Annotated in this window: 51 protein-coding genes; 29 read left to right on the top strand and 22 right to left on the bottom strand. The window is 64.4% G+C overall.

Annotated elements, in window-relative coordinates:
* Nucleotides 1-154: 154 nt before the first annotated feature.
* Nucleotides 155-1,969 carry an HAD family hydrolase gene (locus tag GSQ89_RS04500; RefSeq protein ID WP_158922449.1) on the bottom strand — a complete coding sequence of 605 codons (1,815 nt, stop codon included), beginning with the start codon at nt 1,967-1,969 and terminating at the stop codon, nt 155-157.
* Between the two features lie 142 nt (nt 1,970-2,111).
* Here GSQ89_RS04500 and GSQ89_RS04495 point away from each other — a divergent pair, with 142 nt between their 5' ends.
* Nucleotides 2,112-3,218: a hypothetical protein gene (locus tag GSQ89_RS04495; protein WP_158922447.1), complete on the top strand. Its 1,107-nt coding sequence runs from the start codon at nt 2,112-2,114 to the stop codon at nt 3,216-3,218.
* A gap of 1 nt (nt 3,219) precedes the next feature.
* Here GSQ89_RS04495 and GSQ89_RS04490 read toward each other — a convergent pair whose 3' ends face one another.
* The 4 genes from GSQ89_RS04490 to GSQ89_RS04475 all read right to left on the bottom strand — a co-directional run bounded on the left by GSQ89_RS04490 (nt 3,220) and on the right by GSQ89_RS04475 (nt 7,175).
* Nucleotides 3,220-3,453 carry an acyl carrier protein gene (locus tag GSQ89_RS04490; protein ID WP_158922445.1) on the bottom strand — a complete coding sequence of 78 codons (234 nt, stop codon included), beginning with the start codon at nt 3,451-3,453 and terminating at the stop codon, nt 3,220-3,222.
* Between the two features lie 131 nt (nt 3,454-3,584).
* Complete coding sequence (locus GSQ89_RS04485) at nt 3,585-4,931, bottom strand: ABC transporter substrate-binding protein (RefSeq protein WP_158922443.1); 1,347 nt, start codon at nt 4,929-4,931, stop codon at nt 3,585-3,587.
* 106 nt (nt 4,932-5,037) lie between these two features.
* Complete coding sequence (locus tag GSQ89_RS04480) at nt 5,038-5,886, bottom strand: WcbI family polysaccharide biosynthesis putative acetyltransferase (RefSeq protein ID WP_158922441.1); 849 nt, start codon at nt 5,884-5,886, stop codon at nt 5,038-5,040.
* Nucleotides 5,883-7,175 (bottom strand): WcbI family polysaccharide biosynthesis putative acetyltransferase, encoded by a 1,293-nt coding sequence (locus GSQ89_RS04475; RefSeq protein WP_216856006.1) that lies wholly within the window; start codon nt 7,173-7,175, stop codon nt 5,883-5,885. Before GSQ89_RS04475 ends, GSQ89_RS04480 begins: the two co-directional genes overlap by 4 nt.
* Before the next feature lie 249 nt (nt 7,176-7,424).
* Between GSQ89_RS04475 and GSQ89_RS04470 the strand changes: the two genes are divergently transcribed.
* The 5 genes from GSQ89_RS04470 (at nt 7,425) to GSQ89_RS04450 (ending at nt 11,796) form a co-directional block, all read left to right on the top strand.
* Nucleotides 7,425-8,330, top strand: coding sequence for an NAD(P)-dependent oxidoreductase (locus GSQ89_RS04470; RefSeq protein WP_174254826.1), 906 nt, complete (start codon nt 7,425-7,427; stop codon nt 8,328-8,330).
* Nucleotides 8,327-9,571, top strand: coding sequence for an alpha/beta fold hydrolase (locus tag GSQ89_RS04465; protein WP_158922437.1), 1,245 nt, complete (start codon nt 8,327-8,329; stop codon nt 9,569-9,571). The genes GSQ89_RS04470 and GSQ89_RS04465 overlap by 4 nt, the downstream gene beginning before the upstream one ends.
* Nucleotides 9,572-9,666: 95 nt before the next feature.
* On the top strand, nt 9,667-10,335 hold the full coding sequence (locus GSQ89_RS04460) for a hypothetical protein (protein WP_158922435.1): 669 nt from the start codon (nt 9,667-9,669) through the stop codon (nt 10,333-10,335).
* On the top strand, nt 10,332-10,739 hold the full coding sequence (locus GSQ89_RS04455) for an RES domain-containing protein (protein WP_254073074.1): 408 nt from the start codon (nt 10,332-10,334) through the stop codon (nt 10,737-10,739). Before GSQ89_RS04460 ends, GSQ89_RS04455 begins: the two co-directional genes overlap by 4 nt.
* A gap of 277 nt (nt 10,740-11,016) precedes the next feature.
* On the top strand, nt 11,017-11,796 hold the full coding sequence (locus GSQ89_RS04450; protein ID WP_158922433.1) for a class II aldolase/adducin family protein: 780 nt from the start codon (nt 11,017-11,019) through the stop codon (nt 11,794-11,796).
* A gap of 152 nt (nt 11,797-11,948) precedes the next feature.
* On the opposite strand, the gene GSQ89_RS04445 is transcribed toward GSQ89_RS04450, so the two are convergent.
* On the bottom strand, nt 11,949-13,325 hold the full coding sequence (locus tag GSQ89_RS04445; RefSeq protein ID WP_158922431.1) for an FAD-binding oxidoreductase: 1,377 nt from the start codon (nt 13,323-13,325) through the stop codon (nt 11,949-11,951).
* Nucleotides 13,326-13,503: 178 nt separating this feature from the next.
* Between GSQ89_RS04445 and murA the strand changes: the two genes are divergently transcribed.
* From murA to GSQ89_RS04430, 3 genes are all read left to right on the top strand, one after another.
* Nucleotides 13,504-14,838 (top strand): UDP-N-acetylglucosamine 1-carboxyvinyltransferase, encoded by a 1,335-nt coding sequence (gene murA, locus GSQ89_RS04440; RefSeq protein ID WP_158922429.1) that lies wholly within the window; start codon nt 13,504-13,506, stop codon nt 14,836-14,838.
* 120 nt (nt 14,839-14,958) lie between these two features.
* Complete coding sequence (locus tag GSQ89_RS04435; RefSeq protein WP_158922428.1) at nt 14,959-15,366, top strand: globin family protein; 408 nt, start codon at nt 14,959-14,961, stop codon at nt 15,364-15,366.
* Nucleotides 15,363-16,604 (top strand): Zn-dependent hydrolase, encoded by a 1,242-nt coding sequence (locus GSQ89_RS04430; RefSeq protein ID WP_158922426.1) that lies wholly within the window; start codon nt 15,363-15,365, stop codon nt 16,602-16,604. The genes GSQ89_RS04435 and GSQ89_RS04430 overlap by 4 nt, the downstream gene beginning before the upstream one ends.
* A gap of 14 nt (nt 16,605-16,618) precedes the next feature.
* Here GSQ89_RS04430 and GSQ89_RS04425 read toward each other — a convergent pair whose 3' ends face one another.
* Complete coding sequence (locus GSQ89_RS04425; RefSeq protein WP_158922424.1) at nt 16,619-17,554, bottom strand: right-handed parallel beta-helix repeat-containing protein; 936 nt, start codon at nt 17,552-17,554, stop codon at nt 16,619-16,621.
* A gap of 38 nt (nt 17,555-17,592) precedes the next feature.
* On the opposite strand from GSQ89_RS04425, the gene GSQ89_RS04420 reads away from it, so the two are divergent.
* The 3 genes from GSQ89_RS04420 to GSQ89_RS04410 all read left to right on the top strand — a co-directional run bounded on the left by GSQ89_RS04420 (nt 17,593) and on the right by GSQ89_RS04410 (nt 22,123).
* Nucleotides 17,593-18,693 (top strand): glycosyltransferase, encoded by a 1,101-nt coding sequence (locus GSQ89_RS04420; protein WP_254073073.1) that lies wholly within the window; start codon nt 17,593-17,595, stop codon nt 18,691-18,693.
* Entirely contained in the window at nt 18,666-19,817 is a 1,152-nt protein-coding gene (locus tag GSQ89_RS04415; RefSeq protein WP_158922420.1) for a GNAT family N-acetyltransferase, read from the top strand. Before GSQ89_RS04420 ends, GSQ89_RS04415 begins: the two co-directional genes overlap by 28 nt.
* A gap of 257 nt (nt 19,818-20,074) precedes the next feature.
* Nucleotides 20,075-22,123: a PEP-CTERM sorting domain-containing protein gene (locus tag GSQ89_RS04410; protein ID WP_158922418.1), complete on the top strand. Its 2,049-nt coding sequence runs from the start codon at nt 20,075-20,077 to the stop codon at nt 22,121-22,123.
* On the opposite strand, the gene GSQ89_RS04405 is transcribed toward GSQ89_RS04410, so the two are convergent.
* The 5 genes from GSQ89_RS04405 to GSQ89_RS04385 all read right to left on the bottom strand — a co-directional run bounded on the left by GSQ89_RS04405 (nt 22,124) and on the right by GSQ89_RS04385 (nt 26,644).
* On the bottom strand, nt 22,124-23,176 hold the full coding sequence (locus tag GSQ89_RS04405; protein WP_158922416.1) for a GNAT family N-acetyltransferase: 1,053 nt from the start codon (nt 23,174-23,176) through the stop codon (nt 22,124-22,126). It lies immediately after the preceding gene.
* Nucleotides 23,154-23,888, bottom strand: a complete 735-nt coding sequence (locus GSQ89_RS04400; protein ID WP_158922414.1) for a YdcF family protein — start codon at nt 23,886-23,888, stop codon at nt 23,154-23,156. Before GSQ89_RS04400 ends, GSQ89_RS04405 begins: the two co-directional genes overlap by 23 nt.
* Nucleotides 23,889-23,895: 7 nt before the next feature.
* Nucleotides 23,896-24,828 (bottom strand): NAD-dependent epimerase/dehydratase family protein, encoded by a 933-nt coding sequence (locus tag GSQ89_RS04395; RefSeq protein WP_158922412.1) that lies wholly within the window; start codon nt 24,826-24,828, stop codon nt 23,896-23,898.
* A gap of 30 nt (nt 24,829-24,858) precedes the next feature.
* Nucleotides 24,859-25,989, bottom strand: coding sequence for a zinc-dependent alcohol dehydrogenase family protein (locus tag GSQ89_RS04390; RefSeq protein WP_158922411.1), 1,131 nt, complete (start codon nt 25,987-25,989; stop codon nt 24,859-24,861).
* Nucleotides 25,990-26,182: 193 nt separating this feature from the next.
* Nucleotides 26,183-26,644 (bottom strand): MaoC family dehydratase, encoded by a 462-nt coding sequence (locus tag GSQ89_RS04385; RefSeq protein ID WP_158922409.1) that lies wholly within the window; start codon nt 26,642-26,644, stop codon nt 26,183-26,185.
* Nucleotides 26,645-26,777: 133 nt separating this feature from the next.
* On the opposite strand from GSQ89_RS04385, the gene GSQ89_RS04380 reads away from it, so the two are divergent.
* Genes GSQ89_RS04380 through GSQ89_RS04365 form a run of 4 tightly spaced genes read left to right on the top strand, consistent with a single transcriptional unit; the run spans nt 26,778 to nt 30,007 of the window.
* On the top strand, nt 26,778-27,776 hold the full coding sequence (locus GSQ89_RS04380; protein WP_158922407.1) for an alpha/beta hydrolase: 999 nt from the start codon (nt 26,778-26,780) through the stop codon (nt 27,774-27,776).
* Between the two features lie 14 nt (nt 27,777-27,790).
* Nucleotides 27,791-29,284: an amidohydrolase family protein gene (locus tag GSQ89_RS04375; RefSeq protein ID WP_158922405.1), complete on the top strand. Its 1,494-nt coding sequence runs from the start codon at nt 27,791-27,793 to the stop codon at nt 29,282-29,284.
* Nucleotides 29,285-29,286: 2 nt separating this feature from the next.
* Complete coding sequence (locus tag GSQ89_RS04370; protein WP_158922403.1) at nt 29,287-29,643, top strand: hypothetical protein; 357 nt, start codon at nt 29,287-29,289, stop codon at nt 29,641-29,643.
* Nucleotides 29,644-29,656: 13 nt separating this feature from the next.
* The gene (locus GSQ89_RS04365; protein ID WP_158922401.1) at nt 29,657-30,007 is read left to right on the top strand and encodes a hypothetical protein; all 351 of its coding nucleotides are present in this window, start codon (nt 29,657-29,659) and stop codon (nt 30,005-30,007) included.
* A 63-nt stretch (nt 30,008-30,070) separates the two neighbouring features.
* On the opposite strand, the gene GSQ89_RS04360 is transcribed toward GSQ89_RS04365, so the two are convergent.
* Nucleotides 30,071-30,238 carry a hypothetical protein gene (locus GSQ89_RS04360; protein ID WP_158922399.1) on the bottom strand — a complete coding sequence of 56 codons (168 nt, stop codon included), beginning with the start codon at nt 30,236-30,238 and terminating at the stop codon, nt 30,071-30,073.
* A gap of 236 nt (nt 30,239-30,474) precedes the next feature.
* Between GSQ89_RS04360 and GSQ89_RS04355 the strand changes: the two genes are divergently transcribed.
* From GSQ89_RS04355 to GSQ89_RS04345, 3 genes are read left to right on the top strand one after another with little or no spacing between them, the layout of a single operon-like run.
* Nucleotides 30,475-31,218, top strand: a complete 744-nt coding sequence (locus tag GSQ89_RS04355) for a glucose 1-dehydrogenase (protein ID WP_158922397.1) — start codon at nt 30,475-30,477, stop codon at nt 31,216-31,218.
* Between the two features lie 13 nt (nt 31,219-31,231).
* Nucleotides 31,232-32,113 carry an MBL fold metallo-hydrolase gene (locus tag GSQ89_RS04350; protein ID WP_158922395.1) on the top strand — a complete coding sequence of 294 codons (882 nt, stop codon included), beginning with the start codon at nt 31,232-31,234 and terminating at the stop codon, nt 32,111-32,113.
* On the top strand, nt 32,110-32,745 hold the full coding sequence (locus GSQ89_RS04345) for a LysE family translocator (RefSeq protein ID WP_158922393.1): 636 nt from the start codon (nt 32,110-32,112) through the stop codon (nt 32,743-32,745). The genes GSQ89_RS04350 and GSQ89_RS04345 overlap by 4 nt, the downstream gene beginning before the upstream one ends.
* 182 nt (nt 32,746-32,927) lie before the next feature.
* Here the strand turns inward: GSQ89_RS04345 and GSQ89_RS04340 are convergent, their stop codons facing one another.
* Genes GSQ89_RS04340 through argH form a run of 3 tightly spaced genes read right to left on the bottom strand, consistent with a single transcriptional unit; the run spans nt 32,928 to nt 35,441 of the window.
* Nucleotides 32,928-33,887, bottom strand: coding sequence for an SMP-30/gluconolactonase/LRE family protein (locus GSQ89_RS04340; protein WP_158922391.1), 960 nt, complete (start codon nt 33,885-33,887; stop codon nt 32,928-32,930).
* Between the two features lie 16 nt (nt 33,888-33,903).
* Nucleotides 33,904-34,029: an LPS translocon maturation chaperone LptM gene (lptM, locus tag GSQ89_RS39020; RefSeq protein ID WP_254073072.1), complete on the bottom strand. Its 126-nt coding sequence runs from the start codon at nt 34,027-34,029 to the stop codon at nt 33,904-33,906.
* A complete protein-coding gene (gene argH, locus GSQ89_RS04335; protein ID WP_158922461.1) occupies nt 34,026-35,441 on the bottom strand; it encodes an argininosuccinate lyase in 1,416 nt (471 codons plus the stop codon). Before argH ends, lptM begins: the two co-directional genes overlap by 4 nt.
* A gap of 27 nt (nt 35,442-35,468) precedes the next feature.
* On the opposite strand from argH, the gene GSQ89_RS04330 reads away from it, so the two are divergent.
* Together GSQ89_RS04330 and GSQ89_RS04325 are read left to right on the top strand one after the other, a co-directional pair.
* Nucleotides 35,469-36,023, top strand: a complete 555-nt coding sequence (locus tag GSQ89_RS04330; protein ID WP_254073071.1) for a TlpA disulfide reductase family protein — start codon at nt 35,469-35,471, stop codon at nt 36,021-36,023.
* A gap of 75 nt (nt 36,024-36,098) precedes the next feature.
* Nucleotides 36,099-37,643: an apoptosis inducing factor family protein gene (locus tag GSQ89_RS04325; RefSeq protein WP_158922389.1), complete on the top strand. Its 1,545-nt coding sequence runs from the start codon at nt 36,099-36,101 to the stop codon at nt 37,641-37,643.
* Between the two features lie 19 nt (nt 37,644-37,662).
* Here the strand turns inward: GSQ89_RS04325 and GSQ89_RS04320 are convergent, their stop codons facing one another.
* Nucleotides 37,663-38,811, bottom strand: a complete 1,149-nt coding sequence (locus GSQ89_RS04320) for a DUF2336 domain-containing protein (RefSeq protein ID WP_158922387.1) — start codon at nt 38,809-38,811, stop codon at nt 37,663-37,665.
* A gap of 198 nt (nt 38,812-39,009) precedes the next feature.
* On the opposite strand from GSQ89_RS04320, the gene dusB reads away from it, so the two are divergent.
* The 5 genes from dusB to GSQ89_RS04295 are packed head-to-tail and all read left to right on the top strand — an operon-like array spanning nt 39,010 to nt 46,386.
* Nucleotides 39,010-40,086, top strand: a complete 1,077-nt coding sequence (gene dusB / locus GSQ89_RS04315) for a tRNA dihydrouridine synthase DusB (protein ID WP_158922385.1) — start codon at nt 39,010-39,012, stop codon at nt 40,084-40,086.
* Nucleotides 40,083-41,243 carry a nitrogen regulation protein NR(II) gene (locus tag GSQ89_RS04310; protein WP_158922383.1) on the top strand — a complete coding sequence of 387 codons (1,161 nt, stop codon included), beginning with the start codon at nt 40,083-40,085 and terminating at the stop codon, nt 41,241-41,243. The genes dusB and GSQ89_RS04310 overlap by 4 nt, the downstream gene beginning before the upstream one ends.
* Nucleotides 41,240-42,697 (top strand): nitrogen regulation protein NR(I), encoded by a 1,458-nt coding sequence (ntrC, locus tag GSQ89_RS04305; protein WP_158922381.1) that lies wholly within the window; start codon nt 41,240-41,242, stop codon nt 42,695-42,697. The genes GSQ89_RS04310 and ntrC overlap by 4 nt, the downstream gene beginning before the upstream one ends.
* A 31-nt stretch (nt 42,698-42,728) precedes the next feature.
* A complete protein-coding gene (locus tag GSQ89_RS04300) occupies nt 42,729-44,999 on the top strand; it encodes a PAS domain-containing sensor histidine kinase (protein WP_174254825.1) in 2,271 nt (756 codons plus the stop codon).
* Nucleotides 44,989-46,386 carry a sigma-54 dependent transcriptional regulator gene (locus GSQ89_RS04295; RefSeq protein ID WP_158922379.1) on the top strand — a complete coding sequence of 466 codons (1,398 nt, stop codon included), beginning with the start codon at nt 44,989-44,991 and terminating at the stop codon, nt 46,384-46,386. Before GSQ89_RS04300 ends, GSQ89_RS04295 begins: the two co-directional genes overlap by 11 nt.
* Before the next feature lie 332 nt (nt 46,387-46,718).
* On the opposite strand, the gene GSQ89_RS04290 is transcribed toward GSQ89_RS04295, so the two are convergent.
* From GSQ89_RS04290 to GSQ89_RS04280, 3 genes are all read right to left on the bottom strand, one after another.
* Nucleotides 46,719-47,183 (bottom strand): GNAT family N-acetyltransferase, encoded by a 465-nt coding sequence (locus GSQ89_RS04290; protein WP_158922377.1) that lies wholly within the window; start codon nt 47,181-47,183, stop codon nt 46,719-46,721.
* 23 nt (nt 47,184-47,206) lie between these two features.
* Nucleotides 47,207-48,388: a fumarylacetoacetate hydrolase family protein gene (locus GSQ89_RS04285; protein WP_158922375.1), complete on the bottom strand. Its 1,182-nt coding sequence runs from the start codon at nt 48,386-48,388 to the stop codon at nt 47,207-47,209.
* 114 nt (nt 48,389-48,502) lie between these two features.
* Complete coding sequence (locus GSQ89_RS04280) at nt 48,503-49,102, bottom strand: PadR family transcriptional regulator (protein WP_158922373.1); 600 nt, start codon at nt 49,100-49,102, stop codon at nt 48,503-48,505.
* A gap of 164 nt (nt 49,103-49,266) precedes the next feature.
* On the opposite strand from GSQ89_RS04280, the gene msrB reads away from it, so the two are divergent.
* The 3 genes from msrB (at nt 49,267) to GSQ89_RS04265 (ending at nt 51,163) form a co-directional block, all read left to right on the top strand.
* Nucleotides 49,267-49,710 carry a peptide-methionine (R)-S-oxide reductase MsrB gene (gene msrB / locus GSQ89_RS04275; protein WP_158922371.1) on the top strand — a complete coding sequence of 148 codons (444 nt, stop codon included), beginning with the start codon at nt 49,267-49,269 and terminating at the stop codon, nt 49,708-49,710.
* A gap of 62 nt (nt 49,711-49,772) precedes the next feature.
* Nucleotides 49,773-50,174, top strand: a complete 402-nt coding sequence (locus tag GSQ89_RS04270) for a hypothetical protein (RefSeq protein WP_158922369.1) — start codon at nt 49,773-49,775, stop codon at nt 50,172-50,174.
* Between the two features lie 122 nt (nt 50,175-50,296).
* Complete coding sequence (locus GSQ89_RS04265) at nt 50,297-51,163, top strand: SMP-30/gluconolactonase/LRE family protein (protein ID WP_158922367.1); 867 nt, start codon at nt 50,297-50,299, stop codon at nt 51,161-51,163.
* On the opposite strand, the gene GSQ89_RS04260 is transcribed toward GSQ89_RS04265, so the two are convergent.
* Entirely contained in the window at nt 51,160-51,459 is a 300-nt protein-coding gene (locus tag GSQ89_RS04260) for a cell envelope biogenesis protein OmpA (RefSeq protein WP_158922365.1), read from the bottom strand. The two genes, GSQ89_RS04265 and GSQ89_RS04260, sit on opposite strands and share 4 nt — an antisense overlap.
* 91 nt (nt 51,460-51,550) lie before the next feature.
* Nucleotides 51,551-51,887 (bottom strand): trehalose-6-phosphate synthase (locus GSQ89_RS04255; protein ID WP_174254824.1); only part of this gene is annotated, 337 nt, incomplete at its 5' end.

Below are 51,887 nucleotides of genomic sequence, written 5' to 3'. Positions count from 1 at the left end.
CCCTGGTTACAGCCTGTGAAGACGCGAGACACCCCCGATGAGGAAACCAGCGACTGGAGAGCCGTGTGCGGGAAAACCGCACGCACGGTTCGGAGGTCGGGGAGGAAACTTCCCGACCCCTATCGGATGGGGCCAGCGATAACGCCGGTCGACATCATACCGGCGAATCGGTTACGTATGTAACCAGATTGTCGATCGGCCCGCCGATGTCCCTGATGAAGAACGATCCTTCCGCCGAGGCGAACCCAAGTCGGGGGTAAAGATCCTCGACCACGCCGTTCTTCGGCGTTGGCAGATACTCACCGAGCAGGCGTTTTGCCCCTAATTCCGCTGCGATCGCGATCAGGCCGTGCATCATGAACTGCTCCGCCGAACGCGAGAAAATCCGGCAGCTCATCAGCCAGCTATCGATCCGGACTGTGTCGCCTTCGTGGAACGCCACCAATGTCGATGTCAGCCCGTGATCGCCGAAACGATCCGCCAGACGGAACGCCAATACAATCGCATCGTTCCGATCCAGGAAGCCCCTGATCGCCGCTTCGCTGTGACGTCGGGTCGTGACGTTGAACTGATTGGTCTTCAGTTCCAATTGTGCGACCCGGGCGATATCGGCTTCGCGTGGCCGCTGCAAGGACCCCTTCATCCCCAGACCGGCCAGATAGCCGGCGAAATCGGTTGCCTCCGCCTGCTCCGCCAACGCCGCGGCGCGCGCGGTATAGGCGGCGGCACGCCCCAGGTCCTCCCGCGTGTAATGATCGGTGTCCAGCCAATGCCCCGCGTCGAACAGATCGACGAACGCGGCTGGATCGGCACCCAGGCAGACCACCGCCACCTCGGGCAATTCCCGCTGCACCAGGTTGCATTCCGCCGGATTGTCGTCACAGAAGACAAAACTGTCGATACCGACGTTCAAGTCGCGGGCTATCCGCCGCAAGCCAGCGACTTTGTCGTTCCAGGAGCATTCGAACGCGGAAAAGTCCGATCGCCGAAGAACGGAATGTGGATGCTCGAACCCCGCAGCGGCCACCGCTGGATCGTTCTTCGAGCAAACAGCAAGAATTACCCCCCGCTCGCCCAATGCCTTGACATAACGCTGCCAATCCGCGAACGCCTCACCGGCCGGGGACTCCGAACCGAGCGCGATGCCCTCGACACCATCATCGCCGATCACGCCACCCCACAGCGTGTTGTCGAGATCGAGCACAAGCACCTTCTTGGCGCGGGCATTGGCGGACCGCCAGGCCGAGCGGAACAGCGGCAGGTAATCCGGCAGAAATTTCGGGTCGTGGTCCAGCCTGGCGGCATGGTGGAACTTCGCCGGCGCAAACCGCCGCGTGCCGATTTCCCGCGCCAGCGCGTCCATATCGACCCAGGTGACGAGGCCACGCCCCGCCTCCAGCAGCATCTCATTCAACCGCCGGATTTGGTTCGCCGGTGAAGCCGGTGCCAGCCGTTCCGCCACCCCGCGATAGCGCCAGGCCGGCGGAACCAGCACATGCTGAATGACCTTCACATCCTTTCCGGCAAGCTGTCCCCACATCGCCTGCAACAGCCCCACCTTCGATGCCAGCGCCGCGTCGACGTCGCGGGCGGAGGCATCGACCGGCAGCGATACGACCATGTCGCGCCAGTCCGGCGCGATGACCACAAGTTCGGGACCAAAACCATGCAGGCCGGATCCGGGATCGAGCACCTCTTGCACGTACGAACCAAACGGTGCCTGGTAAACAAAGGGAAAAACCCCTTCCTGTACAACCGAGCAGGCGATCGCCCGCGCCAGGTAATCGATGGTAAGCGCCCCCACGACAGCAATGAGCTGCATCGTCGTGCCGCCCGGGATCGCGGACGGTTCGGCGGCAGCGTCGAAAATCCGGTCCCCTGCCTGGAAAATCGACGGCAGGGTAGCGGGCTTGTCGCCAAACCCAAGGCTCGACAGGAACGTGGCTGTGGACGTTGGACGATCAAGCATAGGGTCGCTAAATCCTTCCGCACGACGATTTCATCCCATCCTACAATCCATCCTCGGTCGCAGACAGTGTTCGTTGTGGGAAATCGCGCCAGCCGACTATAAACGGCCCAGGCGGCGCACGGCAGAGGGTCCAGATCGCACGATGAGTATCGACATCCCGGTTGAATCACCACTGTCCGATCGAGACCTTGTCCTTCAGTTCGAGAGCCTGGGCGACAGTTGTGAACTGGGCCTTGTGCAACGCCGGGTCGGGGCCGAACCGCTTGGCATGTTCCGGTTCGCCGGCGCCCCCGTGCGGCACCTGACACGGGCGATGGCAGCACGGTTCGCAGGCATGGCGGACCCCGAACATGTCCGTGTTCAGCCCGAGAACAGCGAATACATGATCAAGCTGACCAAATACGATTTTATCTATCATGCCCACGTGAAAATTGGCGAAGCCGACCCCGCGGTGCTGCATCGGCAGCAGGTCCGAAACGTTCGCTTTTTGATCGACAAGTTGATTGCCGATCTTGAAAAGCCCGAAAAAATCATGGTTTTTCGCCAGAATGAGGACGTGTCGGCGAACGACCTGCTGGACTTTCGCGCGGCGCTGTCCGCCTATGGTCCCGCCACCCTGCTTTGGGTGCAGGCGACCCGGTCCGGTCATCCCCCCGGCACCGTGACGATCGTCGACGACACGCTGATGATCGGCTACGTGACCCGATTGGCTCGGCGGGACAACGCACCGGATTTCGATCTTCCCTCCTGGCTGACAATGCTGCGCGAAGCCCATGCGATCCGCTCCACCGTTCCGGCCGAGGCGACGACGGCCGCATCGCCGCCAAGGCGTATCGACACGGTGTTTGGACACGAGGGCAATGCAGCCGCCTGCCAAGGCGACGGGTGGTCGGGTCCCGAAAACGGCTTCACATGGTCGATCGATCAGCGCAGCGTCCTGACCATGGCGAAACCTGCGGCGGCGCACAGCTACCGGCTCGAAATGGAAGTCGTTCCCTTCGTCGCCTCACCCGCGCTCGCGGCACAGCCGCTGGGTGTCACCGTCAACGGCCAACTGATTCACACCTTCGATCCGCTGCCGCGTGGCAAGGTTGATTGCGCGGTCCCGGCTCATCTGTTGCACGGCCGGGATAGGGTCGAGATCGTGCTGGATCACCCCGCGGCGACCAGCCCGCGCGCGGCCACCGGACAGAATGACGACCGGCGCCTCGCGGTGGCGTTCTATCGTATCTCGCTGATCGGCGACTGAGTCAGCCCACACCTTGACGGGCCAGCAGCGCACGGATTTTCGCCACCGAAGTCGTTTCCAGCATCTGCTGGTCGCTGAGTTCGCAGCCGAAATGTGTTTCCAGTTCGGTCATCAGCATGATCTGCCGGAGACTGTCCCATTTGCGCGTGTTGGACATGTCGGAGTTATCGGTCACCTCCGACGGATCGATCCCCAGGGTCCCCGCGATCAAGATCAGCAGTGAATCTTCCGCCATACGATCATTCCTTTTCACGCGGAAAGCAGCGGATTTCGCCTAATCCGCACTGGAATTCGTACCAACCGGCGTTATGCCGGCTCGCCGGTTGGCCCCATTCGCCGGATGCGGAAACGCCGATCAAGCCGAACTCAGCGGGTAAAGCCTTCAAGCTCGTCTTGCGCCCAATCCTGTACTTCCTTGATGGACTGCCCGCTTTGCAGTTTGGCCAGCATCGTTGGCAGCGTGCCACGGTTGTAAGCCTGCACCGCGATCTCCGGTGGGGCAGGGGCCATCGCGATCCAATTCTCCTGATGATGCGACTTGCGGATCGGGTAGTGGTAAACGGTGCCTCGGGGGGGCTCGACTTCAGCCCAGATCTTGAAGTCCGTCATGCTGGCAAATGGCGGGACATCATAACCCTGGGTTACGGTACACCGCGCTTCGACATTTTCCCGCTGCGACAAGAACTCGATCAGGTCTTTCGCGGCTGCCTTATTGGCGCTGAAATTCCACACACCCCAGGAAAATGCGCCCAGCGGCAGGAACCGCCCTTTGGGACCTTTGGGCGCGGGGAATGTCCAGCAATCCGCGGCCACTTTGGGGGCATCGCGTTTGGCGACAGCCCAGGCCGAGGGTGGATTCCAGATCAGCGCGCTTTTGCCCGAGATCAGCGCGCGATTGTTCGATGCGTCATCGAAGCTGACCGCATCCTCGGGCAGGTATTTGACCAGTTGCTGGGCGTATTCGAGCACTTGGCGCACATTGTCGGTGTGAACGTTGATATCGCCTTTCGCGCTGATGAGATCAGCCCCGAACGCGGCGAACATCGATCCGGCCGTATCGACGGAATCGGGCGTGGTGCCGAGCCCGACGGCGACGGTCATGTTGGCCTTTTTGCAGGCCTCGGCAACCTTCAGCAGCGTGTCGTATGTCCAGTTGTCGGCGTCCGGCGTGGCATCGGCGCCGGAGGGATACATCTTCACGATGTCCAGTCCCGCAACGTCCTTCAGGACAGAGATGCGGCCGCATGGACCCTTGTTTTGATTGCCGGCGCTGCTTGGCACCGCCAACCAATGCCCCTTGATATTGAACAAATATTGGCTCGCGGCGGCCACGGGACCATATTTGTCTGTCAGTCGCTTCATCACATCATCGATCGGCTCGAGCTGATCGGCGTGGTTCTGCACCTCCCACTCAGGAAATTGCTGAACGTCATGTCCGGTCTTGGCTTGCGCTTCAGCCGCTATCGTCAGGATATTCTTCGACCCGACCGAGGTGATGAAATCGGCTTGCACCTCCACCTGATGCGCGGCGCCAAATGCCTCGCATTGCTTCTTCATGATTTCGTTGCCTTCCGGAACCCAGTGATCCCAGAAGCCGATCGAGACCTTGCCCGCGGCCCGACCCGTCCGGATATGGACCAATGGAAGCGTTGCGGATGCCGCCGCCAGCTTCAAGGTGCGCCGACGGGATACTTTCTTTGCCTGACTGGTCACGTAACCTCCTGATTTATCCGGCACCGGTACCGGAGCCGTTTTTCACAGCCGCCGACCGGCGCCATGTTCCAGGCAGGCTAGAGCAGCCTGGCCATAACAGGCAATCCTACACCAGATAATCCGCCCAACGAATGTAGTGCAGTATGTATTGCCGGAACGTCCACTCATGCGCATGCCAGCGATATGTCGCGTCCGGATCGTAGAAGCGAAGGTTCAGTCGTTCGGCCACCAGCGGGTGGATCGGCACGCACTCAAAATTCTGCCCGGTGTGCCGGCGTAACAGGATATCGACATCGCCGATCGCGGCCCGGGCGAGTGCGGGGGGAAGGATGGTGGTGCGGTTCAACAGTTGCTTCATCAGATACCCGACGGCGGGTGCGGTGATGTGCCCGCTGGTATGGAACAGACTCACCGTCTGGAATGTCTTCTCCACCCATTCGGATAGCGGAATGTCGGCGATGGCATCGGCGGCTTTCCAGCGCGCGATGTCCAGGCGCAACCGCCGGTCGAGATCGGGCATGCGTTCGGCGGTGACGCGGAGATATTTCTCGAACAGTTCATCATCGGGCAGATCTTCGGTCGACAGGACCGCGGCGATTGAATCCGGCCACGGATACCGGTCCGGATCGCGCGCGACGCGTGGATCGTTGCCGGCGAATGGCCATAGGCAGGTCGCGGTGAACGGCGGAAAGGTCACGATGGGCACATTCTTCGGGAGTCGTTCATGCAAGGTCGCGCGGTTCGACGACAGCCCGCCGGTCTCCACCTGCTCCCACACCGTCACCACGTCGGTCATGAAGTCCTGGCCGTATGTCCTGGCCCAGTCGCGTTCGGTCACAAGGTGAAACGGGATCCACTTGAAGTTCAGCCGCCCGGCCATGCATTGCATGAAGCGGCCGGTCTTCTGCAGTTCTTCACCCTGGCAGTTCGCGTAGATCAGGATCGAATGGCTCATGGCCGCCACTGCACCCATCTGATGTAGTCGAGAATATACTCGCGGTAAGTGCGCAGGTTGTTCTCCCAGCGGTATTTCATGTCGGGCGACCACCAGGCCAGGTTGAAATGGTCTGCGACCCGCTTGTGGACAGGCACTTCCTCCTGCCAGCCGGCGTAGCCATCCAGCAGAGCATCGAGTTCGGCCGCCAGCGTTTCCGGTGTCGCGATATCGCGCACCAGGCCATCGTCAAGGACCTGGCCGACCATTTCCCGCAGCAACACCGGTCCCACCCGGTTGGGGGCGATGAAAAGACGGCTGGTGCTCAGGTGGTCCTCGATAAAATTCGCGAGCTGCAGGTCGGATTTCCGGCCTTCGGCCCGCCACCGGCGAAGGTCGTTGGCGAAGATCTCCTCAAAGTCCAGCGCCTCTTGGCCAGCCGACATTTCATACATCAGATAAGTGACGTCGTCGGGCAGGTTCATCGCGGCGAGCGCCCGGGCGAGCCGGTCACCATAGGGATATCGCGACGGATCGTAACGCCCCGGTTCAGGCACCGCCCTGGGATCCGGTCCCTGGAACGGCCAGAACGCGTGGATGATCGGCGCATAATACGTGCGCAGGACGCAATCGGCGGCCAGACGCTGGCGCAGCGAATCGCGCCTCTCCGATATGCCGGCATTCAATTGGATCCAGCAGAACCGCATCGTCTCCAGGGTTTCCGGTGGCAGGCGTTCCACCGCCTGATCCAACGGCTTCGACAGATCCAGGAAACGGATGCCGAATCGGCCTCTCAGGCTGGGCAGCTTGCCGATCACCTCGGCCATGCGCATCGCCGTGCTGTCGCCGGCGATTACCCCGTGAACCAGCTCCAGCATTGCCGGTTCCGCGGCCGAGGACACTCCAGCACCGTCCGGTCCGGGTCGCTCCAGACTGGCCGAATGAAAGCATAACGTCAGGCGTCGCGAATCATCGATCGGAAGATGATCGCGCGGCCGGACGGCATCGGGATGAACCAGCGTGAGTTCCAGGCGTTCCGCGCCGCTGGTCAGTTCCGCCGGCAGCGGGATGACAAGGGTCTGCCGAGCCGTGATCTCGAACGATCCCAGCACGATTTTGCCGGCTCGGATCATCAGCCGTTGGCAGGCGATCTTTGGTGGGTAGATCGCGGGATGAAGGTCGAACCGCAGGATGGTGGGCAGGCTGTCGCCCTGCAAAGGCAGCGTCAGTTCGCTTTCGGCGCCAATGGCCCAACTAAACGCCTCCTCGGACGACCACCCGGCGCCGAGGGCGGCCGAAAGATTTCCCAAGGTTCCAAAGACAAAAGCCGCGTCCAAAAATTCACCTGTATGGGACGGTTTATCGCCTGAGCAAAAATGCCCAATATCAATACAGCAGTCCACCCCCCGCGTTCAAGCGGACGATGATGGTTGCATGACGCATATCATTTACGGGACGTCATTCTGTCTCATGATCCGACGCCTGGAAACGGTGATGCAGACTTTGACATCCGTGGAGCGTACACGGAAAACAGCGCGATCTTCGGGAAGGGAAACGCCATGTCCGCATCATCCACGCCGCAATTATCCAAAGGGCAGGGGATTTCCACCCTCGGTTTCATCGGTCTCGGCGTGATGGGCGAACCGATGTGCGGCCATCTGGCGCGCCGCTCCGGGATCCCGGTCCTGGCGCACGATCTTCGCCCCGAACCGCTGGAACGCCTCGCGGCATCCGGCGTGAAGGCCGCGTCGATGCAGCAGATAGCGGCTTCCTGCGACCTGATTCTGTTGTCCCTGCCGGACGGCAAGGCCGTCGCCGCTGTGGTCGGGCAGTTGGAACCCAATCTGCGCGCCGGCCAGTGTGTGGTGGATACCAGCACGTCCTCGGTCGAACTGACCCGCCAGATCGGCGCCCGCCTGACCGAAAAGGGCATTCTCTACGCCGACGCGCCGGTCGCCCGCACCCGCGAGGCCGCCTCGCGCGGTGAACTCAGCATCATGGTCGGCGCCACCGACGACACCTTCGCCCGCGTCCGCCCGATCCTAGAGACGATGGGCACCGACGTTACCCATTGCGGCCCCATCGGTTGCGGCCAGGTGGTGAAGATCCTCAACAATATGCTGGTGTTCCAGCACTGCGGCGCTTTGGCTGAGGCGATCGCCATCGGCCGCCGCAACGGTGTCCCCGCCGACGTGCTGCTGCCGACCATGGCGATGGGATCGGGCGATAGTTTCGTGCTGCGCAATCATGGCACGAAATCGATGCTGCCCGGCACGTTCCCGGAGCGTGCGTTCTCCACCCGCTACGCCATGAAGGACCTGTCCTACGCGCTGGAAATGGCCGAGGCGTCCGGTCTGGACATGGCAGCCGCCAAGCTGACGATGGAACGGTTGAAGCAGGCGGACGCCGCCGGGTATGGCGACCAATACCACCCGGTGGTGCTGAAGGTGATCGACCCGCAATGAGCACCTTCCCCGAGGCCGCCGCCTGGCGCAAGGCGTGTGTCGGCGATGCGTCCCTGGCCGCCTGGGCCGGCCCCTGGTCGATCTGTTTCGCCATCGCCAGTGGTGCAGACACGACCGTGTTCAACCTTGAAGATGGCAAGGTCCAGCCCGGTGGCGGCGAACCGGCTTTCACCCTGTCGGCGCCGGCCGGGGTATGGGCGAAGTTCCTACTGCCGATCCCGCCGCGCCACCATCACGGCCTGTTCGCAATGCATTATCGCCTGCCGGAGTTCGTCATTCAGGGCGATCAACGGGCCTTCATGCAGCATGTTCATGTCGCTCGCCGTATCCTGGAGGTCGGCAAATGGCTGACCCTGGGCAATGCGCTGCCCGTTCCCTTGAGCTTAGCCCCGCGTGGTGGTCCCCGAGCGGTTCCGAAAGTTCAGGGTGGCTATGTCCCCGTCACCGTCGGCGGCACCACCTATCAAATCTACTATGAAACCGCCGGTTCCGGCCGGGACGTCCTGTGCATGCACACCGCCGGCTCCGACGGCCGCCAGTTCCACGGCCTGATGGCCGACGAACGCATCACCAACGGCCATCGCCTTGTCTCGTTCGACTTGCCCTGGCACGGTAAATCCCTGCCGCCCGAGGGCGCCGTCCCCGGATCTTGGCGGCTGAACACCGACCTCTATGTCGACCTGATCATGGGCTTCATCGCGGCCGCCGGGCTGAACAAGCCGATCGCCCTTGGCGCCTCGATGTCCGGCGAAATCTGCCTGGAACTCGCCTACCGCCACCCCGACTCCTTCGGCGGCATCGTCGCTTGCGAGGCCTGCGACAAAATCAACCAGCGCCAAACCACCTGGGCGGTGGATCCGAAGGTGAATTCGTCCCTGTTCGTCCCCGAATGGATACGAGCGCTCAGCGCCCCGCAAAGCCCGGCGGAGTATCAGGAGACCATCACCTGGCACTACAGCCAGGGCGGCGCATCGGTGTTCTACGGCGATATCGCGTTTTACTCGGGCGACTGGGATGGTCGGGAAAGGGTAGGGCGCATCGACACCAACCGCTGCCGCCTGTTCATGCTGACCGGCGAATACGACTACTCCTGCACCATCGAATTGTCCGAGGCGACTGCCGCCAAAATCCCCGGCGTAACCTTCCGCCCGATGCCTGGGATCGGCCATTTCCCGTTTGCGGAGAATCCACGGCTGTTTGCCGATTATCTGCTGCCGGTGTTGGGGGAGTTGGCGGGTTAAGGTTGCGACAACTCTTGCGCACGCTCATGTTGTCCAGGTTGTCGAAGTTGACACGCTGACAAAGGGTGCCCATGTTCCGGTCCCAAGGAGCAATGATGGCCCAAGCACGAAAATCGCCTGCCCGTTCATCCTCTCGACAGGGCGGCCGTGTACGGTTCAAGGGCAACGATCTCGTATACGCATTGCCTGAGCCTATGAATGAGTTCGTCCTCAGGGAACGGCCGCCGACGGGTGTCGACTTTGCTTTCGTTGCGGCGTCACCGGCGGCGAAGGAGAAGTTGCGCGCATTTGTCAGCAAGAAATACGGAGAGGATATCGATCACGACCAGACTCGCGAAGAAATCGAGACCAATGCTTACGCGTTAGGTCCTCGTGCCCGTGCCCTTCTGCAAGGCTCTCAAATTGCTGCCGCTGATCTGAAGGAGGCAGGTGGGGCGTTTGATCTCGAAGAGGTACAGGCACTGCTGAATGGCGTCTCACGTCAGGCAGTAGAGAAACGGGTCAAGGAGGGTAGTCTTCTGGCGGTGCCGGGGCCGAGCAACCGCCGCCGTTATCCGGCGGTGCAGTTTACGCGCGATGGCCTGGTGCCGGGCCTCAGGGAGGTGCAGCACGCACTTCCGACACATAATCCTTGGGCGGTGCTGAATTTTTTTGTTCGCCCGGATGATCGCCTGGGCGGCCGCAAGCCGATCGATGTTTTGCGCGGTGGTGACGTGGCACTTGTCGTTTCGGCGGCGCGCGGGATGGGCATGCAAGGCGGGTGAAACCGCCGCCCGAGGCCGCACCCGGGCCGCCCGGAGACCTGACAACACGCATCCCACTCGAACTGACAGTTGCAGCCGGCGAAGTGCTGCATCGGTTCTACACCGCCGCTCTCGATCCCATTTACTTCGATCGCGGCCGCGATGGTCGGTTGAATGCGCCGGATGGCACTTACGGTGTTCTGTACACGGCACAAGCGGCGCAAGGCGCCTTCGCCGAAACCTTTCTGCGAACCCCTGGACTGACGCAAATTCCCTCGGATTTGCTGGCAAAGAAAGCCTACACCACGCTCGAGGTGCTTCGCCCGCTGCGGTTCGTTCGAATGGCTGGGCCGGGTTTGGCGCGCCTGGGAGCAACGGCTCAGGTGGTACACGGCGGAAAACCGTACGATGTGCCGCAGGCCTGATCGAAAGCGCTGTCTGCTCATCCCGGCACGTACGATGGAATTGCCTACCATGCTCGGCATGATGATGAGGCGCTTTGTTACGCCATCTTCGAACGTGCCGCGCCCGCCGTCCGGGAATTCAGCCGCAGATCGACCTGGACCAGGATTGGTTTTGGGAGGTGGCCGAACAATACGGCGTCGGTATGGCGCCATCGTAGGCGCAAGCCAGCAGAATAGCTTGACGCAACCGCCCGCAACGCCGACTCTGCCGGCCACAAAAATACGAGGATACCCCGCCATGAACATCGAGACCTCCCCGGCCTCCCTCGCCGGCGTTTCCGAAGCCGAGTGGCAGATCCGTTGCGATCTCGCCGCGCTGTATCGCCTGATCGCCCATCATCGCTGGACCGACTTCATCTACACTCACCTCAGTGCTCGTTTGCCCGGCAAGGAAGACCACTTCCTGATCAACAAGTACGGCGTCAACTTCCAGCACATGCGTGCCTCCGACCTGGTGAAGATCGACGTCAACGGCACCATCGTCGAGGAAACCCGCGGCCTCAGCAGCCGCGACGTCAACGCCGCCGGCTTCTGCATCCATTCCGCCATCCACATGGCGCGCCACGACCTGATGTGCGTCATCCACACCCACACCGCCGCCGGCATCGCCGTGTCCGCCCAGAAGGAGGGCCTGCTACCGCTGTCCCAGCATGCCTGCAAGTTCTACAACCGCATCGGCTACCACGGTTACGAAGGCATCGCCCTGGACCTGGATGAGCGGGAACGCCTGGTCGCCGACCTCGGCCAGCACAAGGCGATGATCCTGCGCAACCACGGCCTGCTGGTCGGCGGCACCTCGATCCCCGAGGCGTTCCTGAACATCTACATGCTGGAACGTGCCTGCGCCGCCCAGGTCGACGCCATGTCCGGCGGCCGCGAACTGATCCTGCCGCCGCCCGAGGTCTGCCAGCACACCTCCGACCAGTTCAAGGCGCACGAGCACGACGAACACTACGCCATGGTCTGGGACGCCGCCTTGCGCCTGATCGAGGACGGCAAACCCGACTACCGGAGCTGATGGCCTGCCCCCGGTTCACCGCGAACCGGGGGACTTCGCTAAGGCTTCGTGGATAAATAAGTGCTTCGATGTCGGCACGGTCGCCCAGTTCCGCCATGACGATGAGAGGCTGACGGCCCCCGCCAGCCGATTCGTTTATTTCCCGGCGAGCCCTAATTCAGGAAAATCTTTCCCGGGTTCATCACGCCGCGCGGGTCCAGCGCTTGCTTCACGGCGCGCATGACCGTCAGGGCCTCGGCGCCGTGCTCCTGCTCCAGGAACTCGCGCTTGCCAAGGCCGACGCCGTGTTCTCCACTGCACGACCCACCCAGAGCTAACGCCCGGCCGACGATCTTCTTGTCGAGTTCCCAGGCCCGAACCATGCCGTCCGGTTCGGGCGGTACCAGGATGACGGTGTGGAAATTGCCGTCGCCGACATGCCCGACGATCGGCGCGGTCAGCCCGGAAGCGGCGATGTCGTCCTTGGCGCCCAGGATCGCCTCGTTCAGGCGGGAAATCGGCACGATCGCATCCGTTGCGATCCCCTGATGCCCTGGCTTCAGGGCCAAACACGCCCAGTAAGCATCATGCCGAGCCTGCCAGAGCTTGGCGCGGGCGGCGGCTTCGGTGGCCCAGGCGAAGCCGAGACCGTCGAAACCCAGGGCGATTTCCTCCGCCTGGGTTGCCTGTTCGGCGACACCTGCCGGCGTGCCGTGGAACTCGAAGAACAATGTCGGCAGTTCGGATAGCCCCTCCAACTTGGAGTAGGCGATGCAGGCGGCCATCTGCACGTCGTCGAGCAATTCCATGCGGGCGACTGGAATGCCCAATTGCAGGATGGCGATCACGGTTTCCACCGCATCGCGCAGCGTTCGGAACTGGCAGGTGGCGGAGGAAACCGCTTCGGGGATGCCGTGCAGCCGAAGCTGGATTTCGGTGATGATCCCCAGTGTTCCCTCCGACCCGACGAAGAGGCGGGTCAGGTCGTAGCCGGAGGCGGATTTGCGCACGCGGCCCCCGGTCCGGATCAACCGCCCGTCCGGCATCACCACGGTCAATCCCATGACGTTGTCGCGCATGGTGCCATAGCGCACAGCGTTGGTGCCGGAGGCTCGCGTGGCCGACATCCCGCCGATCGTGCAGGCCGACGTTCCGGGATCGACCGGGAAGAACAGGCCCACATCGCGCAGGTGGACGTTCAACTGCTCGCGGGTCACGCCGGCCTCGACCCGGCAGTCCATGTCCGGCTGGCTGACGTCCAGCACGCGGTTCATCCGCGACAGGTCCAGGGTGATGCCGCCGCGGACGGGGGTGACGTGGCCTTCCAGCGATGTGCCCGCGCCCCAGGGCACGACCGGCACGCGTTCCGCGTGGCACAGCGCCATCAGGCGGCACGCCTCCTCGGTGGTTTCGATGAACGCGACGGCGTCGGGCTGGACCGGCGGCTGGCTGTCCTGGCCGTGCGAGTGATGGTCGCGCAGTGCCGCGTTGGTGGTGATGCGGTCCCCAAGGAAGTCACGGGCGGCGGCGATAACGGCTTCGACAGGCATGGACGGGTCCCGTTTACTTGGTTGGCGCAGGATTGGACCGGTGGTGGCGTGCTGGCAAGCCTGTTCAACAGGCCACGATCACATATCCGGTCCACCGCGAGTGGGCGCTGCAAGCCGGGTAGCGGCTCGGTGGCTTCTTTCGCTAAGATCAAAGACTGAACCTGAGCGACTCCACCGTATGAATCATCTTTCCGACGTCTCTTTGCTCGGGGCCTCGCCCTGGTGGCGCCCCAACCCCGGCACCTGCCTGGTGATTCAGGGCGGTCGTCCGCTGGTCGGCACCTACGGGGTCAGCGGCGCGAAGAACGCCGTCCTGCCGCTGATGGTCTCGGCGCTGCTGACGCCGCGCCCCGTTGTCCTGGACAATGTGCCGGCCATCCTGGACGTCGCCGTGCTGTCGAACCTGCTGCAGCGTCTCGGCGCGGACCTGACCTGGTCGACCGGCCGGACCGGGCGTGCACTGACGGTATGCGCCGAACGGATCCATCCGCGTCAGATAGACCGCGACCTGGTGGCCCGCATGCGCGCCTCCGTCCTGTTGCTGGGCGCCCTGCTGGCACGCTGCGGGGAAGCGAGCCTGCCGCTGCCGGGCGGCGATGCGATCGGGCTGCGCGGCATCGACTTCCACATCGCCGGCCTGCGCGCCATGGGCGCCGAGGTCGAGGTGAACGGCGGCCTGATCCACGCGACCGCGCCATACGGTCTTTGTGGCGCGGAGATCGTGCTGCCCCAGCCATCCGTCGGCGCGACCGAGAACCTGCTGCTGGCCGCCGTCCTGGCAAAGGGACAGACCATCATCCGCAACGCGGCACGGGAACCCGAAATCACCGATCTGGCGCAGTGCCTGACGATGATGGGTGCGGCGATCACGGGGATCGGCAGCGACGTCCTGATAATCCAAGGTGGCCGGGAACTGGCCGGTGCCGACTACACGGTGATGCCGGACCGTATCGAGCTCGGGACGATCGCCTGTGCCGCGGCGGTCACGGACGGAGAGGTCCTGCTGCGCCATGCCCACGCCGAACTGCTGGGCACGGCAAGACCCGCATTTGCCGCGGCCGGGGTCGTGCTGGAAGATGTCCGGGATGGCGTGATCGCGCGCCGGTCGCCGGCGGGGTTGACCGGGATCGACATCCAGACCCGGCCTTACCCCGGGTTCGCGACCGACCTGCAATCGCCGGCGATGGCGATGCTGGCGACCGCTGCGGGGGCCAGTGCGATCACCGAGACGATTTTCGAGCAACGGTTTCGCCATGTCGACGAACTGCGGAAGATGGGCGCGGACATCACCGTCCTGGGCACCACAGCCCATGTGCGCGGCGTGGATCGGCTGGCGGGCGCTCGGGTCATGGCGACGGACGTCCGGGCGGCGGCGGCGCTGGTGCTGGCGGGCCTGGGTGCGAAGGGGGACACGGTCCTGGACGGGCTGGACCATTTGGACCGCGGATACGACGGCATGGCCGAGAAACTGGTCGCCTGCGGTGCGGTGATCACCCGCGACAAGATCGGGTAAAGCGCGATGACCGGAGGCGGAATCGCCGGAGGTCTGAAGCACACGATCAAGTAAGGAACTCTGGTCCGGCCCGACATTTGCATGGCGCTTTGTCTCTACAACAGGCAGAGCGAGGCTTCCATGACTCCCGAAAACCAGGCGCTTGTCCGTGATTCCTTCGCCAAGGTCGCCCCGATCGGTTCGCAGGCGGCGGCACTGTTCTACGATCGGCTGTTCGTGCTCGATCCGGCGCTGAAACCGCTGTTCAAGGGCGACATGGCCGAACAGGGACGCAAGCTGATGACGATGATCGGCACCGCGGTCGCCAACCTGCACAAACTGGAGGTGATTGTTCCGGCGGTGCGCGACCTGGGCCGCCGGCACGCGGAATACGGCGTCCGGGCGGCCCATTACGATACTGTCGCCGCCGCGCTGCTCTGGACCCTGGCGCAAGGATTGGGCGATGCTTTCACGCCGCCGGTGGAAGCGGCATGGACGGAAGCCTATACGATTCTCGCCACCGTGATGAAGGACGCCGCCGCCGCATGAACCCGACGATCAATGCCGACCGGCTATGGCAATCCATCATGGACATCGCCGAAATCGGTCCGACACCAGAAGGCGGCAGCCGCCGGTTGGCGTTGACCGCCGAGGACGCCGCCGCCCGCACCCTTTTCCTGCGCTGGTGCCAGGCACTCGGCCTGCATCATCAGCAGGATGCGATCGGCAACATGTTCCTGCACCGAACCGGTATCGACATGGCTACCCCGGCTGTCGCGTTTGGCAGCCATCTGGACACGGTGCCCACGGGCGGGCGCTTCGATGGGGTCGCCGGCGTGCTGGCGGGGCTGGGGGTGATCAGGACGCTGGACGACGCCGGCATCCGAACGCGTGCGCCCTTGGAACTTGTGAACTGGATGAATGAGGAGGGCAGCCGGTTCCGCCCCGCCATGATGGGCAGCCGCGTCGCCGCCGGCGAGTTGCCGCTGGACGTGGCTCTCGCGATGACGGACGACGACGGCGTGTCGGTCGCCCAGGCGCTGGCGGACAGTGGCCAGGCCGGGTCCTTGACCCCCGCGCCGCGTGACTGGAGCGCCTGGCTGGAGCTGCATATTGAGCAAGGCCCGGTGATGGAAGCGACCGGTGCCGACATCGGTATTGTCGTAGGCACGATGCATGCCCGTTACTTCCAGTTAGCGATCACGGGCGAGCCCAGTCATGTCGGTCCGACCGAGATGAACCGGCGCCACGACAGCCTGGCGGCGGCGGCCGAGGTGATCCTGGCTGTGGAACGAATTGGCCTCACCGCCGAACCATTCGGCCGGGCGAGCGCAAGCTGGATCGAGAATATTCCGAATGCCCGAGGGAATGTGCCGCACATCACCCGGCTGCATTGCGACGTTCGCCACAACAGCGCGGATGAGGCCGTCGCGATGGAGGCTTCCCTGCGCCGGGCACTATCGGACATCGCCCGGCGCCGAGGCGTACGTATAGACGTCGATCCTTACGCCACGTTCGGACCGATCGTGTTCGATACGAAGTTGGGCGCGTTGCTGCGCGGGAAGGCAGCCGGTCGCCAGCTTTCGACCCGGGACATGATCGCCGCCGCCGGTCACGATTCGGTCCTGATGGCCCCGTTGGTCCCGAGCGCGATGCTGTTCGTGCCGAGCGTGGCGGGGATAACGCATAATCCGAAGGAATACTCGACCAAGGAGCAGATCGCGCGGGGAACCCAGGTGCTGCTCGATGCGGTGCTGGAATTGGCGGGGACCGGTGCCGGGCCGTGACGTCGTTACGCCGGCTACTTTGACGGTTCGGCGGGAAGTTCGACGTCGCCGGTGATGGTGTTGCCGGACATCTCGACCGGCGTCGGCGTGCTGTCGCGGACGAAGATGGTGCGCGTCGGCTCGTCATTGTGGAAAACGTTGTCTTCAACGATCAGCACCGAGGTGGGGTTTTTCATGCCCTCCTCGCCGATGGAGATCGCGACGGCGGGGTTTTCGCTGCCGGCGCCTTTTTCCATGGTGTTGCCCTGGATCAGCACGTTGCCGCCGTTGGGAATGTCGATCAGGTAGCTGGCGGTGCCGGTCGGTCCGTCCTCGACGCGATTGTCGCGTATGACGGTGTTGCGGGCCCGCGACTTGATGTGGTGGCCAACCTTGGTGTCCAGGAAGACGCTGTGGTCGATCTCCAGCAGGGCGATCGGCGCGCCGGCATAGATGCCATGCGCGCACCGCCCGATGCAGGTGCCGTTGCCGATGAACGTGCTGTCGCTGATCCGCACCACGCTGTCGGGACCGCCGCCGGCCAGGATGCCGTTTTCGTTATGCAGGAAGCGGCTGTGCTCGACCGTCAGGTTGTCGCCGGCCGCGCGGATGCCGGCGCCGTTGTGCCAGATGACGGAGGCGTCGGCGAAGGTGATGCCTCGGACCGTGATGTCGTCGCCTTGGGTGACGAAGATGCCCATCTCGGCGCAGGTTTTGCCGGCGATCACGACGCCGGGTCCGGTGGCCTCGATCACCAGGTGGGAGGCGTTCCAGATCGCGCAATCCGTGTAGACGCCGGGATCGATACGGACAACATCGCCATCGGCGGCGATCGTGGCGGCCTGGCTCGGCACTTTCAGCAGCCGGGTTCGGCCGACCGATAGATCGCGAGCGTTGGCGGGCAAGGGGGGAAGCAGGGCGCAAAGCATTGCGGTGCCGAAAGCGATTGCGGTATGCCAGGACCAGGTCATCGATGGTCGTGTCGGCGGAAGGCCTGAGGAAAGTCAAGGTGAAACTGGCAACCGGACAGACAGCGGCACCGTTGGTCGTCCACGTATTCCCGACCTTCGCGGTGGGTGGCGCACAAGTGCGTTTCGCCGCCGTCGCCAACCATTTTGGTTCGGCGTTCCGCCACATCGTGGTCTCCCTGGACGGCAACCTGGCGTGCCGGGAACGGCTGGATCCCGGCCTGGACGTGACGTTTCCGGCGGTCGCGGCGGCCAAGAACGCCATGCTGTCGAATGCCTGGCATTACCGGCTGCTGCTGCGACGCTGGCGGCCGGATGTGCTGGTCACCTGCAACTGGGGCGCGATCGAGTTCTCACTGGCCAACATCGTGCCGGTCACCCGTCACATGCATGTCGTGGACGGGTTCGGGCCGGAGGAACGCAACACCCAGATTCGGCGTCGCGTGTTGATACGGAGGATCGCGCTGGGCCGGACGCCGGTCGTCATGCCATCCCGCAACCTGGTGCGCATCGCGACCGAGGTCTGGAAACTGCCGCCCCGGGTGATCCGCTACGTGCCGAACGGAATCGACCTGGCTCGGTTTGTGACGGACGGCACAAAGCGGGGAACCGGCGAACCGGTCATTGGCACCATCGCGGCTTTGCGGGCGGAGAAGAATATCTCCCGGCTGCTGCGTGCGTTCGCCCTGCTGCCGGCGGGCCGGCTGGTCATTGTCGGCGACGGGCCGGAGCGTCCGGCGCTGGAGGCGCTGGCGGTGTCGCTGGGCGTGGCGGACCGAGTGCGCTTCGCCGGCCATCACCAGGATACCGCCGCGTTCTATGCGACGTTCGACATCTTCGCCTTGTCGTCGGACACCGAGCAGATGCCGCTTTCGGTGATCGAGGCGATGGCAAGCGGGCTGCCGGTTGTCTCGACGGATGTCGGTGACGTGCGGCTGATGGTGGCGGAGGCCAACGCGCCCCTTGTCACCGGCCTGGACGATGCGGCGCTGGCAAGTGCGCTGGCGGGGTTGGCCGCCGACCCCGCGGCGCGGCGGCGAATCGGATCGGACAACCGGGCGAAGGCGGAGCGGGATTTCGACCAGGCGGCGATGTTCGCCACGCATGGCGCGCTGTGGCGCGGGGGGGCCGCGGCGCCGTGACGGTGGTTCGGGTTTCCGGCGTGGCGGATTTCGCCGAATTGGGGTGTCGATGGCGGGATTTGGAACAGCGTGCGGCGCTGTCGTTCTTCCAAAGCTGGACCTGGGTTGGCTGCCTGGCGGCGGAGCGGTTTGCTGACCCGGTTCTGGTGGAGGCGACCGACGACGGACGGACCGTTGCGCTGGCCTTGTTCAACCGGGTTCGCCGGCTTGTCGGGCCGGCGGTCCTGTATCTGGATGAAAACGGTTCGGCGGAGCTGGATTGTCCGTATGTCGAGCAGAACGGGGTGCTGACCGAGGCGGGGCGGGAGGCGGAACTGACCGAACTGTGCCTGCGGGCGGTGACGGGCCGGTACGACCTGGTGCTGTCGGGCATGGACGACTCGGTGCTGGCCGCGGTCGGGCGATCGGCGGGGTTGATGCGGGTTGTGCGGTCGCAGGCCGCGCCGTTTGTCGACCTGGCCGCGTTGCGGGCGGCGGGCGGGGATTACCTGGCTGGGCGCAGCGCCAACACGCGCCAGCAGATCCGCCGGTCGGAACGGTTTTACGGGTCGATTGTGGTGGAGCGGGCCGAGTCGGTGGCGGCGGGGCACGCGATGCTGGCGGAGATGGCGGTGCTGCATCAAGCGGCGTGGACCGCCAGGGGGCGGCCTGGCAGTTTTGCCCGGCCGTTTTTTGGTCGGTTTCATCGGGACCTGATCGCGGCAGGGATGCCACGTGGCGAGGTGGTGCTGCTGAAAGTGTCATGTCATGGGGCTGTCATCGGTATTTTGTATAATTTTCATTTCCAAGGTAGAATGTTGGCCTATCAGAGTGGTTTCGCCTACCGGGCGACGGCGCCCCGGGCGAAACCGGGCCTGACCTGCCATTACCGGGCCATTCAGTTCGCATTGGATCAAGAGATTGAAATCTATGATTTTTTAGTAGGGGAGGACCGTTACAAACGCAGCCTCGCCGATGGGGCATATCGGCAGGTCTGGGTGGAAGCGGGACCTCTCTGGTCGCCCATTCGGCTGTTTCGGGCGGGCTTGGCGGTGGCTCGGCGATGGGTGGGTAAAGCCGGGACAGTGTCGGAAAATTTTACAGTTTCGTCGGTTATTGAGATAAATCGCCCACCAACGAATTGATACCAAAAGGTTTCGAGTTCTGGCATGATGTGTGCATAGCACGACTCGCTTCAGCGAATTGACAACAAAAAATATCGATATCGAACATAGAAAATGCATGACGATGTTATATGTCGATATTCGACATAAAATATTACGATATACGGTATGAAGCATGCGTAATTCGCCGCGGCGGTGCGAGCATGGAATGTATAAAAAAGTAGTTGTGTATCGTCAAACGGCACGATATGTAAACGGACAAAGGTAGGGCTGAAGCTTTGAGAGCGTCACTGGCATCCGCGACTTCTCTGCTGGCACTGCTTCTGATGGAGGGGCATGAGGCGCGTGCGACGCCTGACGTGACCACGATCGGGACGCAGTCGCTAAGTTACGTTCTCGTGACGTCGCCGGCCACGACCAGCGCCAGTGTCACGGATAAAGCGACAATCAGCGGCTTAGGAATCAGCACCCGTCCAGGTTTCGGGACGATCACCGGCGCGACCGGGGAGTTTTCCGGTATCGCGGTTTTCCAAACGGTTACGAGTGGCTCGAGTGCCTCGTCAGCTACCATAAGTTCTTCCGCGTTCACCTTCACGCCGACGGTTACCGGCGGGGTCAGCGACGTCCTCACCGCCAGCTACATCCATGGCAGCACCAACGAAGGTTCGGCGACCATCACGCTGACTGGCACGGGCGTGGCGCCAACGATTTCCGGCCCGGGGACAACCGCCGTGGTCGGCAGTGGCTTTGTGCTGGTCGGTCAAAGCGGAACAGCAACGCTGAGCGTCGCCAACACCGGCAATGGCAACGAGGCGGGATCTGGCTCGACCTACAACCTGAATGGGTCTTACGGTGCTTCGGGCAACTCCGTTTTCGTGGGCACGGGAACAGCAAGTTTTTCGCTGACCGACAACAGCACAAAGTCTGCTCAAAGCAGCAGTTCGTCGTCGTATGGGTATGTATTCACGCCGACGAGCACGGGGGCGGCGTCGGCGACGGTGGTCACCACTTTCACTGACGGCAGCACGACAAAAAACGTCGGGACGTCCGTGGTGACGACGCTCAGCGGCACCGGCGTGGCGCCAGTGGCATCTGTCGCCGGGTCCGCCAGCGCCGGCTATGTGCTGGTGACATCGAGTTCCACGGCAACGGTCAATGTCAGCAACACGGGTAATGGCAACCTGTCCGGTGCCGGGGCCATCAGCAATCTGCGGGGTAGCGTTGGCGCGCTGAGCAGCGTCAGCGGCTTCGCGGCCACGGCGGGTGCATCGATCAACCTGACTGATACCTCGTCGACGAATTATAGTTACACCTATAAACCGACAGTGGTCGGTTCGTCCTCCGCGATGGTGGTGGAGACACTGTCGAACGGTTCTTCCAATGGCCAGAACCTCGCGTCGATCCAGACCACGACGTTGACCGGCACCGGTGTCGCGCCCATCCAATCGATTGCGAACTCGACGGTGTATGGCCGTATCGGTTCCGGTTCCTCGGTCAGCGGGTCGTTCGTTGTCGCGAACATCGGCGATGGCAACCTCGCCGGCAGCGGCGCGAAAACTGCGCTGAACGGAAGCGTGTCCGGGGTCTCCAGCGGGGGCTTCGCCGCTTCGGCCGCGACGATCAATCTGGTCAGCAATGCCACATCGCCCACGGCGCTTGGCACCACCGCGACATCGACACTGGGATACACCTACACGCCAGGTAGCAGCCGCGGTAGCACCTCGGTCACCGATCCGATCACTTTCAGCGATGGCAGTTCGGCCGGAACCAATTTGAGCCAGTCGGTTGCGGCCACGCTGACCGGGTCGGCGGTCGGCCCCACCTATGCCAGCACGCTGGTGGGCAAGGGCGTCAACACGCCAACGGTGAATGGCACCGGTCACACGGCGGGCGCCGCCGGGGCGACGATCAGCTTCGGGGTGGTCAGCTATAACGTGGCTACGACCCTGCTTCTGGATCTGGGGAACGTCACCACCGACGCCAATGGCGGCAACGCCAACCTGACCAACCTGACGATCGACGCGTATTCGATCACCGGCGCGAATGCGTCGGCTTTCTCCGTCTCCTCGGTGTCTTCCGTCATCACCGAAGGCGGCATGCTGGTGGTGCCGATCACGGTGACCAGCAACATCCCGTATTCGACGCTGAGTTCCAGCCTGACGATCTTCACCGACGAAGGAACCGGGCTTGGCGGCTACGGTGAGAACTTCACCTACGCCCTGACCGCGACGAGCGTGCCGGAACCGACGTCACTCGCCGTGCTGGGTGCCGGGCTGGCTGGGCTCGCCGGCTTCCGCCGCCGGAAGCGCGCCGCTCAAAAAGACTGATCAACGCCGGGTTACCGCCGCGCGAACCCGCCCGGCGGTATGGCGCAGAAGATCCATTGCCCCAGCCATCCGCCACGGATTGACCAGCAGCATCCCGATGCGTTGCCGGCGCCTTGTTGCCCAGCCTTGCTTGTAGGCGTCGTCCCCGCGGCCGAAATCAATCGCTGCCACATGCTCCTGGTCCAACAGATGCCGCACCATCAGCGCGGTCAGCACGGTGCCGGGTGAGTGCGCCTTGAACGCCTCATCATGCGCCAGTTTCAACACGATGGCGCGGCCGTCCCTCACCACCCAGAACTGCACCGCGGCAGGCTGGCTGCCGATCGACCAGACTCCGAGTCGCAGCAAACCGAGTGCGGCCGTGCTGCGGATCAGCGCGGCGTTGAAGGTCGGGAAGGGTTCGGCATCCTTCCAGCTTCGGCTATAGACGGATTCGAACGCTTCCACGGCCTGGTCCATCTGGGCTGGCTGGGTGAACAGGTCGAACCGCGCGTCCGGCAGTTTCTCGGCGCGCCGCAGGCGGCGGCGGATGGTTTCACGCAGGGCGCCAGGCCGCCCGACCAGGTAGCCGGACCAGTCCAGGGTGGCGACATCCTCGTGCCAGTTGCCGAAATGATCGAAGCGCAGGACGCGCAGACCGGCCTCGCGCACGCCGGTCTCCAGGTCGCTCAGGTAAACCCATTCGGCGGGCAACGCATCGAGCCGGACGCTTCCCCGGCCTCGGCATAGTGCGCCGAATGCAGTCATGGCGGCGATTCGCGCGGATTGACTGAGTCCGGCCGAGAGCAGCGGCATGTATTCGCAAGTATAGGGCGTGGTCAGGCTGCTCAGCCGGCTGCCGGTTCGCAACATCGGCAGCATCGCGACAACCCGGCCTTCGGTGCGAATGGTGACGAATAATGGCTCGCTTCCGGCCGGTATCGCGTGCGACTGCACGACATCCCACCAGGCGCGTCCGGCGAAAAGGCCGGGGGCGTTGTCGAGCAAGGCCAGGGCGTCGGGCGGCAATGCCGCGACCGAGGCGAAGGTTTCAGGGCAGTTCGTACCACGCATACCCGATCCATTCGTGCATGGCGAAGTAGCCAGTCTGCCAGCCGGCCGCTCGGGGTAGAAAATCATCCAGATCCGGTCCGAGTGGCTCATCCAGCGCGGTGGGGGCGGCGGTCACCGTCAGTCCGGTAGCCCGGAACGCCACCAGGGCGCGCCGCATATGCCAGGAATGGGTGACGAGATAGATGGAGGAGATGCCGTTGGCGCGCAGGATTTCGGCGCTGAAGCGGGCATTCTGCCAGGTGTCTTTGGATCTTGCTTCGGTCCAGCGGGCCGGGGTTTGCAAATCATCCTTCAGGCTTTGCGCCAAGACGATCGCCAACGCCGGCGCCCCGGCCTGACCGACACCGCCACTGACCAGGATCGGCAGGCCGGTGCGCCGATGCAGCGCGGCGGCGGTGCGCAACCGGTCGAGCGAGAGCAGGCCCGGCCTGTAACCCAGTGCGTCGTCGCTGGAGCGGGTATACTCGGCGCTGAGGACGACGATGGCCTGCGGCGGATGGTCGGCCGGGGGGGTCATGGGCAGGCCGGTTTCCAGGGCCAGAAGCAGGCTGCCCGAAACCGCCGGCATGCCGAATAGGATCAGCGCGATCAGCGACGCCCACGTCAGCCAGCGGCCAGGCCGTTGCCACCGGCCGCCTAGCAGCAGGCCGGCCGTGATCAGGACGACGAAAATTGTGGGCGGCAGCGCCAGGGCCTCGAGAATGGCTTTCATGGTGCGTTCAATCGGTCGAGCCGGCCATCCAGGCCAGAACGTTGGCGAGGCCGGTGCGCAACGGCACGCGGCCCGACAATCCCAGGACGGCATTGGCGTGAGTGGGCACGCCGAAGGAGTGTCTGATCTCCCCGACGCGGGGCGGTTCCGAACGGGCGTTGAGGTTCTTCCCGGCCAGGTCGGCGATCAGGCGGGCAAGCGCCTCGACCGAAGTCGGAATCCCAGTACAGAGGTTGAACACCGGGGAATCCGTCGCGCGCAGGCCCATGCCGGCCAGCAGCGCCGCGACAACATCGGCGACATAGACGAAATCGCGGGTTTGCTGCCCGTCGCCGAAAATCTTGATCGGCTGGCCGGCGGCAATGCGCTGACAGAAGATGGAGATGACCCCGGAATACGGCGATTTCGGGTCCTGGCGAGGACCGTAGACGTTGAAGAAACGCAGGCCGGTGGTGGGGATAGCGTGGACGTGGCTGGCGACGCGGGCGTGCAGCTCGCAGGCGTATTTGTCGGCGCCGTACGCGGATAGCGGTGTGCAAGGGTCGGTCTCGGCAATCGGAACCGTGGGGGCGTCGCCGTAAACGGCGGCCGACGACGCGTAAACCACCGGGATTTTGCTGCCCTGGCGGCGAATCGCGTCGAACACTGTGATCGTGCCGGTGATGTTGGCGTTGTGGGTACCAAGCCAATCGGTGATGCCGCGCTCGACCGAGGCGATGGCGGCGAGATGGAAGCAGCCATCGACACCCTCCATCGCCGCGGCGACGATTTCCGGGTCGGCGACATCGCCCTCGATCAAGGTCGCACCGGCAGGAAGGTTGGATCTGTTGCCGGTGGACAGGTTGTCGAGCACGCGCACCGTATCGCCGCGGGTGACCAGGGCGTCGCAAAGGTGGGAGCCGATGAACCCGGCTCCCCCGGTCACGAGGTAGGTGGTCATGGGGCTGGTGACACCTCGCCAAGGCGCGTGTCACGCGTGCGGTTGCAGGACCTGGCGAAGTACGGAGCCGTCGGACAGGCGGTCGAAGCCCTCGTTGATCTCGTCAAAGGTGATGGTCCCCGAACGCAATTTCTGCACCGGCAGTTTGCCACGTTGATACAATGCGATGAAGCGGGGAATGTCCCGCTTGGGCACGCAACTGCCCATATAGCTGCCCATGATACTCTTTCCGTCACTCACCAGGGCGGAATGCAGGTAGGAGAACGTGGCGGTCGAGGCGGGAAGCCCGGCGCTGACCACCGCACCGCCGCGGGCGGCGATGGCATAGGCGAGGTTCATCGCCGGAATCGAGCCAGCGGTTTCGATCACGTAGTCCAGACCGCCGCCGGTGGCCTGGCGGATTTCCTCCACCACGTCGGCGTTGCCGGCAAGGAACGTATCGGTCGCGCCGAGTTCACGGGCGATCCGTAGTTTGTCGGCGTTCAGGTCGACCGCGACGATGCGTTCGGCGCCGGCGATAACCCCACCCATCAGGGCGTTCATGCCCACGCCGCCCAAGCCGACGACCGCCATCTGCCCGCCCGGCGGCACCTGTGCGGTATTCAGCACCGCGCCCACGCCGGTGACGACGGCGCAGCCGAAGATCGTGGCATCCTCCAGCGGCACCTCATCGGGGATCTTTATCAGTGCGTTCTGCGCGACGACGGCATACTGCGCGAACACCGACAGGCCGCTGTAGTGGTAGATCGGCTCCCCGTTCAGCGACAGGCGGCGGGCGCCGGAGATCAGCGTGCCGTTGGTGCGGGACGTATTGGAGCTTTGACACAAATTCGGCCGCCCGCCGTTGCAGTAGCGGCACTCGTTGCAACTGGTGACGAAGACGCTGATGACATGGTCGCCAGGCTTCAGGCTGGTGACGCCGGGTCCGACTTCCTCGACGATGCCGGCGGCTTCATGGCCGGGGATGGTGGGCAGTTTGCGCGGCCGCAGGTTCTCGATGGTGGACAGATCGGAATGGCACAGCCCGGCGCCGACGATCTTATACAGGACCTCACCCGGCCCAGGCGGGTCGAGGTCGACGGTCTCGATCGTCATCGGTTTGCTGGTGGCATAGGGGCGTGGCTTGCCCTGTTCCCGCAGCACGGCGGCGCGCATCTTCATGGTCGGTATCCTTGGTAGCGAGGGGACTATTGTGGCTGTCCGGGTGGTTTCGGCAAGCCGTCCCGCGGCGCTGGCTCCGCTTTGGCGTCCTGCCGCCGACGGGCCTGGTCTTTTCGTTTCAAAAGGTTCTCCCGCAGCGCCGCGGCTTCCCGGGCTGCTCGGTCCGCTTTGGGGTCGGTCTTGGGCGGCTTGGTCATGGACGCTCGGGCGGGCGCTTGCGCATCATCGCCTGGCGCGTGCAGATCGCCACCATTTCGTCGCGCTGATTCCAGCATGTATGCTCGAACTCGACGATCCCGACATCGGGGCGGGACCGGCTTTCGCGCATCGTCAGCACTTTCGTCCGCGCCCGCAGCGTATCGCCGTGGAACACCGGCTTGGGGAACTTCATCTCGGTGAATCCCAGGTTGCCGACGGTCGTCCCCAGGGTGGTGTCATTCACCGTCATGCCTACCATCAGGCCGAGGGTGAACACCGAATTCACCAGCCGCTGGCCGAATTCGGTTTCGGCGGCAAAATGGGCGTCGAGATGCAACGGCTGGACGTTCATGGTCAGGGCACTGAACAGCGTGTTGTCCATCTCGGTGACCGTCCGCGTCCAAGGATGGGCGAATTCCTGCCCGACCGAGAATTGTTCGTAATAAAGCCCCGCCATGTTCCGATCCTTCCCTTGCGTTCGCGCGAGTCAACCGCATCCCGGGATTTATGGGAAGAAGGGTTTCGGGCCGCCCTGGACGTACGGCGCAAAACGGGCCTCAATGGCGAAAATCAAATCAGGCGGGCGACGCATGGCGGGGAACGACCACATCACGACGGCCTCTCGACGTGGAGTCATGATCGGCGCACCGCTTGCCGTGGCTGCCGTTACCCGGCCGGCGGCCGCCGCCGAATCGTTCTGGACAGCGCAGTACCAGGCCAGGAAGGGCGACGTTACGCTGGCGATCTACCGCAAACGGCTGCATGCACCCCGTGCCGGGGAAGCGAAACTGCCAGTCCTGTTCCTGGTCCATGGATCGTCGATTTCGTCACTGCCGAGCTTCGATTTGACGGTACCGGGGGCGGGGGAATACTCGCTGATGAACGTCTTCGCGCGCTGGGGCTTCGATGTCTGGACCATGGATTTCGAGGGCTATGGCAAATCGACCGTCACGTCAGGCAATTCCGACATCGCATCGGGCGTCGCCGATCTGCGCGCCGTGGTGCCCATGGTGGAGCGGGAGACGGGACAGACGAAATTCCATTTCATGGGCGAAAGCAGCGGCGCGATCAGGGCAGGGGCCTTTGCGGCGGCGGAACCGGCTCGCGTGGAGCGGCTTGTGCTGGAAGCCTTCACCTATACCGGCAAGGGATCGCCGACGCTCGCCAAGCGGGGCGAACAGACGGAATTCTACCGCACCCACAACCGCCGCAAGCGCGATGAAGCCATGATCCTGAGCATCTTCACCCGCGACAAGCCCGGCACATCGGACCCGCGGGTGCCCGTGGCGCTCGCCAAGGCCGAGATGCCGAATGGCGACACCGTTCCGACCGGCACCTATCTCGACATGACGGCCAATCTGCCGCTGGTCGATCCCGCCAAGGTCCAGTGCCCGGTGCTGATGGTACGCGGGCAATACGACGGCATTTCCACCGAGGAAGATCTGCTCGACTTCTTCACCAAGCTGCCCACGCCGGACAAGCAATACAACGTCATCCCGGGTGCCGCGCACGCCATCGGCATGAGCCTGACGCGCGCCGACTTCTGGCACGTGATGCACGAATTCCTGACGATGCCGAAAACCGCATAAAAGGAGGCAAGACCATGGGATTTCTCAGCGACGAGGAACGCGCCCAACTATCGCCGGCCGAGGACCTGCCGCATCGTTTTCCGATCCCCACGCAGATCGTGTCGAGTGACGAATATTTCCCCGAACCCCAGACCGCCCAGCAGAAGCAGGTGGAGGATCGTCTAGCGGAAATGGGCGATCATTACGCCAAGCGCCAGGGCGTCAGCCGCCGCCGCTTCTTCCAGACCGCATCGGGCATGGCCGCCGCATTCGTGGCGATGAACCAGGTCTACGGGAAGCTGTTCACGGTCTCCGAGGCAGAGGCCGCCACGCCGGAAATGGCCGACGAACGCGCTATCGTGCTGCGTGGCCAGGATGTGTTCGACTGCCACACGCATTTCCTGCGCGACGACACGCGACTGACCAACTTCGTTGCCCAGCGCGCCGCGGTCGGCAAGTTCGGCTGGAACAAGCAGCTTGGTGACAAGGAACAGACCCTCGCCGACCTGAAATTCGACAACTACTTCAAGGAAGTGTTTCTCGACAGCGACACCAAGGTGGCGCTGCTGACCAACTCCCCGTCCGACGTTCCGCAAGACTGGTTCCTGACCAATGAAATGGTCTTCCAGACGCGCGACAAGGTGAACAAGCAGGCTGGCGCCCGCCGTTTGCTGGCGCATTACACCATCGTGCCCGGCCAGCCAGGCTGGATGGACGGCATCGACCATGCGATCGCGACACTGCGGCCGGATGGCTGGAAAGGCTACACGATCGGCGACAACACCCATAAGGATACCAGCCACTATCCATGGCATCTGGATGACGAGAAGCTGATGTATCCGGCCTACGAACGCTTCCAGAAAGCCGGCATCAAAAACGTCTGCATCCATAAAGGCCTGTTTCCACCGTCGGCCGAAAAGCTGTTCCCGAACCTGCGCAGCTACGTCGATGTCAGCGACGTCGGCAAGGCTGCGAAGGATTGGCCGGGGCTTAATTTCGTCGTCTATCATTCCGGCTATCGCCATGTCGGCGGCTCGCCTGCCGATGCGATGGCGGAATGGGATCAGACCGGCCGCAGTTCCTGGGTCAGCGATCTCGCCGAGATCCCCGCAAAATATGGCGTGACGAACGTCTACGGCGACCTGGGCCAGCTTTTCGCCTACACCAGCATCGCCGAACCACGCCTGGCCGCCGCGCTGATGGGCACGCTGATCAAGGGCCTCGGCCCCGACCACGTGATCTGGGGCACGGATGCAGTCTGGACCGGCGCGCCGCAATGGCAGATCGAGGGCCTGCGCCGGCTGGAAATCCCCGAGGACATGCAGAAAAAGCACGGCTTCACCCCGCTCGGTGCCGCCGACGGTCCAGTCAAACGCGGTGTCTTCGCGGAAAACGGCTTCCGCCTGTTCGGCTACGACCGCCACGCCGAACTCGCCAAGCCGGATCGTTTCGGGATGTTGAAGGAAGAGTATCTGCGCGACGGCCCCGATCCCAGCAACCTGCGTTATGGCTACGTCCGGAGGGCATAAAAATGGGCATCCGCGTCCACAACCTGTATTGCGATGCGCAGGGCGAGTCCCATTGGCGGGACGTCCAGGTCGACTGGGCTCAGGAAGGGCCGGAGGGAAAGACCTCCGCCCGTCTGCCCGCCACCGGCATCATCTTCCGCCAGACGCAGGCAGAGCACGATCGTCCCTGGCATCCGGCACCGCGCCGGCAATACATCATCAACCTCGATGCCGGCGTGGAACTGACCGCCAGCGACGGCGAATCCCGCGTTATCGGTGCCGGCGAAATCATCCTGGTGGAAGACATCACCGGCCGAGGCCACCTGTCCAAATCCGTCAACAACCAGATGCGGCACTCGATCTTCGTGCCGATCGAATAGGGAGACAAAACCAATGCGAATCCATAACATATACGTCGATGACGCCGGCGAAACCCACTGGCGCGACGTCGAGGTCCAATGGGTCGAGGAGCGCAACGGCAGCAAGTTGTCCGCCCGCTTGCCCGCCAACGGCATCATCTTCCGCGAGACCGGCGGCGATTACGACCTGAGCTGGCATCCGGCGCCGCGGCGCCAATACATCATCAATCTGGACGGTGGGGTGAAGATCACCGCCAGCGACGGCGAGGCACGTGAAATCGGCGCCGGCGAGGTGATCCTGGTCGAGGACATCCGCGGCAAGGGGCATCTGTCGAAGTCGATCGGCGGCAAAATGCGGCATTCGATTTTCGTGCCGGTCGAATAGCGGCGGACGCGAAAAGGGCCGGGGAATTACCCCGGCCCCAACCTCGCGTTTAGCGGCAGAAGGTTAGTCCCCGCCGCCGACATACCGGCCGCCGAGGCTGTTGGCGGTGTTGTCATATGACCCCTGATGGTAGGTCAAGGTCGGCCGCCCGAAGGATGCGGCATTCGCCACCGGGGCGATCGCCGCGGTCAGGCTCAGCGCTGCGAAAGCGGCAAGGATCATGGTCTTCATCGGGGTTCTCCATCTTTGGTCGGGCGGTGTGTCCGGCTTTCATGGGTCCGCAGATAGGTCTTCGCGGTGGGGACGATAATCGGGGTTTTGGTTATTGGATTTATGCACCATGCGCGGAAATGGTCTTGATACCGGCAGGCCGCATGGTGGACGCCGATCGGAAGACCTGCTTCGGTAGTTCGCCCCGCCGCGCTGGCTTCCGAGGCAGCGCCGGGCCACAAACCGAGGAGGAAAAAATGCGTCTGAAAGACAAGGTCGCCATCGTCACCGGCGGCGCGCACGGCATGGGTGAAGCCGAGGCCCGCCTGTTCGCCAAGGAAGGCGCCGCCGTCGTTATCGCCGACATGCTGACGAAGGAAGGCGAGGCGGTTGCCGCCGATATTGCCGCCAGCCAAGGCCGGGCGCGGTTTATCCGAACGGATGTGACGTCGGAAAGCGATTGGCAGAAGCTGATCGCCGAGACGATCGCCACCTATGGACGGCTCGACATCCTGGTCAACAACGCCGGAATCAGCGGCAGTTCGGTGGGTGACGTGGATGGTCTGGAGGGATGGCAGAAACTGCTGTCCGTCAATGCCGCCAGCGTGTTCCTGGGCACCAAGCATGCCGCGACGGCCATGATCCCGAACGGACGCGGTTCGATCGTCAACATATCGTCGATCATGGGCTTCGTCGGCAGCGCCGACAGCCATCCGGGGTATGCCGCCTCCAAGGGCGCTGTCAGGCTATATACCAAGGCGGCGGCGGCGAAATACGGTCCATCAGGCATTCGGGTAAACTCGGTGCATCCGGGCTACATGCCGCCGATGCTGAACGCAACCAACGCCGCCGGACGTGCCTCGAAGATCGAGGCCACGCCGCTGCGCCGGCTTGGCGAACCGATCGAAGTCGCGTACGGCGTGCTGTTCCTAGCCTCCGACGAAGCCTCGTTCGTCACCGGAACGGAACTGGTCATCGACGGCGGCTACATCGCGCAATAACAGGAGTGCATACATGGTTCCGAGTTCACAGATCCCGGGCGTCTATCACCGGCGGATCGGCGACATCGTCGTCACCGCGCTGTCAGACGGTTATCTGGATGGCACCGTGGAGGTGATGCAGAACATATCGCCCGGCGATGCGACGCAGTTGCTGACCGACGGGTTCCGTCCCGGGCGGCGGACGTCGGTCAACTGCTACCTCGTCTATTCCGCTGGCCGGCTGGCGTTGATCGAGACAGGATCAGGCGATTATCTGCTGCCGACGGCGGGCAAGCTACAGCAGAACCTGAAGGCGGCCGGCGTCAATCCGGCGGACATCGAATCGGTGATCCTGACGCACATGCATCCGGATCATTCCGCTGGGCTGGCGGACCCGAAGACCGGGGAGAAATTCTTCCCCAACGCCGAATTGGTGGTACATGAGAACGAACCGCGCCACTGGAATGACGACGGCGCCATGTCCCGAGCGGACGATCGCGCTCGGAAATTGTATTTTCAGTGCGCGCGCGAACAGATGGCGCCGTATCACAATCAGATGCGGACATTCTCAGGTGCGGTCGAGGTTTTTCCGGGCGTGACGTCGATGCCGTTGCATGGGCATACGCCGGGTCATTCCGGGTACATGATCGCCTCGGGTGACAAGTCGTTGCTGATCTGGGGCGATATCACCCATGTGCCGGAGGTGCAGGTGCCCCGGCCCGAGGTCACCATGGTGTTCGATACCGACCCGCATGCCGCCGCCGCGACGCGCAAGCGGACGTTCGACATGGTGGCGACCGACCGGCAGTTGATCGCCGGGATGCATGTGCACTTCCCCGGGTTCGCCTATCTGGCGAAGTCGAAGGACGGTTACCTGATGGTGCCGGAGCCGTGGGATCAGGCGTTCGGGGGGTGACATTCGGGCTGCTGCTCGCCTCGGCTTTGTCCGGCGCCGCCTATACCTTGGCGCCGGGTCCCGCGTTCCTGGCTTTGCTGGGAATCGGTGCCGGCCGAGGCCGGCGGGCCGGGGCGCTGTTCCTGTGCGGCCATTTCGTTGGTGACGTGCTGTGGGCAGCACTGTCGCTGACGGCGATCATCGGTGCCCGGACCATCGGGTCGCTGTTTTTCGATGTCCTGGGTTTGGTTTGTGGGATCTACCTGTGCTGGCTGGGTGTCCGGTCCGCCACGGCCACGCGTGGCATTGACGGGGCGGTGACGACGGAACCTAAGCGGCCGCTGCTGCGCGGGCTGGCCTTCGGATTGTCGAATCCGAAGGCCTATCCTGTGGCGGTGGCGATGTTCACCGCGCTGCTGGCGCGTTACGCGAGCGCACTGGACTGGAGTGCGTTCGTCCCTCTGCTGGCAGCAGCGTGCGTCGGGTTCGTCGCGGCCGACGGCGTCCTGATCACGGTGATCGGGGCCGGCGTGGTCCGCCGGTTCTACCGGCGGCACGCGCTGTGGGTGACACGTGTGTCGGGGGTGTTGTTCCTGGGGTTCGGCATGCATGCAATTGCCACGGCGGCACCGGGCGTCTGGCGGCGGATTTGATACCAACGGCATAGTCATCGGCGCTTCGGCAGCTACCGTCCGTCATGCCGATGCAGATCGGCATCCACGCCTTCTGCCGCGAAAACAAAGGCGTGGATGGCGAGCCTCCGCTCGCCATGACGGTCGCAAGACGGTGCCAAACGATCAACAATAACGCGGGTTGGTATGACGACATGGGAAGATCATCCCCCAACCGCCCCTTGCGCCTCCACATACAGCGCATAAACCGACTGGCTGGCCGCCATGAACAACCGGTTCCGCTTCCTGCCGCCAAAGCACACGTTCGCACACCGTTCCGGCAGCAGAATGCGTCCGATCAGCGTGCCGTCCGGCGCGAAGACGCCCACACCGTCCTGACCCTCGCCGCCGGATAACCCGGCCCAGACATTGCCCTCGGTATCGCAACGGATACCATCCGCCCAGCCGGCCCCATCGAAGAACACCCGCCCATTCACCGCCGTGGTTCCATCATCGACGATGTCGTAGACCCAGGTACTCTTCGGCCCGGTGCCCGGCGTATCCACGACGTACAGCCGCGTCTCGTCAGGGGAAAAACACAGACCGTTCGGCCGAGCCATGTCGCCGACAGCGATGGTCAAGGTATTGGTGCGAGGATCGAAGCGATACACGCGGAACGGATGCTGCTGCGGCGCTGTATGTCCCAGGTAGTTGCCGCGGGTGCCGGCACCGTTGTCGCTGAACCAGATCGTACCGTCGGACTTCACCACCACGTCGTTCGGGCCGGTCAACTTCTTGCCCTCCCACTGCTCGGCCAGCACAACGACGGTGCCGTCATATTCCGTCCGGGTAACCCGCTGCGTGTCATGCTCGCAGGTGATCAGCCGGCCTTGCCGATCGCGCGTATTGCCGTTGGCATAATGCGAGGGGTTGCGGAACACGCTGACGCCACCGGTGGTTTCATCCCACCGCAGGATCCGATCGTTCGGAATGTCGGAGAACAACAGATACCGCCCGTCGCCGAACCATACCGGCCCCTCGGTGAAGTCGAACCCAGTGGCGATGCGCTGGATACCGGCATTGCCGATGAAGATCTTCTGGAACCTGGGATCCAGCACGACCACGTCCGGATCGGGGTAGCGGACGGGCGTTGACGACTCCCAACGAGCGGCGGGTCCTGACATGGGCGTTTCCTTGATTTCAGTGCGTTGGATAACTCTTCGGATAGATGATCTTCTCTTTTGGTCCGGGCGGGTCGGGCGGGCCTTTCTTGCCGCACGCCACCAGCAACCCCAGGACCACCGCCAGTGCCACGATCGCCCTCATGCCAGCACCGCCAGCCACCGCGCCGCCTGTTCGGCGACGTTGGCCGGCGCCGTGCCGCCGTAGCTCACCCTAGACGCCACCGAAGCCTCCACTGTCAGCACTGAAAACACGTCGCTCGTGATACCGGCTTCAACCGACTGCATCTCGGCCAGCGACAAACCGGCCAGATCGACACCGCGTGCCTCCGCCAATGCCACCAGCCGTCCGGTGACGTGATGCGCACTGCGGAACGGCAGGCGCAGCACCCGCACCAGCCAGTCCGCCAGATCGGTCGCCGTGGCGAAGCCGGAGCCGGCGAATTCGCGCATCCGGCCGACATCCGGGGTCATGTCACGCACCATGCCGGCGGTGGCCGCCAGCGACAGCGCCCAGGCCTCGGCGGCGTCGAACACCGGTTCCTTGTCCTCCTGCATGTCCTTCGCGTAGGCCAGTGGCAGGCCTTTCATCACGGTCAGCAGCGCCACCAGGGCGCCGGTGACCCGCCCGGTTTTCGCGCGCACCAACTCGGCTGCATCCGGATTGCGCTTTTGCGGCATGATCGATGATCCGGTGGTGAAGGCGTCGGACAGCCGGATGAAGCGATAGGGAGCACTGCACCAGATCACGATTTCCTCGGCCAGGCGGGACAGATGCACCGCGCTGATCGCCGCCGCGGACAGAAATTCCATCGCGAAATCGCGGTCCGACACTGCATCCAGGCTGTTCGCCGTCGGCCGGTCGAAGCCCAGCGCCGCCGCGGTCATCGTCCGGTCGATCGGGAACGAGGTTCCGGCCAACGCCGCCGATCCCAGCGGACACGCGTTCAGCCGGCGGCGGCAATCCGCCAGCCGCCCCCGATCCCGATCCAGCATCTCCACATACGCCAGCAGATGGTGTCCGAAGGTCACTGGCTGTGCGGTCTGCAGATGGGTGAAGCCGGGCATCGGGTCCGCCGCGTGCTGCGCCGCTCGCTGCGCCAACGCAAGCATGACGTCGGAAATCTGCGCCGACAGACCGTCGATCGCATCGCGCACCCACAGGCGGAAATCCGTCGCCACCTGGTCGTTGCGGCTGCGGGCGGTGTGCAGCCGCTTGCCGGCCTCACCGATGCGGTCGGTCAAACGAGCCTCGATGTTCATGTGGATGTCTTCCAGCGCGACATCGAAGGCGAAGCGGCCGGCCTCGATTTCCTGGGCGATCGCGTCTAGACCCCCGGCGATGGCCTTCTCATCTTCCGCGCTGAGCAGGCCGATCCTGGCCAGCATCGCCGCATGGGCGCGCGATCCGCGAATGTCCTGCCGCCACAGCTTGCGGTCGAAGCCGATGGAGGCATTTATGTCCTGCATGATCACCGACGGACCACCGGCGAAGCGGCCGCCCCATTGCATATTGGCCGGCTCATTGATGCGATCCGCGGACGGGCGGTCGGGCATATTGGTCACAAAAAGGGTTCCAGCTTGATGATGATCCGACGCCGGATACTCCTGGCGACAGCGGGCGGCACCCTAGCCGCCACCGCGCTGCCGCGCAAACCGCTCGCCGAGACGCTGGCGCCCCTGTCCGAGGGGCTGGAACCTGTGTCGCCGCCGCAGGATCCGCCGCCGGACGCGGTGTTCGTCGCGCAGGATGGATCGACCCATCATCTAAGCGAATTCAAGGGCCGAGGGATGGTGGTCAACATGTGGGCCACATGGTGCGCGCCCTGCGTGGCCGAGATGCCGTCGCTGCAGGTGTTGTCCAAGGAGCTGGCGCCGCACGACATCGCCGTATTGCCGCTGTCGTCGGACCGGGGCGGCGCCGATGCGGTGCGAGCGTGGTATCATGCGCACGACATCACCGCGCTCCCCGTATTGCTGGACCCGAAGGGCGCGCTGTCGAGGGCATTCAACGCTCGCGGCATTCCCACCACGGTCATCATCGACAAAGCGGGAAAAGTCGTCGCTCGGTTGGAGGGCGCCGCCGACTGGGGCACGCCGGAAGCACAGGCGCTGATCCAGAAGCTGACGGCGGGATAGATCACAACCCCGCGTGGCACCAAACGCTGCCCCCCGGCCGTCCGTCATGGCTACGGACGAACCGGGGACCCCACCATGCCGCAGCACAACGTCGCAGAACTGACTGATCTGCCCGATGGAGCCATGCATCCGATCGAGGTCGATGGCGAGAAAATCCTGCTGATCCGTGACGGCCAGACGGTGCATGCCATCGGCGCGACCTGTCCCCATGCCGGCGGCCCACTGGAAGAAGGCGTCCGCAATGGCGACCGCATCATCTGCCCATGGCACAAAGCGGCCTTCTGCATCCGCACCGGCGCGCTGCTGGACCCGCCCGCCGTCGACAATCTACCGCGCTACGAAGCCCGCATCGACGGTCAGCGCATCCTGGTCACCACCCCTCCGGTCGAACCGGCGCAACCGGCCCTGGCGCCCGATCAACGCGTTTTCGCCATCGTCGGTGCCGGAGCCGCTGGTGCCCTCGCCGCGCAAACCCTGCGCGAGACCGGCTTCAACGGCCGTGTCGTCATGCTCGACCAGCACAACAGGGTCCCGTACGACCGCACCATCCTCAGCAAATACGTCCTGTCCGGCGAACAAAACGCTGAAAAATCCCCGCTTCAATCCCAATCCTTCTACCGGCAGCACCGCATCGAGCGCCGTACCGCCCAGGTGACCAGCCTGGACGCAGTTCGGAAAACCATAAGCTGCGCTGACGGCTTCACCCTGGCCTATGACGCCGCCCTGTTGGCCACCGGCGCCGCCCCCATTCGTCCGGACATCCCGGGCGCCAACCTGGGCAACGTCTTCGTCCTGCGTTCCCGGGAAGACGCGGACGCCATCCTCGCCCAGGCCGAACGCAGCGAACGCGCCGTCGTCCTGGGGGCCAGTTTCATCGGCATGGAAGTTGCCGCCAGCCTGCGCGAACGCGGCCTGGACGTGACCGTGGTCGGCAAGGAAACATCCCCCTTCGAGAAACAGCTCGGTGCCAAGATCGGCAATGCGCTGGTCGGATTGCACCGGAAGAACGGCGTCACTTTCCGCCTCGGCCAGGAAATCCAGGCGTTGGAGGGCGACGGCAGCGTCCAAACCGTCGTCCTGCGCAACGGCGAGCGCCTGCCCGCCGACCTCGTGGTGATCGGCTTCGGCGTCCATCCCGTCACCGATTACCTGCACGGCGTCAGGCTGAATAAAGACGGCGGCGTATCCGTCGATGCCACGCTGAAAGCCACCGATGGCCTGTATGCGGCCGGCGACATCGCCAGCTTCCCGCTGCAAGGCGATGGTGCCCCCGTTCGTGTCGAGCACTGGCGTGTCGCCGAACAACACGGCCGGATCGCGGCCGTGAACATGGCTGGACAAACCGTTCGCTATGACGCGGTTCCGGTGTTCTGGACCATCCAATACATGAAATGTCTCACCTACATCGGCCATGCCAAGGAGTGGGACGACATCATCGTCCACGGCGACCTGGAGAAACCGGAGTTTCTTGCCTACTACGTCAAGAATGGCCGCGTTGTTGCTGCCGCCGGGCTGGACCGGGACCAGGAGACATCCGCCCTGATCGAACTCTTTTACCAACGCCGCGACTGGACGCCGGATGCCCTCGGCGTGGCGCTGTCACAACACTTCAGGCCCTAAAGCGCGTTCAAACCGACAGTCAGATCATCGGTATGTGCAGCCGGCTCGATTCGTTATCCGTCGGTGCATGCACCAGCACGTCGCCCAGCTTATCCAGCAGATAATCCGCGTCCGACGGATCGACGTTCTCCACCAGTGTCAGTATCCGGGTGATCACCCGGGAGCGAAACCGCTCCAGGTCGCGCGCCTCACCGTCGAAACCTGTTTCGTCAACGACATCGACCGCCGCCTGGACCGCGCTGTACAGCGCTTCCGGCATTCTGGCCTTCCGGTATAGCGCGGCCAGGCCCCGCCGGCTGGGCTCGTGGATCAGGATCTGGGCGTTATCGAGCGGCACCTCGCTTTTCGCCGCCATGGCGGCCTCGAAGAACGCGATATCGCCGGTACACAGCGCCCGCAGGATCAGCGACGGAGTTAGCCGCCCGTTCCGCTGCATCTGCGTCACCATCTGCCGCAGATCCTCATCCGAGGCCCCCAGGCTGAGGTGGATGATCGCATGCTCGCGGGAGGTCAGGACGATGTCCGCCACCGTCGCCGGGGCCAGTTCGTGGGTCTTCACCAGGTGCGCCTGCAACGCCCTCGACACCATCGTGACCAGCCGTTCGGCGACGGTGATCGGCAGCTTTTCGCGCAGCACCATCGCCTCCTTCACCCGGTTGCTGTCGGCGAAGCGGGTCACCGCTCGGTTGAAGCTGTCCTCGGCGATGGACGCCGAGTTGTTGGCCATCAGCACGGCGACGGCGGGCTCCTCGCCATGGGTGATCAGGGCATCCGATACCGTCTCGGCCAGGTTGGGACGGCTGGCGATCGCCTCCTGCTTGGAGGATGAACCGTTGCGGACGATCCCGATCAGGTCTTCGTCGGTCAGCACCAGGGAGTCGGCCAGCATCGGCAGGGCGACGAAGTCGATGTCCCGGGCCAGTCGCAGGGCGACATCCCGCGGCAGGTGCGAAGAATGGCGCAGACCGCGCGATAGCGATGCCCGGACCTTCTCCGCAACGTCCCGGGCCAGGGTGCGCACGATGTCCTGGGCCAGTTTGACCTCCGACGACGTCAGGCCGGCACCCGCCAGATCGGCGGCGACCTTACCCGCCAGTTCGGCCCGCAAGTCTGGGGACGGTTCGGACATCAGCCGAGCGACATCGTGGGACGAGAGGGAGGCGGGCATGCGGACCTCGCGAAGGACGTTGAATCGTGCGAGGTTGGCAGGAAGAGATGAATAACCCGTTAATTTGCCGCGTGCAGGCGGAAGGGCATTGTACCCGACAGCTTTGAGACCGCCTGTAAGGTTGCTTCTCACGGTCGCCTGCATTCATGCCGATGAAAGATTGCGCGCTGACGGATGTGTCTGTAAGTTGCCCAAATCATGGGCAACTGTCGTTCACACATCACACCCACTGCCCTCGGATCAATCGATCTGGGAGGGGGCATTCGAATCGAGACGCCGGTCATCCTGGCGCCGATGTCAGGCGTCACCGACCTGCCGTTTCGCCGCACCGCCAAGCAATTGGGTGCCGGCATGGTGGTGTCGGAGATGATCGCCTCCTGGGCCATGATCCGGGAGAACCAGAAAACCCTGGGAATGGCGGAGATCGACGGCTGCGGCGGCGTCTCGGCGGTGCAACTCGCCGGCTGCGATCCGGTGGCGATGGCCGAGGCCGCGCGGTTGGCCGTCGACAAGGGCGCGCATCTGATCGACATCAATTTCGGCTGTCCGGTGAAGAAGGTCGCCGTCGGCCAGGCCGCCGGGTCGGCGCTGATGCGCGATGAAGTCGCGGCGGCGGCCATCCTGGAGGCGACGGTCAAGGCGGTCCCGGTTCCGGTGACGCTGAAAATGCGCATGGGCTGGGATCACGCCAGCCTGAACGCGCCGCGGCTTGCGCGGATCGCCCAGGACTCGGGCATCCGCATGGTCACCATCCACGGCCGCACACGGCAGCAATTCTATACCGGCACCGCCGACTGGGCGTTCGTGCGGCAGGTGAAAGATGCGGTCGATATACCGATCATCGTCAACGGCGACATCCTGACCGAGGACGATGCCGCCGACGCGCTGCGCCAGTCCGGTGCCGACGGGGTGATGATCGGGCGCGGCTGTTACGGCCGGCCGTGGTTCCTGGCGCAGGCGGCGCATTACCTGCGCACCGGCCAACGGTTTCCTGAACCGTCGCTGGAACGCCAGAAATCCATCATGCTGGCCCATTACCACGCGATGCTCGGGCAGTTCGGGGTCGGCCCCGGGGTGCGCCTCGCACGCAAGCATCTGTCCTGGTATTCGCGCGGCCTGCCCGGATCGGCGGAGTTTCGGTCGACGATGAACCGGATGGGCGATGCCGATTCGGTACTGGAACTGATCGACCGGTTCTATGATCCGCTGATCGCCCGCGGCGTGACCCGGACCATGGAGGCCGATACGGCGGCCTTCTCCGAAGAAGCCGCATGAGCGCGGTCGTCGCGCGGGCGTCCCGCCTGCTGACGGGACGCGGTACAAGGGGGGCAGGCGATCTGACCCCCAAGCCACCCGATGCGGCCGCCATCCTGGGCGCGATGCCGGTGCCGGTGATGGTGCTCGACATGGAGAACCGGTTTCGCCACGTCAACAATGCGGCGGAACAGTTCCTTGGTATCTCCGCGGCCGGTCTCGCGCAGCTTCGGCTGGAGGACCTGTTGCCGTTGGACAATCCGCTGTTCCGCATGATCGAGCAGGTGCGCGACACCGAGGCGACCATCTCCGACCACGACCTGAACCTGGAAAGCCCGCGGCTGCACAAGCGCGGGATCACCGTGCAGGGATCGCCGCTGCCGGAGGAACCCGGTTCGGTGCTGCTGGTGATGCAGGATGCCTCGGCGGCGCGGGCGCTGGACCGGCAACTGGCGTTTCGTGGCGCCGCCCGCAGCGTCAGCGGCATGGCGGCGATCCTGGCGCATGAGGTGAAGAACCCGCTGTCGGGCATCCGGGGCGCGGCACAGTTGCTGGAAAGCAGCGTCGGCCCGGCCGACCGCGAACTGGCCGAACTGATCCGTGATGAGGCCGATCGCATCCGCGACCTCGTGGACCGGATGGAGGCGTTCGGCGAAAAGCCGATCGCCAGGACCGCGATCAACATCCACCGTGTGCTGGAACACGTCCGCAAGCTGGCGCAGTCAGGGTTCGCCGCACATATCCGCTTCCAGGAGATGTACGATCCGTCGCTGCCGCCGGTCTGGGCCAATCGTGACCAGCTTGTGCAGGTGGTGCTGAACCTGGTGAAGAACGCGGCCGAGGCGGTCACGCAGGACGGCGTCCACCACCCCGAGATCATTCTGTCCACCGGCTTCCAGCATGGCATGCGGGTGGCGATTCCGGGCAGCAGCGAACGGCTGGACCTGCCGCTGTTCGTCGCGGTGCGCGACAACGGGCCCGGCATCCCCGAGGACATCAGGCCGCATCTGTTCGAACCGTTCGTCACCTCGAAAAGCACCGGCAGCGGGCTGGGATTGTCGCTGGTCGCCAAGATCATCGGCGACCACGGCGGGCTGATCGAGGTCGACAGCCGCCCTGGCCGCACCGAATTCCGGCTGCATCTGCCTGTCGTCACGGAAAGAGACGCGGATCAATGACCCTGCCCACCGTTCTTATCGCCGACGACGACCGATCCATCCGCACCGTCCTGACGCAGGCGCTGGGTCGATCCGGCTACCAGGTGCGCAGCACCGGCAATGCCGCGACGCTGTGGCGCTGGGTGGAGGACGGGGAAGGCGACCTGGTGATCACCGACGTGGTGATGCCGGATGAAAATGGCCTGGACCTGATCCCCCGCATCAAACGCATCCGCCCGGAACTGCGCATCGTGGTCATGAGCGCGCAGTCCACGCTGATGACCGCGGTAAAGGCAACCCAGCGCGGGGCGTTCGAATATCTGCCGAAGCCGTTCGACCTGCGCGAACTGCTGTCGGTGGTGGCACGTGCCCTGGCGACGCCGGCCGAACCGACGTTCAGCCCGCCGGAGGCGAAAGACACCGACGAACGGCTGCCCCTGATCGGCCGCAGCCCGGCGATGCAGGAGATCTACCGCACCATCGCGCGCCTGACGACTGCCGACCTGACGGTGATGATCAACGGCGAATCCGGTACCGGCAAGGAACTGGTGGCACGCGCGCTGCACGATTACGGGAAACGCCGGGCCGGCTCGTTCGTCGCCATCAACATGGCCGCCATTCCGCGCGAACTGATCGAAAGCGAGCTGTTCGGGCATGAGCGCGGGGCGTTCACTGGCGCCACCAACCGCTCCCAGGGCCGATTCGAGCAAGCCAATGGCGGCACGCTGTTCCTTGATGAGATCGGCGACATGCCGCCGGAGGCGCAGACAAGGCTGCTGCGGGTGCTGCAGGAAGGCGAGTTCACCAGCGTCGGCGGGCGGCAACCGATCAAGGCCAACGTCCGCATCATCGCCGCCACCCACCGCGACCTGCGCACCGCCATCCGGCAGGGGCAGTTCCGGGAAGATTTGTTCTATCGGCTGAACGTCGTGCCGATACGCCTGCCGCCCCTGCGGGAGCGTGTGGAAGACATCGCGCTGCTGGCCAGGCATTTCCTGGAGCGCGCTCGGGAAGACGGGCTGCCGTCCAAGAGCCTCGACCAGAGCGCGGTGGACCGGCTGAAGCAGCATGGCTGGCCGGGCAACGTGCGCGAGCTGGAAAACCTGATGCGGCGGCTGGCCGCGCTGTGTCCCGAAGAGGTGATCAACGCCGAGGTGATCGAGACGGAACTGGCCGATCCGTTGCCCATGCCCGGGCCGGCGGCGCCGGCTTTGCCCGGTGGCGGCCCGGAAACCTTGTCAAGCGCGGTGGAGCGCCACATCAAGGAGTTCCTGGCTGCACACAACGACGGCATGGGTGTCACCGACGTGTACGACAAGATCATCGCGGAGGTGGAGCGGCCGCTGATCCGGCTGACCCTGGCCGCCACGCGTGGCAACCAGATCAAGGCCGCCTCGATGCTGGGCCTGAACCGCAACACGTTGCGGAAGAAAATACGGGATCTGGAAATCCCGGTCGTGCGCGGACTGATGTGATGATCGCGTGGGGTCGCCCATGGCAGACGACATGAACGTCTTGACACCAAGAAGCAGCCTGCGGCCCGCGGTGCCGCGCGACATCATCTCCGAACCCAGATCGTCGCGGGCGGGCCAGTTCGCCGACATCATGCTGGGCAAGGGCGTCACGCTGGCACTGACCACGCTGGCGCTGATGGTCGGGCTGGCCACGTTCATCATCCTGGCGCGGGGATCGCCGCTGGGCTGGAAGCCGGGTGTCGGCTTCGGCCTGATCCTGGCGAACCTGTCGGTGCTGCTGATGCTGGGGGCGGTGCTGGGGGCCAGGCTGACCCGGGTTTGGGTGGAGCGGCGGCGCGGGTCGGCCGGGTCTCGGCTGCATGTCCGGCTTGTGTTCCTGTTCAGCGGCGTCGCCGTCCTGCCCACCATCCTGGTCGCCTGTTTCGCGGTGGCGTTCTTCCATTTCGGCATCCAATCCTGGTTCAACGATCCGGTGCGCACGTCGCTGGAAGGATCGCTGCAGGTCGCGCGCGGCTACCTGGATGAACATCGCGACAATATCCGCGCGGTGGCGCTGGAAATGGCGAACGACCTGGCGCGTGCCGGGCGGTTCATGTCGGCCGATCCCACGGTGTTCGCCGAGGTGCTGGACACCCAGACCACACTGCGCGGACTGACCGAGGCGGTCATTTACGAACCGTCCACAGGCCAGGTGCTGGCCGCCGCGGGCATGTTCGTCGGCATGGGGGTGGAGGCACCGCCGACCTCGGCGACGCAGCAGGCGCTGAACGGCGATGTTGTGATCCTGAACGCGGGGGACGGGACGCGGGTGCGGGCGGTGGTGCGTCTGGAATCGACTCCGCCGCTGATGCTGATGATCGGCCGGCCGATCGATCCGAGCATCCTGGGGTATATGAAGCGGACCGAACAGGCGGTGGCTGAATATCACCGGATGGATGAAAACCGGTCCTGGCTGCAGATCGCCTTTGCCTGGATCTTCGCCATCGTTGCCCTGCTGGTTCTGCTCGCGGCCGGACTGATCGGCCTGGTCATCGCCAATCAGATCGCCCGCCCGGTGGGCATGCTGATCAGTGCCACCGACCGGGTGCGCAGCGGCGACCTTAACGTCCGCGTGCAGGAAGCGGCGACAGGCGATGAACTGGCCGGCCTGTCCCGGGCGTTCAACCGCATGACGGGACAACTCGCGGCTCAGCGCACCGAGTTGATGGATGCCTATAGCCAAATCGATGAACGGCGGCGCTTTACCGAAACCGTGCTGGCAGGGGTGTCAGCCGGTGTCATCGGCCTTGATGCCCACGGGCGCATCGAACTGCCCAACCGCACGGCGGACGAGCTGCTCGGGCTGGACCTGCTGGCCGCGACGGGTCACCTGTTGGCCGAGATCGTTCCGGAGTTTTCCACATTGTTCGCCGAGGTCGCGGCCAGCCCGGACAAGGCTCGGACAGCGGAAATCCAGACCGGGCCGGTCAATCACCGGCGTCACCTGCTGGTGCGTATCGGTGCCGAGCTGTCGGGCGGACGGACAGATGGATTCGTCGTTACATTCGACGACATCACCGAACTGCAATCGGCGCAGCGCAAGGCCGCCTGGGCCGACGTCGCCCGGCGCATCGCGCACGAGATCAAGAATCCGCTGACCCCCATTCAGCTTTCGGCGGAGCGGCTGAAGCGGCGCTTCACCAAGGAAATCCAGTCCGATCCCGACACGTTCGCGCAGTGCGCCGACACGATCATTCGCCATGTCGGCGATATCGGGCGCATGGTCGATGAGTTCTCGGCATTTGCCCGGATGCCGCAGCCGGTGATCAAGCCGGAAGATATCGGCCGTATCGCCCGCGAAGCCTTCGTCCTGCAAAAGACCGCATGGCCCGGCATCGAATGGGTGACCGACATACCCGAACGCGGGCCGGTAGCGCCCTGCGACCGGCGCATGATGCGTCAGGCACTGACGAATTTGTTGCAGAACGCGGCGGATGCGGTGGGGATGCGGGACGGCGCTGGCCATATCGCGCTGACGGTGCGAGACCTGCCGGACGGGGTGCTGCTGAGCGTCGCGGACGACGGAGTCGGCCTGCCGAAGGAAGACCGTTCGCGATTGACCGAACCGTATGTGACGCACAAGCCGAAGGGAACCGGGTTGGGACTGGCGATCGTGAAGAAGATCATGGAAGACCATGGGGGAACGTTGACGCTGGATGACCAGCCGGACGGGCTCGGGGCGATTGCCTCCCTGGTGTTGCCCCTGACCGTGGCTCCCGTAGCGACAGGCAGTGAGATGACACAGGTGTCGCATGGCGCATGAAATCCTGATCGTCGATGACGAGCCGGACATCAGGCTGCTGATTGAGGGGATTCTGCGCGACGAGGGCTATGAAACCCGTGGCGCCGGCGACGCGGAAGCAGCGATCGCCGCGTTTCGGGCGCGGCGGCCGTCTCTGGTGGTGCTGGATGTGTGGTTGCAAGGCTCCCGCATGGATGGCATCGCCATCCTGGAGACGTTGCGCGCGGATGATCCGCATGTGCCGGTGGTGATGATCTCCGGCCACGGCACGATCGAGATGGCGGTGGGTGCGATCCAGCACGGTGCCTACGACTTCATCGAGAAACCGTTCCAGTCCGACCGGTTGTTGCTGATCGTGCGGCGCGCGCTGGAAGCCGCGGCGATGGCGCGGGAAAACGCGGAACTGCGGCTGCGCGCCGGTCCGGAGGTGACGCTGACCGGCGAGTCGGCGCTGATCGGGCAGCTTCGGTCCCAGGTGGAGCGGGTGGCGCCGACGGGGTCGCGGGTGATGATCTCGGGGCCGGCCGGGTCGGGGAAAGAGGTCGTCGCGCGGATGATCCATGCGCGTTCCCGCCGGTCCACCGGACCGTTCGTGGTGATGAACTGCGCGACGCTGAATCCGGGACGGTTCGAGGAAGAACTGTTCGGGATGGAGGCCGGCAGCGACTCGGCCACGCACCCGCGGCGGGCGGGCGTGCTGGAGCGGGCGCATACCGGAACGTTGCTGTTGGACGAGGTGTCCGACATGCCGCTGGAGACCCAGGGCAAGATCGTGCGGGCGCTGCAAAATCAGACGTTCGAGCGGCTGGGTGGGTCGGCCAGGGTCACCGTGGACGTGCGGGTCCTGTCCACGACGAACCGCGACCTGCAGGCCGAGATCACGGCGGGGCGGTTCCGCGAGGATTTGTACTACCGGCTGGCGGTCGTTCCGGTGAAGATACCAGCGCTGCGGGAGCGGCGTGAGGATGTACCCAATCTGGCGCTGCAATTTATCGCTCGTTCCGCCGAAACATCGGGGATTCCGGTGCGCGCGCTATCGGCGGATACGCTGGCGGCGCTGCAGGCGTACGACTGGCCGGGCAATGTGCGGCAGTTGCGGAACCTGATGGACTGGCTGCTGATCATGGCGCCCGGGGCCGCGGGCGATCCGATACGAGCGGACATGCTGCCGCCGGAGATCGGATCGCGGGCGCCGGCGCTGCTGAATATCGACCCGACAGCGGATATCATGTCGCTGCCGCTGCGGGAGGCCAGAGATTTGTTCGAGACGCAGTATTTGCATGCGCAACTATTGCGGTTCGGCGGAAATATTTCCCGGACAGCACAGTTTGTCGGGATGGAGCGGTCGGCGCTGCACCGAAAACTGAAGCAGTTGGGGGTGAATTCGGACGAACGGGTCGGGGGATAGGGGCGCGAGGTACCAAGATAAAAACTGGCCAGTCCTTCAAGTCTTATGCCAACCCCAGTTGATTCGTCATGGCCCGGCGTCAGCCGATTCGTTACGGCCCGGCGTAAATCCGGGCCATCCGCCTCAGTAAGGTGCTGGGTCAGATGGCCCGGACTTCGCTGATCCAAGACGAGCCCGATGTGTCAACATCAACGGCCGCGGTTATTATCTTCGCCCATGGCACGAAGACCCACCACTCACGACTTTCCAGTGTCGATCCCGACGCGGACGGCAGGCCCCCGCCCACCATGACGGTAGGAGAATGACGGGGATTATTCATTTCGCGACCGATGTCAGTCCCGGCCGGACAGACGCCGTGTCATCAGCACGACGTCCTTTCCCCTGTCCGTCTCCAAGCCGACGCGTTGCCAGCCCAGGCGCGCATAGAGTTGTTCGGCGGTCCAGGTATACAGCCATAGGGTTGGCACCGCGGCGGCGGCCGCGAAGGCCTCTACCTGCCGCACCAGGGCGGTGGCATAGCCGCGGCCTCGCGCCGCAGGATCGACGAAGACCCCGGCGAGCCACGGGGTCAGGTCGGGACGCGACGCCAGATCGTCGTGGGTGAGGCGGGCGCTACCCACGGGTTTGCCCTGCTCGAGCAGGACAAACGTCTCTTCAGGACCGTTGGGCGGCGCCAGGATACGCGCGGTCACCTGTTCCGGGGTCCGGCCGCCGGGGTAGCCGAATTCCTTCACCAGCCAGGCGGCGACGATGGGTGCCAGGTCCGGACGATCGCGGGTCGTTTCTATCCTGTGCATTGATTATTCCGATCGATGGCGGATCAGGTCAGTAAACCCCGTCCGGCGAGGTTCCGCATCAGCGCGCCGGGGCCGAAGGTCCAGGCCTCGCATTGGTCGGTCGGCATGATCCGGTTCACCAGGCGACCCAGCTTTGGTGCGGCAATGGTAACGATGTCGCCGTATTTGTGGGTGAAGCCCTGGCCCGGGGTGTCGCGGTCCTGGACCGGCGCGAACATGGTGCCCAGGAACAGCACCGCGCCGTCGGGATAGCGGTGATGCGTGTTGACCATTTGCGCGACCAGGTCGGCCGGATCGCGGCTGATCTTGGCGATGGAGGACGATCCTTCCAGCACGAAGCCCTCCGGTCCCTCGACGCGCAGGGTGACTGTGGTGGAACGGATGTCGTCCAGGCTGAAGCCGCCATCGAAGAAGCGCAGGAACGGGCCGATGGCGCAGGATGCGTTGTTGTCCTTGGCTTTGCCCAGAAGCAGGGCGGACCGGCCCTCGACGTCGCGCAGGTTGACGTCGTTGCCCAGCGTGGCGCCCACGATGCGGCCTTGTGAGGAGACGGCGAGAACGACTTCCGGCTCCGGATTGTTCCAGGAGGAATTCGGATGGATTCCCGCGTCCATTCCGGTGCCGACCGAAGCCATCGGTTGCGATTTGGTGAATATTTCGGCGTCTGCGCCGATGCCGACTTCCAGATACTGGCTCCAGGCGCCTTGCTCGATAAGGACTTGCTTCAGGTGCATGGCTTCGGGCGAACCGGGTTTCAGCTTGCCCAGGTCGTCACCGACAAGGCGGGTGACCTCCTGCCGGATCGTGCCGGCGGCGTTGATGTCGCCGCGGGCGCGTTCCTCGATCACGCGTTCCAGCATGGAAATGGCGAACGTGACGCCGGCAGCCTTGATCGCCTGCAGGTCGAGCGGCGCGAGCAGCCAGGGGCGGGCGGGATCGCGAGCCTCGACGGAGGTGTTGGTCAGCAGGGCGTCGGCAGTGCCGATCGTTTCACCGTCGGCAGCGCGCAGGGCGGCGGCGGGATCCTGGGTTTCGCAAAGGTCCCGCATGGTGGGGAACTGCTTCGAGATATCCAGGGCGTTGCCGTCGCGAATGACGACCACCGAGGGGCCGGCCAGGTCCGGACGCCAGACGCGGCCGGCCAAGGTGGCGCGGGCGGCGTCGTCGGGCAGGGCGGCACGGACTTGGGTCGTGAATGGGCTCATGGGGACGCTTCCTCGGTTTGGCGGGAGCGTAGAGCGTTTTGCGGCTGACTGGAATTGGTGCGTTACGGGTTGGCAGCCGGCACGAATGCCGGCCGCCATCGACGCCTGCGTGGGTCAGGTCCGTTCCGCTTCTCCGGCCGCGGCGTCGATCGCGGCGGCGATTGCCTGGACACGCTCATCCGGGATCGGGCCGGCGGCGATGCGCAGGCGCAGGGCCATCTTCAGGTTCTCGATCGCTCGTATGATCCGCGGGTCGGGGACCATGTTACGCTCCCGGGCGATGCCGTCGATTCGGGCCTGGATGGCGGCCAGGGCGGTTTGGTTGGCCTTCAGGAAGGCCTCGCCTTCCGGTGTGGCCTGGTAGAGCTTTTTGCCGTCCTCGGCGGTGATCCCGGCGAAACCCTGTTCCTCGAGCATGGTCAGCGTGGGGTAGATCACGCCGGGGCTCGGGCTGTAGCCGCCGCCCATCCGGTCCTCCAGCGCCTTGATCAGGTCGTAGCCGTGGGCGGGTTTGGCCGCGATCATGCTGAGCAGGATGAAGCGCAGGTCGCCGTGGTCGAATACGCGGCGGCGGCCGCCATGATGACGGTCCCGGCCGCCGAAGTGGTCGCCGGTATCGCGGGCGAACCGCCGCTCTCCGAAATGGTGGCCGGTGCCGGTGCGCGACCCGCCATGCCGGTCGTGGTTGTGCCCGTTGTGGGTGTGATGGTGCATTCTGTCTGGTTTTCCTTTGCAGCCGAACCGAAGTGGTCCGGTGAATGCGATATAGTTAAGACATATCTTATCGTCAAGATATATCTTATCTATCTCATGCCCGGTTCCGCGATCCGGCTCCCCGGGATAGGCTGGGGGCGACACCATCAGCGGAGGGCATCGACATGAAGCGTCTGTTCGGCGGCCACGACACACCGGCGGAGGCATTTCCCGTCGCACATAATGACGAGGAATGGCGCCAACGTCTCGATCCCGCGCAGTTCCACGTGCTGCGCAAGCACGGCACGGAACGCGCGGGAACCAGTCCGTTGAACGCCGAAAAGCGGCCGGGGACGTTCGTTTGCGCCGGTTGCGGCAAGGCGCTGTTCGCCTCCGGCACCAAGTTCGAGAGCGGCACCGGCTGGCCGAGCTTCACGCAGCCGCTGGACGGCGGGGTCGGGACGACAGAGGACCGTAGCCTGTTCATGACTCGCACGGAGGTGCATTGCGCCGACTGCGGCGGCCATCTCGGCCATGTGTTCCCGGACGGGCCGCGGCCGACCGGCTTGCGCTACTGCATGAATGGCATAGCGATGACATTCGTCCCCGGATCGACGGACGATCGATAAACAACCGTTCCTTCTGCAGGAATTGCCAGCTATCAATTAGGCAACCCTTGCAGGAGACCCTGGTGAGATACCTTCCGCCATTCGAAGTCATCAAAGGCATGCTGAACCTGACGTCCACGCGCGGCAGAACCCGGGTAGACATGACCTACGAAGACCTTCAGGTAATGATCCGCACCCTCCTGACGGTGGTGGAGGTGGACGAGACCTTCTATCTCACCCGCTATCCGGACGTCGCGGCCGGCATCAGCCACGGTGGGATCCGGTCCGCTCGGGAGCACTTCGTCGATCACGGCTATTTCGAGGGCCGGCTGCCCTATCGGATCGAGGTCGACGAGGCTTGGTATGCCGAGGCGCATCCGGACCTCGCGGCGTCGATCGGCACGGCTGAGTACGCGACGGGACAGGACCATTTCGATGGTCCGGGTTATTCCGAGGGACGCGAACCGTTCCCGCGAGACCGGTAATATCGCCGCTGTCGCGGGCGGCCGATGACAATCGCTGGATTGGTGGCCACCCGCCCTTAAACGGCCCGTGAAGACGTGAGATACTGCTTACCCTGGCGACGGACGCCGATGGGAGCAGCCATATGAGTGATTTCGAATTGGCCTGGGATTCACGCTGCGGCGTGGCGGAATCGCCGGTGTGGGACGCGGCCACCCGGCGCCTGCTATTCTGCGACATCAACGGCAAGCGGATCAATGCGCTGTCGGTGGATACCGGCGCGCGCGAGTCATGGGACTTTCCCGAGGTCGTCGGCAGTTTTGGCTTGTGCCATTCCGGGCGCCTGGTTGTCGCGCAGCGCCATCACGTGGTGCTGTTCGACCCGAGATCGGGCGCCCTGACCGACCTGACGCCGAAAATCCAGGAGCCCCCGACCAACCGGTTGAACGACGGCAAGGTCGGGCCGGATGGTGCGTTCTGGGTGGGCGGCATGGATGAGAACTCACCGCGGCAGAAGATCGCCGGCCTGTATCGGGTGACCGCCGATGGCCGGATCACAAAGCAGGAGGACGGCTACGCGGTGTCAAATGGTCTGGCCTGGTCGCCCGATGGACGCGTCATGTATCACTCCGATTCCACCGCGGGCGTTATCGAGGCATGGGATTTCGATCCGGCCACAGGCGGGCGCACCCATCGCCGGGTCCTGGCGACGCTGACGAACGAGGATGGGCGCCCGGATGGTGCCGCCACCGACGCCGCCGGCAATTATTGGTCTGCCGGTCCATCCGCGGGTTGCCTTAACTGCTTCAGTCCAACCGGGGCGTTGTTGCGGAAATGGGCGTTCCCGGTGCCCGGCCCGACCATGCCGTGCTTTGCCGACGGCGCGCTGTACGTGACGTCTTTGCGCGAGGGGAAATCGGCCGATGTGCTGGCCGCGTTCCCGACGCTGGGTGGGCTGTTCCGTGCCGATGCGCCGGCGGTGGGCGCTCCGGTTGGCCTGTTCGCGGATTAGTACGGATTATACCGCGGCGGAGGCGGCGCGTAGCCCGGCTGCTGGTAGTAGCCGGGCGGCGGGGGCCGTTGCGGCGTGGTCGCCGCGCCGGTGACGGCGCCGGCACCTCCGCCGATCACGGCACCGGCCACGGCGCCGCTGCCGCCACCCAGCGCTCCGCCGATCGCCGCTCCACCGGCCGCACCCAGCAGCCCACCGCCGACCGCGCGCTGGCCGGGGTCATAGGGGTCGGTGCAGGCGCTGACCGAAAGCGCCATACCGATCGCCAACGCACATGGCACAACAAACCGTTTCATCGCTAAATTCCTCGTTCCTGCAACGAAAGTCGTGATATGGCAATCAATTATGGCGTCGCGGGGGCGGGATCATCACGAAGCGGTGAAACGATCAGGACACCGCGCGCAGCCTTGGATGCTCTGGATGGGCGACCACCCGGTCCAGATGCTTCAGGAACACGGCGCAGAACCGCTGGGCGGTATTGGTCGTCACTTTTTCGTGGAGCGACCGCCAGCGCTGCTGGCGTTCCTCCAGGTCCATCGACAGGCCGATATGCATGGCCTTGGCGATGTCGTCGGAATCATACGGGTTGACGATCAGGGCCTCGGTGAGTTCCTCGGCGGCGCCGGCGAAGCGGGACAGGATCAGGACACCCGGATTTTCCGGGTCTTGTGCGGCGACGTACTCCTTGGCGACCAGGTTCATGCCGTCGCGCAGCGGCGTCACC

The sequence above is a fragment of the Acidisphaera sp. S103 genome (assembly GCF_009765975.1).
In the GTDB taxonomy this organism is placed as follows: domain Bacteria; phylum Pseudomonadota; class Alphaproteobacteria; order Acetobacterales; family Acetobacteraceae; genus Rhodopila.
The sequence above is the reverse complement of the archived record's forward strand: the minus strand, read 5'-3'. Positions and strand labels throughout refer to the sequence as shown.

What these genes read in the sequence shown, in the direction of transcription:
- GSQ89_RS04395 (WP_158922412.1), bottom strand. Translation starts at nt 24,828, where the DNA reads ATGACCACCTACCTCGTGACCGGGGGAGCCGGGTTCATCGGCTCCCAC.
- GSQ89_RS04350 (WP_158922395.1), top strand. Translation starts at nt 31,232, where the DNA reads ATGGTTCCGAGTTCACAGATCCCGGGCGTCTATCACCGGCGGATCGGC.
- GSQ89_RS04435 (WP_158922428.1), top strand. Translation starts at nt 14,959, where the DNA reads ATGACTCCCGAAAACCAGGCGCTTGTCCGTGATTCCTTCGCCAAGGTC.
- GSQ89_RS04500 (WP_158922449.1), bottom strand. Translation starts at nt 1,969, where the DNA reads ATGCTTGATCGTCCAACGTCCACAGCCACGTTCCTGTCGAGCCTTGGG.
- GSQ89_RS04290 (WP_158922377.1), bottom strand. Translation starts at nt 47,183, where the DNA reads ATGCACAGGATAGAAACGACCCGCGATCGTCCGGACCTGGCACCCATC.
- GSQ89_RS04450 (WP_158922433.1), top strand. Translation starts at nt 11,017, where the DNA reads ATGAACATCGAGACCTCCCCGGCCTCCCTCGCCGGCGTTTCCGAAGCC.
- GSQ89_RS04285 (WP_158922375.1), bottom strand. Translation starts at nt 48,388, where the DNA reads ATGAGCCCATTCACGACCCAAGTCCGTGCCGCCCTGCCCGACGACGCC.
- murA (WP_158922429.1), top strand. Translation starts at nt 13,504, where the DNA reads ATGAATCATCTTTCCGACGTCTCTTTGCTCGGGGCCTCGCCCTGGTGG.
- GSQ89_RS04340 (WP_158922391.1), bottom strand. Translation starts at nt 33,887, where the DNA reads ATGTCAGGACCCGCCGCTCGTTGGGAGTCGTCAACGCCCGTCCGCTAC.
- GSQ89_RS04380 (WP_158922407.1), top strand. Translation starts at nt 26,778, where the DNA reads ATGGCGGGGAACGACCACATCACGACGGCCTCTCGACGTGGAGTCATG.
- GSQ89_RS04495 (WP_158922447.1), top strand. Translation starts at nt 2,112, where the DNA reads ATGAGTATCGACATCCCGGTTGAATCACCACTGTCCGATCGAGACCTT.
- GSQ89_RS04425 (WP_158922424.1), bottom strand. Translation starts at nt 17,554, where the DNA reads ATGACCTGGTCCTGGCATACCGCAATCGCTTTCGGCACCGCAATGCTT.
- GSQ89_RS04445 (WP_158922431.1), bottom strand. Translation starts at nt 13,325, where the DNA reads ATGCCTGTCGAAGCCGTTATCGCCGCCGCCCGTGACTTCCTTGGGGAC.
- argH (WP_158922461.1), bottom strand. Translation starts at nt 35,441, where the DNA reads ATGCCCGACCGCCCGTCCGCGGATCGCATCAATGAGCCGGCCAATATG.
- GSQ89_RS04405 (WP_158922416.1), bottom strand. Translation starts at nt 23,176, where the DNA reads ATGCGTGGTACGAACTGCCCTGAAACCTTCGCCTCGGTCGCGGCATTG.
- GSQ89_RS04295 (WP_158922379.1), top strand. Translation starts at nt 44,989, where the DNA reads ATGGCGCATGAAATCCTGATCGTCGATGACGAGCCGGACATCAGGCTG.
- GSQ89_RS04260 (WP_158922365.1), bottom strand. Translation starts at nt 51,459, where the DNA reads ATGAAACGGTTTGTTGTGCCATGTGCGTTGGCGATCGGTATGGCGCTT.
- dusB (WP_158922385.1), top strand. Translation starts at nt 39,010, where the DNA reads ATGGGCAACTGTCGTTCACACATCACACCCACTGCCCTCGGATCAATC.
- GSQ89_RS04300 (WP_174254825.1), top strand. Translation starts at nt 42,729, where the DNA reads ATGAACGTCTTGACACCAAGAAGCAGCCTGCGGCCCGCGGTGCCGCGC.
- GSQ89_RS04365 (WP_158922401.1), top strand. Translation starts at nt 29,657, where the DNA reads ATGCGAATCCATAACATATACGTCGATGACGCCGGCGAAACCCACTGG.
- lptM (WP_254073072.1), bottom strand. Translation starts at nt 34,029, where the DNA reads ATGAGGGCGATCGTGGCACTGGCGGTGGTCCTGGGGTTGCTGGTGGCG.
- GSQ89_RS04320 (WP_158922387.1), bottom strand. Translation starts at nt 38,811, where the DNA reads ATGCCCGCCTCCCTCTCGTCCCACGATGTCGCTCGGCTGATGTCCGAA.
- GSQ89_RS04310 (WP_158922383.1), top strand. Translation starts at nt 40,083, where the DNA reads ATGAGCGCGGTCGTCGCGCGGGCGTCCCGCCTGCTGACGGGACGCGGT.
- GSQ89_RS04355 (WP_158922397.1), top strand. Translation starts at nt 30,475, where the DNA reads ATGCGTCTGAAAGACAAGGTCGCCATCGTCACCGGCGGCGCGCACGGC.
- GSQ89_RS04390 (WP_158922411.1), bottom strand. Translation starts at nt 25,989, where the DNA reads ATGAAGATGCGCGCCGCCGTGCTGCGGGAACAGGGCAAGCCACGCCCC.
- GSQ89_RS04465 (WP_158922437.1), top strand. Translation starts at nt 8,327, where the DNA reads ATGAGCACCTTCCCCGAGGCCGCCGCCTGGCGCAAGGCGTGTGTCGGC.
- GSQ89_RS04370 (WP_158922403.1), top strand. Translation starts at nt 29,287, where the DNA reads ATGGGCATCCGCGTCCACAACCTGTATTGCGATGCGCAGGGCGAGTCC.
- GSQ89_RS04360 (WP_158922399.1), bottom strand. Translation starts at nt 30,238, where the DNA reads ATGAAGACCATGATCCTTGCCGCTTTCGCAGCGCTGAGCCTGACCGCG.
- GSQ89_RS04280 (WP_158922373.1), bottom strand. Translation starts at nt 49,102, where the DNA reads ATGCACCATCACACCCACAACGGGCACAACCACGACCGGCATGGCGGG.
- GSQ89_RS04265 (WP_158922367.1), top strand. Translation starts at nt 50,297, where the DNA reads ATGAGTGATTTCGAATTGGCCTGGGATTCACGCTGCGGCGTGGCGGAA.
- GSQ89_RS04330 (WP_254073071.1), top strand. Translation starts at nt 35,469, where the DNA reads ATGATGATCCGACGCCGGATACTCCTGGCGACAGCGGGCGGCACCCTA.
- GSQ89_RS04375 (WP_158922405.1), top strand. Translation starts at nt 27,791, where the DNA reads ATGGGATTTCTCAGCGACGAGGAACGCGCCCAACTATCGCCGGCCGAG.
- GSQ89_RS04400 (WP_158922414.1), bottom strand. Translation starts at nt 23,888, where the DNA reads ATGAAAGCCATTCTCGAGGCCCTGGCGCTGCCGCCCACAATTTTCGTC.
- GSQ89_RS04480 (WP_158922441.1), bottom strand. Translation starts at nt 5,886, where the DNA reads ATGAGCCATTCGATCCTGATCTACGCGAACTGCCAGGGTGAAGAACTG.
- GSQ89_RS04470 (WP_174254826.1), top strand. Translation starts at nt 7,425, where the DNA reads ATGTCCGCATCATCCACGCCGCAATTATCCAAAGGGCAGGGGATTTCC.
- GSQ89_RS04325 (WP_158922389.1), top strand. Translation starts at nt 36,099, where the DNA reads ATGCCGCAGCACAACGTCGCAGAACTGACTGATCTGCCCGATGGAGCC.
- GSQ89_RS04430 (WP_158922426.1), top strand. Translation starts at nt 15,363, where the DNA reads ATGAACCCGACGATCAATGCCGACCGGCTATGGCAATCCATCATGGAC.
- GSQ89_RS04460 (WP_158922435.1), top strand. Translation starts at nt 9,667, where the DNA reads ATGGCCCAAGCACGAAAATCGCCTGCCCGTTCATCCTCTCGACAGGGC.
- msrB (WP_158922371.1), top strand. Translation starts at nt 49,267, where the DNA reads ATGAAGCGTCTGTTCGGCGGCCACGACACACCGGCGGAGGCATTTCCC.
- GSQ89_RS04385 (WP_158922409.1), bottom strand. Translation starts at nt 26,644, where the DNA reads ATGGCGGGGCTTTATTACGAACAATTCTCGGTCGGGCAGGAATTCGCC.
- GSQ89_RS04490 (WP_158922445.1), bottom strand. Translation starts at nt 3,453, where the DNA reads ATGGCGGAAGATTCACTGCTGATCTTGATCGCGGGGACCCTGGGGATC.
- ntrC (WP_158922381.1), top strand. Translation starts at nt 41,240, where the DNA reads ATGACCCTGCCCACCGTTCTTATCGCCGACGACGACCGATCCATCCGC.